Source organism: Pseudomonas batumici (assembly GCF_000820515.1).
Classification (GTDB): domain Bacteria; phylum Pseudomonadota; class Gammaproteobacteria; order Pseudomonadales; family Pseudomonadaceae; genus Aquipseudomonas; species Aquipseudomonas batumici.
This window is the reverse complement of record NZ_JXDG01000040.1, coordinates 1-57,671: the sequence shown is the minus strand read 5'-3', so window position 1 is coordinate 57,671 and position 57,671 is coordinate 1. Positions and strand designations below refer to the sequence as shown.

General features: G+C 59.3%; 41 protein-coding genes and 4 pseudogenes. 12 read left to right on the top strand and 33 right to left on the bottom strand.

Annotation, left to right across the window (positions count from 1 at the left end):
- Positions 1-101: 101 nt before the first annotated feature.
- The 8 genes and pseudogenes from UCMB321_RS15360 to UCMB321_RS15325 all read right to left on the bottom strand — a co-directional run.
- Entirely contained in the window at positions 102-2,483 is a 2,382-nt protein-coding gene (locus UCMB321_RS15360) for a hypothetical protein (RefSeq protein ID WP_040068259.1), read from the bottom strand.
- Between the two features lie 10 nt (positions 2,484-2,493).
- Positions 2,494-3,633, bottom strand: coding sequence for a hypothetical protein (locus UCMB321_RS15355; protein ID WP_040068257.1), 1,140 nt, complete (start codon positions 3,631-3,633; stop codon positions 2,494-2,496).
- Positions 3,612-5,057, bottom strand: coding sequence for an alkaline phosphatase family protein (locus UCMB321_RS15350; RefSeq protein WP_040068255.1), 1,446 nt, complete (start codon positions 5,055-5,057; stop codon positions 3,612-3,614). Before UCMB321_RS15350 ends, UCMB321_RS15355 begins: the two co-directional genes overlap by 22 nt.
- Entirely contained in the window at positions 5,047-6,279 is a 1,233-nt protein-coding gene (gene eboE / locus UCMB321_RS15345; RefSeq protein WP_040068253.1) for a metabolite traffic protein EboE, read from the bottom strand. The genes UCMB321_RS15350 and eboE overlap by 11 nt, the downstream gene beginning before the upstream one ends.
- Entirely contained in the window at positions 6,276-7,160 is an 885-nt protein-coding gene (locus UCMB321_RS15340; RefSeq protein WP_040068251.1) for a TatD family hydrolase, read from the bottom strand. The genes eboE and UCMB321_RS15340 overlap by 4 nt, the downstream gene beginning before the upstream one ends.
- Before the next feature lie 39 nt (positions 7,161-7,199).
- Positions 7,200-7,982: an EboA domain-containing protein gene (locus tag UCMB321_RS15335; protein WP_040068249.1), complete on the bottom strand. Its 783-nt coding sequence runs from the start codon at positions 7,980-7,982 to the stop codon at positions 7,200-7,202.
- Positions 7,979-8,869, bottom strand: coding sequence for a UbiA family prenyltransferase (locus UCMB321_RS15330; protein WP_040068246.1), 891 nt, complete (start codon positions 8,867-8,869; stop codon positions 7,979-7,981). The genes UCMB321_RS15335 and UCMB321_RS15330 overlap by 4 nt, the downstream gene beginning before the upstream one ends.
- Positions 8,866-10,059, bottom strand: a pseudogene (locus UCMB321_RS15325) (3-dehydroquinate synthase); the annotation flags it as partial. The pseudogene UCMB321_RS15325 and the gene UCMB321_RS15330, both read right to left, overlap by 4 nt.
- A gap of 308 nt (positions 10,060-10,367) precedes the next feature.
- Here UCMB321_RS15325 and UCMB321_RS15320 point away from each other — a divergent pair.
- Both UCMB321_RS15320 and UCMB321_RS15315 read left to right on the top strand, forming a co-directional pair.
- Positions 10,368-12,617: a bifunctional diguanylate cyclase/phosphodiesterase gene (locus UCMB321_RS15320; RefSeq protein WP_245220806.1), complete on the top strand. Its 2,250-nt coding sequence runs from the start codon at positions 10,368-10,370 to the stop codon at positions 12,615-12,617.
- Between the two features lie 47 nt (positions 12,618-12,664).
- Positions 12,665-13,399, top strand: coding sequence for a substrate-binding periplasmic protein (locus tag UCMB321_RS15315; RefSeq protein ID WP_040068244.1), 735 nt, complete (start codon positions 12,665-12,667; stop codon positions 13,397-13,399).
- Positions 13,400-13,502: 103 nt separating this feature from the next.
- On the opposite strand, the gene UCMB321_RS15310 is transcribed toward UCMB321_RS15315, so the two are convergent.
- From UCMB321_RS15310 to UCMB321_RS15290, 6 genes and pseudogenes are all read right to left on the bottom strand, one after another.
- A complete protein-coding gene (locus tag UCMB321_RS15310; RefSeq protein ID WP_052451244.1) occupies positions 13,503-14,342 on the bottom strand; it encodes a PhzF family phenazine biosynthesis protein in 840 nt (279 codons plus the stop codon).
- Positions 14,343-14,376: 34 nt separating this feature from the next.
- Positions 14,377-14,838, bottom strand: a pseudogene (locus tag UCMB321_RS15305) (cupin domain-containing protein); the annotation flags it as partial.
- Positions 14,839-14,882: 44 nt separating this feature from the next.
- Positions 14,883-15,014, bottom strand: a pseudogene (locus tag UCMB321_RS30730) (GNAT family N-acetyltransferase); the annotation flags it as partial.
- Between the two features lie 84 nt (positions 15,015-15,098).
- On the bottom strand, positions 15,099-16,259 hold the full coding sequence (locus UCMB321_RS15300; protein WP_040068242.1) for an FAD-dependent monooxygenase: 1,161 nt from the start codon (positions 16,257-16,259) through the stop codon (positions 15,099-15,101).
- Positions 16,260-16,350: 91 nt separating this feature from the next.
- Positions 16,351-23,670, bottom strand: coding sequence for an amino acid adenylation domain-containing protein (locus UCMB321_RS15295; protein ID WP_040068241.1), 7,320 nt, complete (start codon positions 23,668-23,670; stop codon positions 16,351-16,353).
- 96 nt (positions 23,671-23,766) lie between these two features.
- Entirely contained in the window at positions 23,767-25,011 is a 1,245-nt protein-coding gene (locus UCMB321_RS15290; RefSeq protein WP_040068239.1) for a glycosyltransferase, read from the bottom strand.
- Between the two features lie 15 nt (positions 25,012-25,026).
- Between UCMB321_RS15290 and UCMB321_RS30725 the strand changes: the two genes are divergently transcribed.
- On the top strand, positions 25,027-25,188 hold the full coding sequence (locus UCMB321_RS30725) for a hypothetical protein (RefSeq protein ID WP_157015962.1): 162 nt from the start codon (positions 25,027-25,029) through the stop codon (positions 25,186-25,188).
- Positions 25,189-25,427: 239 nt separating this feature from the next.
- On the opposite strand, the gene UCMB321_RS15285 is transcribed toward UCMB321_RS30725, so the two are convergent.
- Both UCMB321_RS15285 and UCMB321_RS15280 read right to left on the bottom strand, forming a co-directional pair.
- Complete coding sequence (locus UCMB321_RS15285; RefSeq protein ID WP_040068236.1) at positions 25,428-26,006, bottom strand: membrane protein; 579 nt, start codon at positions 26,004-26,006, stop codon at positions 25,428-25,430.
- A 5-nt stretch (positions 26,007-26,011) separates the two neighbouring features.
- On the bottom strand, positions 26,012-26,410 hold the full coding sequence (locus UCMB321_RS15280; protein ID WP_040068463.1) for a DUF3224 domain-containing protein: 399 nt from the start codon (positions 26,408-26,410) through the stop codon (positions 26,012-26,014).
- Between the two features lie 169 nt (positions 26,411-26,579).
- On the opposite strand from UCMB321_RS15280, the gene UCMB321_RS15275 reads away from it, so the two are divergent.
- Positions 26,580-27,410: a helix-turn-helix domain-containing protein gene (locus UCMB321_RS15275; protein ID WP_040068234.1), complete on the top strand. Its 831-nt coding sequence runs from the start codon at positions 26,580-26,582 to the stop codon at positions 27,408-27,410.
- 10 nt (positions 27,411-27,420) lie between these two features.
- Here the strand turns inward: UCMB321_RS15275 and UCMB321_RS15270 are convergent, their stop codons facing one another.
- Positions 27,421-28,362, bottom strand: coding sequence for a LysR family transcriptional regulator (locus UCMB321_RS15270; protein ID WP_040068232.1), 942 nt, complete (start codon positions 28,360-28,362; stop codon positions 27,421-27,423).
- 205 nt (positions 28,363-28,567) lie between these two features.
- Between UCMB321_RS15270 and UCMB321_RS15265 the strand changes: the two genes are divergently transcribed.
- Positions 28,568-29,533, top strand: a complete 966-nt coding sequence (locus UCMB321_RS15265) for a quinone oxidoreductase family protein (RefSeq protein ID WP_040068230.1) — start codon at positions 28,568-28,570, stop codon at positions 29,531-29,533.
- 76 nt (positions 29,534-29,609) lie between these two features.
- On the opposite strand, the gene UCMB321_RS15260 is transcribed toward UCMB321_RS15265, so the two are convergent.
- From UCMB321_RS15260 to UCMB321_RS15245, 4 genes are all read right to left on the bottom strand, one after another.
- Positions 29,610-31,997 (bottom strand): exo-beta-N-acetylmuramidase NamZ domain-containing protein, encoded by a 2,388-nt coding sequence (locus UCMB321_RS15260; RefSeq protein ID WP_084615046.1) that lies wholly within the window; start codon positions 31,995-31,997, stop codon positions 29,610-29,612.
- Positions 31,949-33,220: a putative glycoside hydrolase gene (locus UCMB321_RS15255; protein WP_040068228.1), complete on the bottom strand. Its 1,272-nt coding sequence runs from the start codon at positions 33,218-33,220 to the stop codon at positions 31,949-31,951. The genes UCMB321_RS15260 and UCMB321_RS15255 overlap by 49 nt, the downstream gene beginning before the upstream one ends.
- Positions 33,217-34,023, bottom strand: coding sequence for a polysaccharide deacetylase family protein (locus UCMB321_RS15250; protein ID WP_040068227.1), 807 nt, complete (start codon positions 34,021-34,023; stop codon positions 33,217-33,219). The genes UCMB321_RS15255 and UCMB321_RS15250 overlap by 4 nt, the downstream gene beginning before the upstream one ends.
- Before the next feature lie 271 nt (positions 34,024-34,294).
- Positions 34,295-35,671, bottom strand: coding sequence for an MFS family transporter (locus tag UCMB321_RS15245; protein ID WP_040068459.1), 1,377 nt, complete (start codon positions 35,669-35,671; stop codon positions 34,295-34,297).
- 516 nt (positions 35,672-36,187) lie between these two features.
- On the opposite strand from UCMB321_RS15245, the gene UCMB321_RS15240 reads away from it, so the two are divergent.
- Positions 36,188-37,111, top strand: coding sequence for a LysR family transcriptional regulator (locus UCMB321_RS15240; protein ID WP_040068226.1), 924 nt, complete (start codon positions 36,188-36,190; stop codon positions 37,109-37,111).
- Between the two features lie 87 nt (positions 37,112-37,198).
- Positions 37,199-37,918 (top strand): alpha/beta fold hydrolase, encoded by a 720-nt coding sequence (locus UCMB321_RS15235; protein ID WP_040068224.1) that lies wholly within the window; start codon positions 37,199-37,201, stop codon positions 37,916-37,918.
- 165 nt (positions 37,919-38,083) lie between these two features.
- On the opposite strand, the gene UCMB321_RS29510 is transcribed toward UCMB321_RS15235, so the two are convergent.
- Both UCMB321_RS29510 and UCMB321_RS15225 read right to left on the bottom strand, forming a co-directional pair.
- Positions 38,084-39,289: a pectate lyase family protein gene (locus tag UCMB321_RS29510; RefSeq protein ID WP_084615044.1), complete on the bottom strand. Its 1,206-nt coding sequence runs from the start codon at positions 39,287-39,289 to the stop codon at positions 38,084-38,086.
- Between the two features lie 202 nt (positions 39,290-39,491).
- Positions 39,492-40,508 carry an AraC family transcriptional regulator gene (locus UCMB321_RS15225; protein ID WP_040068222.1) on the bottom strand — a complete coding sequence of 339 codons (1,017 nt, stop codon included), beginning with the start codon at positions 40,506-40,508 and terminating at the stop codon, positions 39,492-39,494.
- Between the two features lie 229 nt (positions 40,509-40,737).
- On the opposite strand from UCMB321_RS15225, the gene UCMB321_RS15220 reads away from it, so the two are divergent.
- Entirely contained in the window at positions 40,738-41,493 is a 756-nt protein-coding gene (locus UCMB321_RS15220; protein ID WP_040068220.1) for a class II aldolase/adducin family protein, read from the top strand.
- 113 nt (positions 41,494-41,606) lie between these two features.
- Positions 41,607-41,903: an SCP2 sterol-binding domain-containing protein gene (locus UCMB321_RS15215; protein ID WP_040068454.1), complete on the top strand. Its 297-nt coding sequence runs from the start codon at positions 41,607-41,609 to the stop codon at positions 41,901-41,903.
- A 191-nt stretch (positions 41,904-42,094) separates the two neighbouring features.
- Here the strand turns inward: UCMB321_RS15215 and UCMB321_RS15210 are convergent, their stop codons facing one another.
- From UCMB321_RS15210 to UCMB321_RS15190, 5 genes are read right to left on the bottom strand one after another with little or no spacing between them, the layout of a single operon-like run.
- Positions 42,095-42,913 (bottom strand): SDR family NAD(P)-dependent oxidoreductase, encoded by an 819-nt coding sequence (locus UCMB321_RS15210; protein WP_040068218.1) that lies wholly within the window; start codon positions 42,911-42,913, stop codon positions 42,095-42,097.
- Between the two features lie 37 nt (positions 42,914-42,950).
- Positions 42,951-43,844, bottom strand: coding sequence for an SMP-30/gluconolactonase/LRE family protein (locus UCMB321_RS15205; protein WP_245220805.1), 894 nt, complete (start codon positions 43,842-43,844; stop codon positions 42,951-42,953).
- Positions 43,845-43,877: 33 nt separating this feature from the next.
- Positions 43,878-45,065: an MFS transporter gene (locus UCMB321_RS15200; protein ID WP_052451241.1), complete on the bottom strand. Its 1,188-nt coding sequence runs from the start codon at positions 45,063-45,065 to the stop codon at positions 43,878-43,880.
- 34 nt (positions 45,066-45,099) lie between these two features.
- Positions 45,100-46,536 (bottom strand): coniferyl aldehyde dehydrogenase, encoded by a 1,437-nt coding sequence (locus tag UCMB321_RS15195; protein WP_040068214.1) that lies wholly within the window; start codon positions 46,534-46,536, stop codon positions 45,100-45,102.
- A gap of 56 nt (positions 46,537-46,592) precedes the next feature.
- Positions 46,593-47,825: an amino acid deaminase/aldolase gene (locus tag UCMB321_RS15190; RefSeq protein WP_040068211.1), complete on the bottom strand. Its 1,233-nt coding sequence runs from the start codon at positions 47,823-47,825 to the stop codon at positions 46,593-46,595.
- Positions 47,826-48,081: 256 nt separating this feature from the next.
- On the opposite strand from UCMB321_RS15190, the gene UCMB321_RS15185 reads away from it, so the two are divergent.
- The 3 genes from UCMB321_RS15185 to UCMB321_RS15175 all read left to right on the top strand — a co-directional run bounded on the left by UCMB321_RS15185 (position 48,082) and on the right by UCMB321_RS15175 (position 52,391).
- Positions 48,082-48,879, top strand: coding sequence for an SDR family NAD(P)-dependent oxidoreductase (locus UCMB321_RS15185; protein WP_040068209.1), 798 nt, complete (start codon positions 48,082-48,084; stop codon positions 48,877-48,879).
- 179 nt (positions 48,880-49,058) lie between these two features.
- Positions 49,059-50,987 carry a DUF1302 domain-containing protein gene (locus tag UCMB321_RS15180; protein WP_052451239.1) on the top strand — a complete coding sequence of 643 codons (1,929 nt, stop codon included), beginning with the start codon at positions 49,059-49,061 and terminating at the stop codon, positions 50,985-50,987.
- A gap of 39 nt (positions 50,988-51,026) precedes the next feature.
- The gene (locus tag UCMB321_RS15175) at positions 51,027-52,391 is read left to right on the top strand and encodes a DUF1329 domain-containing protein (protein ID WP_040068206.1); all 1,365 of its coding nucleotides are present in this window, start codon (positions 51,027-51,029) and stop codon (positions 52,389-52,391) included.
- Positions 52,392-52,547: 156 nt separating this feature from the next.
- Here the strand turns inward: UCMB321_RS15175 and UCMB321_RS15170 are convergent, their stop codons facing one another.
- The 5 genes and pseudogenes from UCMB321_RS15170 to UCMB321_RS15150 all read right to left on the bottom strand — a co-directional run.
- On the bottom strand, positions 52,548-54,236 hold the full coding sequence (locus UCMB321_RS15170) for a methyl-accepting chemotaxis protein (RefSeq protein WP_084615042.1): 1,689 nt from the start codon (positions 54,234-54,236) through the stop codon (positions 52,548-52,550).
- Between the two features lie 296 nt (positions 54,237-54,532).
- On the bottom strand, positions 54,533-55,438 hold the full coding sequence (locus UCMB321_RS15165) for a transporter substrate-binding domain-containing protein (RefSeq protein ID WP_040068204.1): 906 nt from the start codon (positions 55,436-55,438) through the stop codon (positions 54,533-54,535).
- 382 nt (positions 55,439-55,820) lie between these two features.
- Complete coding sequence (locus tag UCMB321_RS15160; protein ID WP_040068202.1) at positions 55,821-56,636, bottom strand: HpcH/HpaI aldolase/citrate lyase family protein; 816 nt, start codon at positions 56,634-56,636, stop codon at positions 55,821-55,823.
- On the bottom strand, positions 56,633-57,475 hold the full coding sequence (locus tag UCMB321_RS15155; protein ID WP_040068200.1) for an HTD2 family dehydratase: 843 nt from the start codon (positions 57,473-57,475) through the stop codon (positions 56,633-56,635). The genes UCMB321_RS15160 and UCMB321_RS15155 overlap by 4 nt, the downstream gene beginning before the upstream one ends.
- 25 nt (positions 57,476-57,500) lie before the next feature.
- Positions 57,501-57,671 (bottom strand): annotated as a pseudogene (locus UCMB321_RS15150) (FAD-binding protein); the annotation flags it as partial.

Genomic DNA, 57,671 nt, shown 5'->3' with positions numbered 1-57,671 from the left:
CCCGGGCAGCAGGTTCGGCAGCCGCTGAATCGATAATTTGATGCTCCTGTGCAGCACCGGGTGACGAGTTGCCACCCGGCGTCCTGTTGGAGGTGTGTTGTTCAGTTGTCGTAGTCACTCATACTGAGCGGCAGGGGTGGGTAGTTGCGCTTCACCAGGGACTGCGCCCAGAGCTCGAGTACGGCGCGACGGCTTTGCGACATGTCCCGGGTAATCGGCATCGCCAGGGTGCTTTCTTCCTGATACTCCTTGCTGATCAGCACAATCAACTGATCGATGGCGCCCTCGATCCGCTCCAGGGAATTGAGCGGCATGTATTTGCTCATGATTGGGTACAGGTAATAGAAGGGTTGCAGGATGCGGGGGTAGATGAAGCTATCCCAGATCAGGACCCGGGCCTCGATTTTCGTGTAGATCTGGTTCCATTCGTTGACGAAGTCCTCTTGTAGTGTCGGCTCCAGTGGCAGCACCCGCAACGGCGCGAGGAAGTCGGTGTAGGCGTCCGTGTAGCTGAAACTGAAAGGGATCTCGGGCGGTTGATCACCTTCCTGCACGAAGAAGCGCAAGGTCGGGAATCCCGGAGCCTGGCCTTTGACGGTCAGTCGGGCAATGCCGTTGGCGTCGGTGCGAATCTGCGTTACACAATAGTTCACGCTGCCGTGTTGCAGATCCTCCAGTGTGCCTTCCATGAGGATCGGAGCGTTGAAGCTCAGGCACGGGCTCAAGGCGACCGAGGCGGGCGTCGACAGATATTGTTGATAGGTGACGGGGATCGGCACATCGGATGGCGCCTGGGCGTGTACTGCCATGAGCCGGCGACCACTGCCTATGCTGGCCTGGCTGGGGGCTTTGGGAGTATCGACGAATTGCGGCAGGTTGGCGTTGTTGTTCGTGCGGTTCAACGGATAGTCGTAGAACAACGTGAAGTCGGTTTTGTTGCTGAACGCCAGGTAGTAGTTGCTGGTGCTCAGCATGAAGGCGTTGTCATATTCTGCCACCCATAGCACGGTATCGGCCGGGGCTGGCTGACCATCGTATTGCACCATGATCTGCAGTGTCCGGCTGTCGCCGACATCGATGAAACTGGCGCTTTCCACCACTTCGGCGGTCCACATCTGCTGGGTGGCGGCTGGTGTCGCGGTTTCCCCTTGCAGTTCCAGCGATCCGCTTTGCAGCTTTGCCCTGGCACCGGGGCGCAGCGGCAAGTCGAGGATGCCAGAGCGTTTGTCGAAGGCCGCCTGCCGATAGTCGTCGAAGCCAAAACTGGCCAGGGGGCTGAATTGGCCTGCGTCGTTTATCCCGAGCACGTAATTGCCGGCCTGGAATTTTTCCGCCACTGGAATGGCAGCCTCTTTGTCGAGCGGATAGAACGGGAAGGTGGTCGACAGATCCAGCGACAAGGTATCGCTGTGAGGCTGGAGCTGAGTCGAGATCACCCCCAGTTGTATGACTGCTCCCGGGGGCAGGGGCGTGTCGCCAGGTGTGGTTTTGTAAGGATTGATGGCGCCGGCAGGGACCAGGCGCCGGCCCGCCGGTGCGGTGGGGAACTCATCCTCGAACCACAGGCCCAGGGTGCCGGCGGTACGGCTGTAGGCCGGGTTGAAGAAAATATCGGCAGCATTATCCAGGCCTTTTTGATACAGATCCTGCACCTTGGCCTGCATCTCGGGGGCGGTGGAGTGGGTGTTGATGGGGGGGTAGTTGTTGAAAATACCGTTTCTGTCGTAGCAGGTCAGGAAGGTGGAAAACCGGAACATCAGCCCCTTGGCCTTTTGTAGCGCCATCTGCTCCTGGAGGTCTTTGAGCAGTTGCGAGTTGCCGATCACCCATTGCAGGTTCTCTTTGGGAAAGCAGGTCTGCCAGGTGGTGGTGACATAGATCAGGCCCCCCAATGCCCCCCAATTGAAGTTCAGGAAACGATCGAGCATCCGGTATTGGCGATTGAGGGTCAGGCCGCACTCAGCGTCCCCCAGCACCAGCTTGTCGAAGTACAGCGCCGTGAAGGTGTTCTGCCAGGGGCTGACGTCCACGAAGCGGGCGGGGGGGAGATTGTTACTGCCCAGCGGGTTGCCAAGCAGTTGGTAGCGCTTGTCGATCAGCGCATCCTGCTCAACGTAGCCGCCGCCGGGAAGTTCGCCACCAATGATCACCGAGCGAATCTGCTCGTAGTCGACCGTGCCGCAGGCGTTGTCACCGAACAGGTCCCATTCGGCAGGAATCATCGGGTAACTTTTCGGGCCGGCATTGCCCGGTACTTGCAGGGCATAGCCCGGTACGTCGCTCATCGGCAAAGGCGCGATGGCCCAGGGCATCAACGTGCTGGCGGCGTTCTCCGGGTTGATCCCGTATGTTGCGAGAAACCGCCAGTTCATCTGCATCTTGACCGCGTCGTAGAGCGGCAGCACATCATTGTTGTTGGCCGTCGGCGGGTTCCAGAACATATGGCCGTTGAGGTAGATACGGGGGAAGTTCAATACGCTCATGTCATGCTCCTTAGCGTTGCCACTGGGCGCGTTTGAGCGACCAGACAAAGTCCAGTTTGTTGTAACCGACAAAAGCCGAGTCCGGAGGGGGGGCGGTGGGGTAGACGATGCCACCCTGTTCTTTCATGGCGAAATTGAAATAGCCCTTTTTCGCCGAGTAAGCCGCTGTGTCATGGCAGGCAAAGCACGACGACTGGCTCTGAAAGGCTGACTCCAGTTGGGAGTTGGCCAGCAGAGTGGGGTTGGTCCTGGACTGGACGCCGATCAGTTCGTAGCGCGACAGTCCGGGATACTGGGCCTGGAACTGGCTATTGACCGGCTTGGCGGCGCTGGTCGGCCCGGTGGTGTTGGTCATCGGCGTGGCGGGGATAGCGTTGGTCACGGTGTACTTGCTGTTGTTGCGGTTTTCGAAGGTGGTCCAGACCCAGTCGGGATTGAGCTTGTTGATGACGTGCAAGCCGCTCAGTGCCGCATAGCCGACTTGGTATTTGCCGTCTTGCAGGTAATAGGCCTGGGCGATGTAGTAACCGTCTTTTTCCAGTGCCTGTTTGTAGTCGGTGTTGGCGCCAACCCACAGCCAGGCGGCTTTCAACTCCCAGGCCTGGGAGGGGAACTCCAGGTTGCTGGTCAGGGCGGCCTGGCCGTTCATGTTGTAGACCTTGTGTTGCACGATGTAATCGAAGGTGCCTTCGCCCATCAGCAGTTGAAAGCGCACGGGTTTTCCGCGCTCGGTCGGGGGTACGGCACCGCCCATTTCCAGCATCATGCCATCGACCTGTTGCGTGGCATTGAGGTTATGGAAGGTGCGGGAGGGGTCCAAACCCAGCGTCTTGGCTTGCGCCAGCACCTCGGTCGGGGGCGGTACGGGCGTGCCATAGGGGGTGGGCTTGGCACCATTGACCAGGTAGACCTGGTCGGTGGGTTTCATGGATTCCCACTCACGGTTGGGGCTTCCGGTGGCGGCGGGCTGGTTCAAACAGACGAACCAGTTCCAGGCTAAGGTCTCGGGACTCTGCTTGAACGCTGCCCGGGTCTTGTTGATGTCTCCTCCGAATTGAAAGAATTTGGTGCAGTCGAAGTTGTTGGTGTTCTCGGCCTGGGCCAAACCGGCCAAGGCACTCAGAACTGTTATGGAAATGGCTCGCCGCATGGAAGCTCCTTGGCATTGGCCGGGTCGGTGTGTGAATGCCCCAGGAAGTGCTCCAGGAGCAGTTGCTTCACTTCCGTGGCCGCAAGACGCTGAGGCAACGGCAGATCGCAATCGGTGATGAGTAGCGGGCCGGTCTGTTCGCTAGCGGGCAGGCGGCCATGGCTGCCGCGGACCAGGCGGGTGTCCAGCGGAATCAGGTCCATGTAGTAGCGAAAGCCGAGCTTTTTCTGCAGCAGGCGGCGCGCCACTTTCAATTTGGGGAAACGGATGGCCGGGTCGATGAACAGCTCCAGCGGGTCGTAGCCGGGCTTGCGATGGATGTCCACGGTGCGGGCAAAGTCAGGTGCCTTGCGATCGTCGAACCAGTAGTAGTAATCGAACCAGCAACCCGCCGCGGCCACGGTCACCAGCTCGCCGCTGCGCGGATGATCCAGCTGCCAGGCGCGTTGTTCGGCTTTATCCAGCACCTGCTCGATACCGGGCTGGCGCTGCAACAGCGCCTTGACCCGAGGGATGTCTTGCGCCTGCTTCACGTAGACATGCGCGATCTGATGATCGACAACGGCAAAGGCTGCACTGGCGCCGGGATCGAGCAATTCCCAGGTCAGCGACTGGCGCACCTGCAACAAACCTTCCGCGCGCAATAAACGGTTGATGGAGACCGATTGCTCGACGGCTTCGATCCCGTATTCGGACAGCAGCATCACCGCCGCGCCTTGCGCTCGGGCAAAGGCCAGCAGACGCCCCACTTCACTGTCGATGGCCCGCACCTCGTCGGCAATCGACGGATGATCCGGGCCCAGGCGCTGCAGGCTGTAGTCGAGATGGGGCAGGTAGACCAACTGCAGGTCGGGGCGATCGAGCTGGAATTCGGCCATGGCGCAGTCGACGATCCAGCGGCTCGACGCGATACCGGCCGCCGGGCCCCAGAAGCTTGGAAAGGGGAACTCGCCAATCTGCCGCTCGATACGCTCGTGTAACGCTGCCGGTGCCGAATACAGGCCGAACATCTTGCGACCATCGGCCGGATAGTGAGGGCGTGGGGTGATGGCGGCGTCCACGTCCGCATACATGTTGTACCACCAGAACAACTGGCTGCAGCGAAACCCGGGGAGCTGCCGCTTGAGTGCCTGCCAGACTTTTTCACCCTGGATCAGTGCGTTGGGCTGCAGCCAGAAACGCACTTCGGCCTGATCGCGAAAGTACCAGCCATTGCCCACGATACCGTGCTCCGACGGCGCCAGACCGGTGAGGATCGAGGCCTGCACCGTGGACGTGACGGCCGGAAACACCGGTTGCAGGCTGGCCATCTTGGCGGTTTTCAACAGGGCATTGATGTGGGGCGTCGCCGCCCCCAGCAGCGCCGGTGTCAGCCCCACCACGTTGATCAGCAACAGCGGTTGACGCGGGTGATCAGAGGGCATCGGCGTACACCTCCCGTGTCTGGGGATGCAGCAAATGCCGCTGCCGCAGTTGGTCTTCGACCCAGTGCAGTTCCGCGGCGATTCCCTGGAGTTGGGCGTGCTCGGTCGTGGGCCGCAATTGGGCGGGCAGGACGCCCCAACTGTAGGTTTCCACTTCCAGCACGGGACGAAAATCCCCATGGTCCGCCAGAAAGTCGAAGGTCTGCGCCAGGGCGATCTGACTGCCGCTGAGTTCGGGCAACAGCAGGTGTTCGCTGAACAGCGGAATGTGGAAATGAATCCTCAGTTCCGGGTATTGCCCCGGGTTCTTTGCACAATCGTCGAGGGCGGCGGGAAGGTCCGCCCAGGCCAATAAGCGGTCCTGCGCATCTCGGGCTTTCACTTGATGCAGGTAGGTGGTTTCGGCAAAGTCGCTCAATGTCTTGAGGACGTGTTCGCGCCGGTTGCTGTCTTGAAGGGGCAGGCGACAGATCAAGGCGTTGGACAGCTGGATCTTGCCGACGGGCACCCGTGCCTGACGCAGTCGGTCCAGCGACTGATAGCAGTCTTCGAACATCACGGCCTGGTGGCAGACATCAAAACACAGCGCCAGATGTTCATGGTGCGGGTCAGTGGTTTGCCAGTGACGGAAAAAGGCGATGGCCTGGTCGGTGTGTTCCAGCACGCAGTCCGGCTCCATCTCCAGGCAGAACACGATTTTCTTGCCTGTCTTCAGATGCAGCTTGGCCAGTGAAGCCGTGAGTTGGCGCAACTGAGACTCGGCACGCTGCTGCAACCTCGGGTTCCAGCTGGCGGCATAGCCCAGCGGCACGGTGGAAATCACCCCCTGGCGACAGTCTGGCGGCAAGGCCTGCGCGAGGATCCGCGCCAGATTCAGGCTGTACGCCAGCCGTTTCGGATTGGCCCAACTGGGCAGATAGACTTCGGCTTTCACCGCGCCCTGATGAAATTGGCCGTAGGGAAAACCATTCAGCGAGGTCAGGCGTAGCCCGCTGCGTTGCAGCAGATTCAGGAAGTTCGAACGGGCCGACATCTGCTGCAATTGCGCGGCGGCGAGGGCACTGATCCACAGTCCGCTGTCCTGCTCGTTGAGTCCGCGCAACTGGCGCACCCCCTGGAAATGCGCCTCGATCGAGGCGCACAGTCCGGCCAGCTCGGGGGTGGGGTGGACGTTGCTGCAATAACCGATTTGTGTGGGCATCCATGCCCTGGCCTGGCTCATTTGACCACCGGCTCCTGACCGCGCAGGGCCGAGTTTTCCTGCCATTGTCGGCGTTGATCGATGGGCAGCGGGGTGCTGACCTGGGTCTTGTCCAATTGTCCGCTCTGGGCGAAGAAGTCCACCGGATTGTGAAACAGCACCTGCTCGACCTGTGCTTCGCTGAAACCGGCGGCGAGCATCGCCTGGCCGGTTTTCGGTACCTTGAGCGGGTCGCTGATGCCCCAGTCGGCGGCGCTGTTGACCACCATCTTCTCGGTGCCGTACTCCTGCAACAGGGCGACCATGCGCTGCTCCGACATCTTGGTGTTGGGGTAGATGGAGTGGCCGCGCCAGCAGTCGCTGTCCAGCACCAGGGGCAGGGTCAGTTCGTTGAGGTGGTCGATGATCACCAGGTGCTCGGCGATACCGACCTCGCGAATCACGGCCAGGGTGCGCTTGGTGCCACCGATCTTGTCGCGGTGCGGGGTGTGCACCAGCACCGGCAGGTTGAATTGCCTGGCCAGCTCCAGCTGCGCGGCGAGGAAGCGGTCTTCTTCCGGGGTGATGTCGTCGTAACCGATCTCGCCGACCGCGACGACGCCGTCCTTGACCAGATAGCGAGGCAGGATCTCCAGCACCTCATTGGCCACCGACAGGTCATTGGCCTCCTTGGGATTGAGGCCGATGGTGCAGAAGTGATGGATGCCGAACATGCTGGCGCGAAAGCGTTCCCAGCCCAGCAGCGTGTCGAAGTAATCGATGAAGCTGCCGACGCTGGTTCTGGCCTGGCCTTGCCAGAAAGCCGGTTCGATGACCCCGGTGATACCGGCGGCCGCCATGTTCTGGTAGTCATCGGTGGTTCGGCTGACCATATGAATGTGCGGGTCGAAGTACTTGAGCATGGTGAGTCCTCGTCTAGGGGAGAGGGGCGCCGTTGAGCATCAGCTCGGTGAGGGGCTGCTGGGGCTGGGCAGGTGCTCACGCCACTCCGGCGGTAAGCGTTGCTGCTGACCCAGGTCGACCAGGCGCAGGCGTTGCGCCGGGTCGAGCAAGCCGAAGGCAATCACTCGGGGCAGCCCTGCGGACACCGTCCGTTGCGCAGCCAGCTGTTCTTCCAGCAGGTCCAGCGCCAACTGATTGAGGGTGACGCTGTGGCGTTGGGTCAGACCGACCAGGCGCCCTATGTCGAGTCCCATGCCCAAGGCTTTCAGCACCAGCTGGTGGAAGGCCCGTTCGCTGTAGTGGCGCGCCGGGTAGAGGGTGTCCAGGGCGAGGGCGGCAAACACCTGGCTGTTGCTGGTCCGTCCGGCCTGCAGCGCCAGCTCGACGCAGAGCCCGTGGCTATCGAGCCAGTCCAGGGCTTTCAAGAGGGCGATCTTTTCCTGATCGTCGCCCCACAGAAACAGCTGGCGCAGCAAAGGCAGTTGCCCGGCGGCGGGTTGTTGCTCCAGGGCCTGGGCCAGCAGCAACGCCCGCGCCAGCTGGACGTTGCTCCAGCCGGCACTGTCGGGCAGTGCCTGCTCGTTGAGGCTGCGCTTGCACTGGCTGCTCAAGAGCGCCGAGGTGTTGGCGTCCGGGTGTTGGGCGAGCCTCTCCTGCGCCTGGCGCCACCACTGCCGCTCGCAGTCATCGAGCTGTCGGGTGAAGGCCTGGCGTTGTTCGACGAGGCACTCGTGCCGCATGGCGAGGGCGGTCGATGGCTGTGCAGTGACGTCCATGTTCATGTCGGTTTGACCCAGCGCTGGAAGTGTGGAAGCAGGAAAAACACCAGGACGCATAACAGGCTGCCCAACGGTTGGTTGGCCATGGCCAGCACCAGGGCATCGAACAGCGGCAGGGCTGCCAGGCCGGCGCCGATAAAGGCGCGGACCTGCCGTTGCCGTGGGTTGGCCAGGTGGCGCCAGTAGTGCCAGCCCAGCCAGCCCAGCCAGAGCAGCAGCACGGGCCAGAACCAGTCGTTGTCGGCATAGAGCGCCAGGGCCAGTGGGCTCAGCATGAGGATCAGCGGCAGGCGGCTGAGCAACTGGTTGCGATGCTCCTGCCGGGCCAGGTAGGTCAGTCCGCTGATGTAGACGCCCAGCAAGATCGCACACAGCCAGATCGGCTCCGGTGGCACCGCCAGGCTGGCCGCGGCGGTGAGGTAGAGGGTCGAGCGGCAAGCCCCCATCAGCCAGACGCTGTGGGCGTATTTCTTGTGCAGCAGGTTGTAGCCGAGGATGCAGCTCACCAGCAGGGTGGCGCTGACCAGCAGCCAGTGCGGCTGGTCGATCAACCGGCTCAAGCCCAGCACCGAGGCGGCGGCCACTATCAGCATCAGCGCGGTGGCCAGGCCCACCTGCTGGCGGCTGACCAGCCCCAGGGTGATGGGGCGGGGGTTGTGGTGCTGCTGGTCCCAGTCGGCGTCCAACAGGTCGTTCAACAGCATGCCGGCCAGGTAGAGCGCCGACAGTGCCACCAGCAGCAGGATCCACATCAGGGCCGACGGTGGCGCCAGGGCCCCGGCACTGCTGGAGAGCAGGGCGGCGGCCAGGGTATTGGTCCACACCGTGGGCAGGTTGGACACCCGGCCCAGGGTCATCCAGGTCTTCAGGTTCGGCGCTGTGTGGCTCATGGCGCGCAGCTCTCATGTAAACCCAGCACCAGGCCGGAGCGGGTCGACAGCCGCAGCAGCGCTTCCTCCATCAGCGTGGCCTCTATTTCATGCAGGTCCACCGATTCGCCGATCCGCTTGAGCATGGGAATGGAAAGTTGCCCGCCCAGGTGCTGGCGGAACTCCTCCAGTCCGAGCAGGACCTGTGAGCGCCCCTGTGCATCTTTCAACAGCAGTTCCGGCGGGCACAGGCAAAAGCCGAGTTTGAGCAGCAGGCGCAGCACGCGATCGGTGTCGGCATCGCTCAACAGGCCCTTGGCATTGGCATAGAGTCCATCCAGGGCCATGCCCACCGCCACGGCCTCGCCGTGGCGCAGCCTGTGGCCACTGAGGTTTTCCAGTTTGTGCGCGGCCCAATGCCCGTAATCCAGTGGCCGCCCGTTACCGCGCTCGAACGGGTCGCCGGCTCCGGTGATGTGCTCCAGGTGCAGTTCGGCACAGCGGCGAATGGCATAGCGGCTGGCCGGGTGATCGAAGTGGGCGAGGGCGTCGGCCTGTTGCTCTATCCATCGGAAAAACGCCGCGTCCTTGATCAGCGCCACCTTGACCGCTTCGGCCAGCCCGGCAATCTGGTCGCGACGGCTCAGGCTGGTCAGCAGTTGGAAGTCATTGATCACCGCGGTGGCGGGGTAGAAGGCCCCCAGCAGGTTCTTCTGGCCGAAGGCATTGATGCCGTTCTTCACGCCGATGCCCGCGTCGTTCTGCGCCAGCACCGTGCTCGGGATACGGATCAGGCGAATGCCACGGTGGAAGGTGGCGCTGGCATAGCCCACCGCATCCAGCACCGCGCCACCGCCCAGGGCCAGTACATAGCTATGCCGGTCCAACCCATGCTGCAGCATGTCGGCGTACAGTTGCTGCAACACCTGTGGCGCCTTGCTCGTTTCGCCGGCCGGGACGGCAATCGGCGCGGCCAGCAAATGCAGGTCTGCGGCATGGGTGGCAAAGTAGCTATCGATCTGTTTCAGCAACTGTGGGGCGCTTTGCAACAGTTGCTCATCAGCGAACACCAGCACGCTGACAGGAACCTGATGCTGCGCTGTCAACTGGCGGTGCAGGCAGGGATTTTCCGGATCGAACAGATGATCGGTGAACACCACCGGGTAGTCGTAGCTCACTTCGAAGCGCCCGCGCAGCACTTGCTCGGAGTCTTGCTTTTGCGAGAACGCACGATACCCATGGCTGCGATTCATCAAGCATCCCTCTTGATTGTGATGACTTAATTCGTGTCAGCAACTAAAAACAGCGCGTGGCTTTTTTAAGGAAAGAGATGCCCTCCGTCTGAAGTGGCGGGTTTCATGTACGGTGAGTTGTGCTTTGAGAGGCAATGGTGAGCCTAGACCGGCATACTGCTTTTGCAAGCTTGCTGGCTGGCAGTTTGGGGGTGAACTTTTTCAGCGCAAATACACGAAGCCGTTACACTGATGACGGTGATTGCAGGCATGAAGTGGTAAAGAAAATGGACTCTGGAGTCGGATTGATCAGTGGTGAAGAAGCCGAGCGCTTGAAGGATATCGAGCACCGGCTGCTCTCGATGTCGGTCAATGCCACCCGCTCGGCCACCTGTATCGTCGATGCCGAGGGGCACCTCATTTATGTCAATGACGGGTTTGTTCGATTGCTGGGCTATGCCCGTGAAGAGGTGATCGGTCAGTCACCGCTTATATTCTTTGCCTCGGATACGCGAGCCAAAACCTATGCGCAGCAGGTGCTGGAAAAGCTCTTCGGCGGTCAATCCAATGAAATCAGCGCGCTGATCAGCAAGCGTAATGGCCAACGGCTGTGGCTGCATGTTTCCTCGACGCCGGTGTTCGATCATCAGGGCAAGGTCGAAAACATCGTGATCGTCTTGACCGACATTACCCGGACAAAGCTGCATGAGGTGCTGCAGGACAAGATCATTGGCGCGTTGTTGAAAGAGGCGTCGCTGGAGAGCGTGCTGACCTTGCTGTGTCAGGAGATCGAACACATCGCCCCCGAGGTGGCGGTCTCGATCCTCAGTGTGGACCCGGCGGGCATTCTACACCCCTTGGCCAGCCCGGGCCTGCCGACGGACTACTCCAGGGCGATCGAGGGCCTGTCAATCGGCCCGGCCAAGGGTTCCTGCGGCACGGCGGCCTACAGGGGCGAGCCGGTCCTGGTCACGGATATTCACCACGATCCGCTCTGGGCCGAGTTCCGGGCCCTGGCGAAACTGTCGGGTTTTCAGGCGTGCTGGTCGGTTCCGGTACGCAACGGTGCGGGACGGGTCGCGGCGACTTTTGCGCTCTACTTCCGGGAGTGTCGCGGCCCCGATCCTCTGCATATGCATCTGGTGACGGCGGGAATCCACCTGTGCATGCTGGCGCTGGAGCGGGAAGAGGCTCGGCAGTCCATTCGCCGAATGGCCTTTTATGATGCATTGACCGGTCTGCCCAATCGCAATTTCCTGCTGGCCCAGGCCGAGCGGATCCTGCTCGAAGTCGCTGAAGAACAGGCCGAGCTGGCGGTACTGTTTGTCGACCTGGACCGTTTCAAGCAGGTCAACGATGCCCTGGGGCACGCTTCGGGGGACGAACTGCTGCAAGTCATGGCGCAACGGCTGCGCAGCGTGCTGCGGGAGTCGGACATTGTCGGGCGTTTGTCCGGGGATGAGTTCGTGCTGGTGTTGCCACGGATGAACGCCACCCAGGTCACGACCTTTCTTGAACGACTGATGATGATCCTGAGTGTCCCGGCCACCATTGCCGGGACGGCCGTGGTGGTGTCGGCCAGTATTGGCATCAGTCTGTTCCCGGAGGACGGGCGGGATATGGAAAGCCTGCTGCATTGTGCCGACATCGCCATGTACCAGGCCAAGCGCGTCGAACGCGGCAGCTTCAGTTTCTTTCTCGAAGAGATGAACAAGATCGCCCAGGAGCGCTTGATGCTGGAGACGGCCTTGCGCAAGGCCCTGGCCGGTGACGGGCTGCATCTGGTCTATCAGCCGCAGGTCGATCTGCGCAGCGGACGTCTGGTCGGTGCCGAAGCGCTGGCGCGCTGGGTGCATCCGACGCTGGATCATATTGCGCCCAGCCGATTCATCCCTCTGGCCGAGGAATGCGGGCTGATCAATGCGCTGAGCCAATGGGTGTTACGGGAAGCTTGCGAGCAATTGGCGCTGTGGCGTCGAGAAGGATTGGTGGTCCCCTCCTTATCGATCAACCTGTCGCCGATCAACTTCCACAACCGGAATCTGGCCGAGTTGATCGACCGGCAATTGCAGCTTTGCGATTTGCAGCCCCGCGACCTGTGCGTGGAGGTGACCGAAGGCGTCTTGTTGTCCAGTAGCGCAGGCACCGAACAAACCATCCGCGATTTGCATGCCTTGGGGGTGCGTCTGGCGATTGATGACTTTGGCACCGGTTACTCCAGCTTGGGGTATTTGCGGCGTCTGCCGATCAGCGAGTTGAAACTGGACAAGAGCTTTGTCGATGACCTGGAGCGCGACGCCTCCTGCCGCGCCCTGAGTGAGTCAGTCATCGGTATCGGCAAGGGACTTTGTTTGCCGGTGGTGGCGGAAGGGATCGAGCACGCTGCCCAGCGCGATATTCTCATGGCTCAGGGCTATGAGGTCGGGCAAGGCTATTTCTTCTCGATCCCTCTGCCGAGCAAGGCGTTCGCGCAATGGGTCATGGCGCACGAGGCCGGGTTCCGTGCGGAGGTGGCGGGTGAGGTGCGAGACAGCTAGGGGACGGCTGGCATAAACTGAACGGACCATTACGTTGAGGTGGCTTCATGAGGTTGCTGTTCGGCTGCGTGCTGTCTTTCCTTGCTTTCTCGGCTGTCGCAGCCGATCTGCGCATGCTGACCGATAACCATCCGCCCCTGAATTTCCAGCAGGGTAATGAGCTGGTGGGGTTCGGCGTTGACGTGGTGCGCACCCTCGCACAAAGCGCGGGCGATCAAGTGCGTATTGAGCAAGCCCCCTTGCTTCGGGCCTTGCAAGTCGCCGGCACTGACTCGGATACGGCGGTCTTTACCGTGTTGCGTACTGCCGAGCGCGAGTCTCACTACTTGTGGGTCGGTCCTTTGATGGAGGTTGAAACGGCACTCTATGCAGGCTCCGCAACGGCGCAGCCAGTGCTCAACCTGCAACAAGCCGGCGCTGTCGACCGGATCGCAGTGCCGCGTAAATGGCTGGCTTACGATTACCTGAAAAAACAGGGGATGAAAAATCTGTATGGCGTGGACACCCCAGAGCAGATGATGAAGTTGCTACGTCTGGAGCGAGCGGATCTGATCGTCGCGGATACGCTCACCGTCGCCACACTGGCTCGCGAGGTTGGACTTGAGCCCAACGCACTGCACTACCAATTGCCACTGATGACGCAGGGCGCCTATATCGCCTTCTCCCCGCAGACGGACGCTCGCCTGGTTGCACGCTGGCAGAGCGCGCTCGATGAGATGAGCCGTGATGGACGCCTGCAACAGCTGAAGCAGCGCTGGCGGATTGATCACGTCACAAAGTAACTGCACGGGACTTGGACGATCACTACATGTCGTCCCGCCTCGGTCCCCGGCCTCAGCGGTTACTCCCTCTGGAAAGTGGCGGAATTATCTCAGTGCTCAGCCGTTAGGCTGACGGTTGCATTTCGATAACCTGGCCGCCCACACAGACCCTTCCATCAAGAACCGACGCACTGATTCGACAGGGATTCCCCAAGGCCTGTCCTTGGTAAAGGATGATGTCTCTTGCAAGGAGTACCCTGAGCGCACCTGCGGCTACCCCCGTCGCAGCATCCTCGAGGCGCTCGTCCAGATGGTTGAAGTTACGCCCCTCATACACTTGCCCTTCGCGGTGTACGTAGGCATAGCAACCGCTGATAGCAGACGTTTTCCCCCACTCTACAATCCCATGGAGGTCGGGGTGTAGCGCATGCAACGCGTCAAAGCTGACCATTTCGACCAGTAATTTCGGGCTCCCTATGGAGGCGACGGCTGGCGGCACCTTGATTGCTGATGTCGGGCAGCCGAGCAAGTTTGCAATGGCATCCCAAGAGGGCGCGGGCATCTTTACCGGTTGAGGCGTGACGCTGACATACATCTCATTTGCGGACTGGGTATAGTGCAACGCCTGTTTATTCATGGACGTCAGCATCAGCCTCGAATGCTCTGCGACACGGCTGGTTTGCAGGTAGTGGGCGGCTGCCAACGACGCATGTAAACACAGGGGGCTCCTGGCATGCGGATAATAGAAATCAAGAATACACGGCCCGAGGCCGTCGTTCTCAACGTTGATAAATACGCAAGCATTGGCATTTTGCAGGGTTGCAAAACGTTGACGATCCTCGACCGACCACTCGGAGGAACCCCCTCCAAAAATGACGACAGCTTCGTTTCCGCTGTCCGGGCCCGTGCCAAAACATTTAAATCGCTTCAAGTGCCGGTCCGGCGCATAGATAATTGGTTTCACTCCGGCATCTCACTCAATACGAAATAGGTGCGGCTTATTTTACAGCGTAAAACTTGCGCACATACCGGGTGCTTTTCCATGCGCACGGCGCGCCTCGCGGGACGAACACGGTGTCACCGGTGTTGATTGTCAGGCTTGTACCATCAGGCGCCCGCAGGATGACATTACCTTCGATCAGGTGCATCAATTCGTAGAGTTTATGCGGTCGGTCATGACGCTCGTACGGTGTCGAGTCCCAGACGCCCACACGCAGGTCGGTGGTGTTGTCTTCGAAGGCATTGTGTGAACGGCACTGCGGGATGGGCCCGATCAGTATGTGGGGGGCCGGTGCGGCCGAAGGGGAGAGCATTGCTTGCGGGTCCAGTGCTGTCAGCCCTGGTGTCGGTTCAGCCGTGGGGCCGATGACGGCACAGAATGCCCAGCGAGTATCGGGTTGCGCCAGGAGCCGGAGCGCTGTACCGCGTCCGATTACGGCGCTCGCACCGATACCCAGTTTGGGCTATTGAGGGGGTGGCAGTGGTGTTTTCTTGCGCGCGGTGGTCAACCCATGGCTTGGGTGACGAGGGCGAACTGTCGGAGGCCGTTGAGCGCTTGTGGCGGTGTGCCCAATGCCATTTGTGCCACGGTGTCGACCTGCTTGAGACCGACCTTCTCCAGCCACTCGCTCAAGCCACGAGCGGGAGTGCAAGACGATCGCCGTGCGGGCTGACAGCATCAACCACCCGGATGAATAACCCCGGATGTGGATACGCCTGTTTATGCATTGGGTTTGAACGACAATATATCGATGTTCTTTTTGCGCAAACTGCTCTGTGGGGTCAGGCGGAAATACCATTCTCGCAGCCAGCAGGCGAATCTCGACTCGGCTTGTTCGATGCCGCTCATAAAACGCGCGGCATTGACGATTCCATTGACCCGCGGATGTCGACGCGCCTGGTAGTGCGCCAGCGCGCTGCGCAGGTCTGGCGTTTGCCCCAGGTGATCGACCAGCACCACGGCATCTTCAATCGCCTGCGCGGCGCCCTGGCCCAGGCTGGGCAGCATGGGATGAGCCGCATCGCCCAACAGTACCACCTGCCCATCACAGAATTGCTCCACGGGCGCGCGATCCCGGGCATGCATTTTCAATATGGCGTTCTCGGGCGTGGCCTCGATGGCCGCGAGGACTTCTGCTGACCAGCCGGCGTAGGTGTCGAGCACCTCCTGCTTGCTGATGCGCAACGCGGCCTCCGCAGCGTTGCCGTGGTTGCAGGTGCCCCACCAGTACGCCTGGCCATCCCCGACATCGCAAAGGCCAAAGCGCTTGCCGCGCCCCCAATAATGCGCCACATAGCCTTCGGTCAGCAGCGGGTGGCTGAGTGGCGTTACCGCCAGCCAGGCAATATAGCCGGATGGGCGCGTTGGCGTTTCGCCCAACATCTGCTGGCGGATCACCGAGTTCAAACCGTCGGCGCCAATCAGCAGATCGGCCTGGTGCGTGCTGCCGTCCTCGAACGACACCTGCACCCCCTCCGGGCAATGGGCGTAACCCACGCAGCGCAACCCGGTGGTCAGGGTGTCCGGAGTGAGCTGTTGGGCCAAGGCACGTAGCAGCAATGGACGTTGGATATTCAGGCTGGGGTAACCCAATTGTTCGCCGATCTCGTGGATGGGCATGCTGGTGATGGGCTCGCCATTGTGCTTCTTGAAGAAAAACTGTCGGATCACCTGGCCCGCTTGTTCCACCGGAACGTGGGCATCGATTGAATGCAACGCGGCCATGGCGTTGGCCATGACCGACAAGCCGGTGCCGCTGGCACGTAGAGTCGGGGCCGCTTCGACAACCTTGACCTGCCAGCCGGCCCGCTGCAGTGCGATGGCGGCAGTCAGTCCGCCGATACCGGCACCTGCCACGATGGCTTTTCTGAGTTCTTTCATGCTGCGTCACCTCTCTCGGGCCCGGAACGACCGGGCGTGGGAGCAAGCGGGGCCGTTAAACCCGCTTCGTCACTGCGACCGTCGGTGACGGCTAGGCGGATATTGCTATGGACTCAGCGCTTCTAGCCCGCGCCGCGTCAATTCGTGACTTGATGATTTCACCGACCCGTCCGATATGCGGCTCGCGCATCATGGTCAGATGGTCCCCCTCGACGGCAATTCGCTCCACCTGCGGCGCTATCGAGCGCCATCCACGGTACGGATCGCGAAATGCGGTACCTACCCGCTCATGGGGAGCCTGCAGCACATCGGGCAACTCGACATCCGCGGCGAATAGTGTGAGCGGCAGATCCTGGGGCGCGAATCGGTAGTCCAGCAACGATTGCCAGTTGGCATGAAAGACCCGGTAGAGTTGATCCAGCGCAACCAAGCTGATGCTCGTGTTGAAAATGCCCTGGCTGATGCCGTGCTGTCTAATCGCCGCGAAGGCTTGTGAGTCGCTCATCGAAGAGAAGTCCAGGGCGTGGTAGTCGTAGTCTTTCTGGCCATCGCCGCTGAGCAGTTCCCACATGAACCAATTCATGAGCACGGTGCGTTCTATTTGCACCTCGCCCTGGTCGACGCGCACGATGGTGTCCAGCAGGAACACGTTGTTCAGGCGCCGCCCACGCCGCTTCAACTCGCTCGCCAGCTCATACGCCACCACGCCGCCATAGGACCAGCCGCCAATGTTCAGCGAGCCTTGGGGCGCGACCTGTTCGATGGCATCGGCGTAATGCACCGCCTGGGCCTGCACCGATTGCAACGGTGCGCGGCTATCCCAGGTGCCCGGCGCTTGCAGTGCATACAGGTGAACCTGGTTCTTGAGTACTCGCGCCAGCGCGGCATAGCACAACACGTGTCCACCGATGGGGTGCACCAGGAACAGCGTTGGCATCTGGGTGGCATTTTTGAAGTTCACCAGTGCGCCGGTTCCAGGGGCGGTGGTTTCGCTGCGCCGCAAGATGTCGGCGAATTCGGCAATGGTCGGGGCCTGGATGAAGTCGGACAATGACGGCTCGAAGGCCTGGTGCCTGGCCAGCATGGCAATTAGCCGGACCGCCTTGAGCGAGTTGCCGCCGAGCTCGAAGAAATTGTCGTGGACGCTGATTTCCTCCAGGTCCAGGGTTTCCTGCCAATAGCCCTGCAGCAAGTCTTCCAAGACATTTCGCGGCCCGGTATACGGTCGCTGCAAGGTGTTTTGAACCTCTATCTCTTGCAAGCGCCGGCGATCGATCTTGCCGGTGGGACCCAGTGGTATTTGCGCGATGCCGACCAACGTGTTCGGCAGCATGTAATCGGGCAGCGTCAGGCGCATCTCGGCCTTGAGGCGGTCCAGGTCCAGCTGGCGGCCCGCCATGGGCTGAACGAACCCCACCAGATAGCAACTGCCATCCGCCGCACGCTTGTCGATCACCGCCACTTGCTGGATATCGGCGCCGAACCGAGCGGAGTCGAGCATGGCCACTTCGATCTCGCCCAGCTCGACCCGATAACCGCGAATCTTTACCTGGGCGTCGCTGCGGCCTTGATAGACGAGGTCGCCCGAGGGCAGGTAGAACCCGAGGTCTCCGGTCTTGTATAACCGTCGGGTCTCACCCTCCAGCTGGCGATGGACGAATCGTTCCGCGGTCAGATCGGGTTGATTCCAGTAACCGTTCGCCAGGCACCGGCCTTCGATGAACAGGTCGCCCACGACCCCGATCGGGCATGGGTTGCCCGTCGCGTCCAGGACATGCAGGCGTACCCCGTCGATCGGTGTACCGATCGGTGGCATGCTCGGCCAGGTCGCGGTGGCGCCTTCAAGTCTCAGGCGGGTGACCACGTGGGCTTCGGTCGGACCGTAGTGGTTCTCGAGCTGGCAGTCATCGAGGCCATCCATCAGGTTGCGGATTTCGGCAGTGATTTTCAGCTGTTCGCCGGCCACATTGATCTGGCGCAGCGAGACGGGCCGGATACCCAGCTGCAGGGCGACTTCGGCCAACCCCTGGAAGGCGACGTAGGGCAGAAACAGCCGATTGATGTCCTGGGCGCGGATAAATTTCAGTAACCGAATGAAGTCATGGCGCAGCCCGTCGTCGATCATGACCAGCTGCGCCCCGCACGTCAGGGTCGAGAGAATCTCCTGGAACGATACGTCGAACGATATGGGCGAATATTGCAGCGTTTTCAGCGCTGCTGCCGTATTGGCGCCTTCCGCCTGCTGACGGTTCTGCCAAAGGATCATATTGGTCAATGCGAGGTGCGGCATTGCCACGCCTTTGGGGCGTCCGGTCGAGCCCGAGGTATAGAGCAGGTAAGCGTTATCTTCGTCGACGATTCCTGTGGCAATCGAGGCGACCAGGTCATTGCGCGGCAGGTTGTCGTTGAACTCGGCGACCACACTGTCCCAGTGACGCTGGTCTGCCGTGCTTGCCAGTGCCATCAGCAGGTTCGCGGACGCATCGGCGAACAGCACCAGGCGCGGCTGCGAATCCTCGAGAATCAGCCGGATACGCTCCTGTGGGTAGCTCAGGTCGATCGGTACATAGGCGGCGCCGGCCTGTATCACACCAAGCAGGGCAACGATCAGGTCGGGCGAGCGTGGCATCATGAGGGCGACCCGATCTCCCTGACCGATACCGTGTTGGTGCAGCCAACTCACCAGTTGTGCGCTGGCGTTCGCCAGCTGGCGGTACGACAGGCGGTTGTGCTCGAAACTCACGGCGGTCCGTTCGCCATGACGTGCGAAGCTGTCCAGTAGCAAGGTCGAAAGATTGCGCCGAGGGACTGTCGTGACCGGCGTCGGCAGGGTTCGCTCGAGGCTCGGCAGCCAGGCCGGTATGCGTGGCGTGGCGTGGGGGGCGGCGATCATCGATTCAAGCGTGCGCAACAGGTAGTCGGCATAGGCCTCGACCTGGCTGGTGGCGACGCGCGCGGTTCGATAGTCCATTTTCAACATCAGAGAACCGTTGGCGGGGTGACGGCCCGTCGTGGTCAGCAAGTCATAGTTACTGGCCTCCGTGGTTTCCCAGTTAGTGAGGATTTCCTTGCCCGGCGCCAGCATGTCGTCGAGCACATGAAAATCGACGTAGTTGAACACCACGTTCAAGGTGATGGAGGTTTCGCGGTGAATCAGTGCGAACGGATAGCGCCGATGGGCAAACACTTGCTGCTCCTGGCTCATCACCCCGCGGATCACCTCGAGCCAATCCTGGCCCAGGGTGCTGAAGCGCACGGGCAGGGTATTGAGGAACAAACCCAGAACCGAGGCGGCGTCCTCGAATTCCGGCCGACCATGGCTGATGACACCGCACAGCACTTCTTGCTGATTGGACAGAATGGCTTGCGCGAAACCGTGAGCCGCCAGCAATACAGCGCGCAACGGCAGGTCCTGGGCGCGGCAGAACGCTTCGAGCCGGGCCACATCCACTGCGGGTATTGCTCGATAGGCCGAGCGGTGCGGCGTTGAGTCCGGGGCAACCCCATGGACCCAACTGGTCATGGCGGCGACAGGGGCGTCGTGCAGGTATTCGCTCCAGAACCGGCCATGGGCCTCGTTTGCCATCGCCTGCCGTTCCAGGCCGATGAAGTCGGCAGGTGTGGTGGTCAAGGCCGGCAGTGCGTCCGCATCTTCCTCCGAGGTGTACAGCGTGATCAGGTCACGCAGCAACGTGGCGACGCTCCAACCGTCGAGCAGCGCATGCTGGAAACTGAACACCAGGTCGATGTCATCCGCCGCGACGAATATGCCGAACTGGTACAGCGGCGCCTGCTGCCAGTCTTGGCGATGACGCTTGCGTTCATCCACATAGGCGGCTACGGCGTTCGAACGCTCATGGGGGCTCAGCGATACGACGTCGATGACCTGCACCGGCGACGCGACCGTCGTGTGCACCCGGGCCATGGGCACTTCGGCATGGCCGACATCGAACGACATGCGCAAGGCCGGGTGGCGCTGGATCAGGGCGCGACAAGCCCGGTCCCAGGCAGCGGCATCCCAACGCAGGCGCAGGCGATAGCGGAAAATGTCGTGATAGATCGCCGACTCCGGGTGCATCATCGCGTGGTAGATCATCCCGACTTGCAGCTGCGAAGCCGCGAATACGTCATCGAACAGGCCTTTGCTGGCCAGGCGGATCGCTTCCGGCACCTGGGCAAAAGGCGCGGTGCGCGCCAAGGGCGCCAGACTCGTCGACGGACCGCCTTGCGCCTGGACGCTCTGGGCCAGTCGAGCGATGCTCGGATGCTGATAGATCTGTGCCAGCGTCAGCGCAATCCCTTGCTCGCGGGCCTTGACCTGCAAGTGAATAACTTTCAGGGAGTCGCCACCGAGCATGAAATAGTTGTCGTGGATACCCAGTGCGGCGCACTTGAGGTTGTCCCGCCAGAGGTCGGCCAACGACTGTTCCAAGGCGCTGCGTGGCGCTGTTCCGTCGCTACCGCCCAGGGCTTCTTCGGGTTCGGGCAGGGCCTTGCGGTCCAGCTTGCCGTTTACGTTCAATGGAAACCGCTCGAGCTGGATCAGGTACCGCGGCACCATGTAGTCGGGCAACTGCTGGCGCAAGGTCTCATGCAAGTGCGGCGCTGAAAGCACGCACCCCGGCTCGCCCACCAGATAGGCGCAGAGGTAGGTATCCTCCGCCGACGCCTGACGAGCGATCACCAGCGCATCCTTGATACCTTCGCAAGCGCCAAGTCGCGCTTCGATCTCGCCAAGCTCGATGCGCAGGCCGCGAATTTTCACCTGGAAATCGTTACGCCCCAGGTACTCGATGCTGCCATCGGCCAACCAGCGGCCCAGATCGCCGGTCTTGTACAGGCGCGCCTGGGGGGCGGCCTGGAAGGGATCGCGGATAAATCGCTCGGCCGTCAGCTCCGGGCGATTCAGGTAGCCCCGCGCGACACCGATCCCGCCGATGTGGAGCTCCCCGGCGATCCCTGGCGGTAGCAGTTGCAGGTTCGCATCGAGGATATGCAGTTGGGTATTGGCGATCGGCTTGCCGATAGGCACGATGCCTTCGTGCAAGCCCGGGCGGCAATGCCAGGACGTGACGTCGATAGCCGCCTCGGTGGGGCCGTAGAGGTTGTGCAGCCGCACCGCCGGCCAGTGTTCGAAAAACCGTTCCTGCAAGGCATGAGGCAAGGCTTCGCCACTGCACAGGACCTGCTTCAGATCAGGCAGGCGTTGCGGCTCTGCCTGGTCGAGAAACAGCTGCAACATCGACGGGACGAAATGCACCAGGGTAATGCCGGTGCTCGCCATGATGTCCATCAGATAGCGGGGATCCCGATGCCCGCCAGGGGCGGCGACCACCAGCTGCGCGCCACTGAGCAGTGGCAGGAAAAACTCCCAGACGGACACATCGAAACTGAACGGGGTCTTCTGCAGGAGGCGGCTGTGCTCATCGATCCCATAAGCGTCGCGGGCCCAAAGCAATCGGTTGACGACCCCGTCATGCTGGTTCATGACCCCTTTAGGCAGGCCGGTGGAGCCGGAGGTGTAAATCACATAGGCGAGGTGCCGGGGCGTCAAGCCGAGCGCCGTGGCGTGCGGATTGTGTTCCGCTTGCCGGGACAAGCGCTCACGGTCGGTATCCAGGCACAGCACGGACGTCGTCACGGCGGGCAGGCTCGTCAGTAGTGCACGGGTGGTGATCAGCGCGCTTGGCAGGCTGTCGTCCAGCATGTGGCGCAAGCGTTCGATCGGATAACCAGGATCCATGGGAACGTAGGCGCCACCCGCCTTGAGAATGCCCAGCAGACCCACCACCATTTCCAGGCTGCGCTCCAGACAGATGGCGACTCGGGCGTCCGGGCGAATGCCCGCTTCGAGCAGGGTGTGGGCCAACTGATTGGCTTGGCGGTTCAGTTCGCCATAGGTCAGCGTCTGATCTTCAAAGCGTACGGCTATCGCTTCCGGGCGCGCGGCGGCCTGGGTTTCGATCAACTTATGCAGCAGCGGCTCTGCAGGGTAGTCGACGCCGGTGCGATTCCACTCATCCAGCATTTGCCGGCGTTCAGTGGCCGGCAGAAGATCGAGGGCCTTGACCGGCACATCGAAATCAGCGACGACGCTCTGCAGGATGCTCATGAAGCGCTGTTGCAGCGCCTCGATCTGCACCGCATCGAAATAGGCCTCGTTGTAGATGAAATGCATCCACACATCGTCGTCCGCCGCGGCCTCGCGTACATGCATCGCCAGTGGCTGTTGTTCGTATCCATTGCTGAGCTTGACTGGTTGCGCAGGGGCCGGACCGTACCAGGTGTCCTGGTCGAGTTCGTGGGACACCACCAGGTCGAACAACTGCCGCCGTCCCAGGTTTTGCAGCCCGAGTTCACGGTTGAGTTCGCTCAACGGAAACCGTTGATGGCGGTAGTCCTGCTTGAGTGTCTGGGCAATCTTTCTGACCAGCTCGCTAAAGGCCAGGTCGGTACCCAGGCTGAGGCGAGCCGGGCTCATGCCGACGAACAAACCCAGCGTGGCTTTGTGCACGGCATTGGCGCGGTTGAGGACTGGCAGGCCGATCACCACCTCATCACGTTGGGCGATGCGCGTAAAATAGCTGTACAGCGCACCTAGCATCACGTGGAACACCGTCGCCTGGCCAGAGGTCTTCGCCAGTTCGCCGAGGCGATTGTAGAGCGCGCGTGGCAGGCGCCAGGCATGGTTCTGGCTGGGTGCCAGGCGTTGGCCGAATCGGCTTTCATAGTGGGGTGCCAGCAGCGGCTCGGGCAGGCTGCGATATTTATCCAGCCAGTACTGGCGCTGGCGCTGAAAGGACGGCGAGTCCCTGTCGGTACCTTGCTGTTCGACATGCGCCTGGTAAGTCGGCGCGCATACCGTACTGTCCTGTTGATCCTGGAGTGCGGTATAGGCCTGGCTGATCGCCCGACCCATCATGGCGAAGGCCCAGCCGTCGACGATCAGATGATGACAATTGGCGAAGAAGTAGTAGAGCCCCTCCCGGACCTTCAGCAGGGCCATGCGCAACAGCAAACCGCCGTCAAGGGAAAACGGGGTCTGCAGGTCTTCTTGCATCAAGGCCAGTGCGGCGGCCTCTGGAGCGTCATGTCCTGACACATCGAACCGGGCCAGCGGCACGCTGACCGATGCCAGGAAGCGTTGTCGCGGCAGGGGATGCCCGGGCGATCCGGGTTCCAGCTGGATACGCAGGGCGTCATGGCCGTCGACGACCTGATCTATGGCTTGTTGTAGCCTTGCGGCATCGACCGTACCGTTGATCCGGGCATAGCCGCCGATGTTATACAAAGGGATCTCGCCGTGCAGAGTCTGGTCCAGCCAGATATCCAGTTGGGGAGCGGTAAGTGGGTAGAGCAGAGGCTCTCCACTGGAAGCGGGCATGGCCTGGGCCATAGTCTGGTTGTGCATGTTCGTCGTCCTTGTTCGAAACTCGACAGGAAAAGGAAACGGCTGACCGTTCACTCCCTGTCACTGATCATCCCTGATGAGGCTTTGCCGTACGTCTCAGCGCGAGGTGAGCGCCTCGACTTGCAACGCTGCCGCTTGACATGCCGCTTCACCGCTTGGCATCTGTGTGCGATAGCGCTCGCAGCGGGCGCGCACTGCATGACTGTTCAACACCTTATCCAGCGCCGTGGCCAGCGACTCGGCGGAGGCAGGGGGGAGTATCCGCACGCCGCACCCCAAGCGCTCCATTCGCGCGGCGTTGTCGAACTGATCATGGGCAAACGGCGTGGCGACTTGCGGTACTCCGGCTGCTATCGCCAACGCAGTGGTCCCGACGCCACCGTGATGCACCAGTGCCGAACTCTGCGGCAGGATGCGACTCATCGGCACGTAGCGCCGCACCAGAATCCTGCTTCCGGCGGCCAGGGTCGGGTCTACCGGTTGGTTGGTCAGAAACACTCCGCGGCGTTTGATCAACTTGAGTGCACCAACCGCAGCGGCAAAATACTGGCCGCTGTCGACCATGGTCGAACCCGGGGTAAACACGACCGGTGAGGACTCATTCAAGAAGTCCGCGAGTTCGGTATCCGTCTGCAGGAAACCGGACTCATCGAACAACGGGAACCCGGTCAGTACTGTCTGGGCAGGCCAGTCGCGTTGCACGGGGGCGAACCACTCTGGAAACAATCCCAATACTCGATCTGGAGAGGAGATCCACTGGCTGATAATGCGTTTGGCCGATGGCAAGCCCAGTTCATTGCGAAAGCGATTGAGTTCCGGCGCCATGGCCCGATCAAGAAAGGTGCGCTCTATAAAACCCATTAACATGCGTTTTACGGGATAAGGCAAAAAGGCCGGCAAATTCGTTCCCGGTGGAGAGGTGGCGGGGGCGGCCGGCGACCAGAAGCCGAACGGCGACACTTGCGCGGTGATCAGCGGGACGCCGTGTTTTTCCTGGAGCAGGCGGGCGGAAAACGCCCACAAGGAACCCAGCATGACGGTCTGGTCGTCACACGCTTGCTCCAGCAGCCGATACTGTTCGCGCAACGTACTGGCGACGGTTTTCCATAGGGTGGGAAGCGACGTCCGTGGATGCCATAACGCCGGGTCAGCCATGACCGCGTCATATTCCTCACGGGTACCCAGTGGCAAGAACTTGAAGCCACAGCGCTCGATCAACGGTGCGAACGCTGCGCTGGCGCAAAACGTAATTCGATGCCCGCGTGCTGCGAGCGTGCGGCCGATCCCGACAAAGGGGTGAACGTCACCGGCTGAGCCGATGGCGGTAATGATCACATGCATAAGAATCCTTCTTGAATGATCGTGCCATTGCAGGGCATCGATGTGTCCATTGGTGCGGCTGGCAGTTTTTCAGCGGTAGGTGGTCGTTTCCCTGTTGAAGAGGAAGAGAGCAAGGAGGGCAGGAGAGAATGGTTTTGCTCTGAGCACGTGATGTGTCAGGTAGTTGAATATAAGTGATGTTTTATTGGTTTCTGTTATATCAATACTTCACCGTCACATCTTATTGCTCAGTGCATCGCTCAATCGATTTGACGGGGATGGATTATTTAAATCTACAGGTTTACAGCTGTCTGTAGGGAAAAACAGGGACATTTCAGGTTTGCCTTGCTTTTTTATCGCGCAAGGGAAAAACGCGGATCAGCGGTTTGATGAGGCTGGTGGTGGAGAGGGGGAGTCAAGTCCAGATGGCTGGTTTTTCAGTGCACGCCGCGCGCCGCATCCCAGATGTCCTGCGCGCCTAGACCGGCATGCCAGGTTTCGAATTGGGACCGCCATTGTTCGAAGGGGGGACCCAGCGGATGACGAGGGTCACCGCTCAGTGAGTACGCCATGCCTTCGACCAGCCATTTTGGCTGGGTGGCGACTGCCAGGTTTCCGAGCGTTTCCGCCTGTCGATAGTGGATCAGTTCGTGAGCCAGATAAAACGCTTTCCAGCCGCGAGGGGCAACGATCAAACCCACATTCCCAACGGCGGCTGCCGCGCGTTGTCCAAGTCCGAAGGATTCAGCGCAGGCATCAGTCGTGCAAAACACGACACGAGGCACGCTTCGAAATGGCCCGACGGCAGTGGCTGCCGTTGCATATCCTTCGTTGTACAGTTGTTGGGCGTTGCTTAATTGCGCAACGCTGTCCGTGCAGATATTCGGCAGTGGGCAAGTTATTTCCGGAATGAGCAAGGGGGCAACGACTCGGAGCGGCTTTACGAACGCCAGCACGGCAGCGGGTAACGTCAATACGGTGATGGCCGATATCAGGATTATGCGTTTCAGCTTCATACTATTCAGCGCGCGGGCATGAGTTGATAGTTGAACAGATAGTAGTGCCGCCCATCACGAATATCTATTTCCATCGTACCGCCGAGTCCCTCCAACTCGCCGGTACCCGAGTCAGGTACGACCTGAACGGTCAGTGTTCGCTGGCCTCTGTCCATACTCCCCCAATGCATCAACACAAAGCTGCCTGGCCTTCCCGCCAGATGGCCCTCGACCCGCTCCATCGCCACATAGCCGGCCGATCCCGGGGTTGTCGAGAGGGAGGCAAGCATCTCTCCCAGGCTATGAGCCTCCAGGTCCCCCTGAAACGTTTTGTGTATGGCCTTTCTACTCAGTTGAGCGGCCTCGGTACCTGGCGCAACGGAGTGGCTGGGTAGTTGGACGTCGAACGTTCCCTTGGCTTGCATGCTGTCATCCCCATGAACAGTCCAGGTCATGCTGAACCGGACCCTGTTGTTGTCGACGCCAATCCCTCGACTGTTTACAGTCAGCCTCTGCCGGAATCAGCGGCCTGTTTGACCGGTCCACACAGTCGGACCTGTCCCTGATTTGCATTGGAGCAGATGGCGATCGAAGATGATTGGAAAAACACGACTGGCAGCGACTGCTATCTCGGAGCCCGCCCGAGGCGTCCTTAATCAACGATTGAAGAGTTCGCAGTTCACTCACCTTCGCGAGGCACCATCAGGCCAGCTGGCGGAATGGGTCGAACATTATTGGCATGTCAGCTGGAATCTCGGTGATCAGCCGGCACAGCAACAGGAAACCCTGCCTCACCCCAATGTGCATCTCGTAGTGGAAAGGGGTCAGGCCCATGTATGGGGACCCCGTCGTTCCCGCTTCAGCAAGACGCTGTCCGGCAACGACTGGGCGTTTGGCATCAAGTTTCGTCCCGCCGCATTCCAACCTTTTCTGGGCGGACCGGTCAGCCGCCTGGCCAATCGATCGATCCCGGCCTCCGAGGTCTTCGGGGCGCTGATCGACAGGTTGGCCGAGCACCTCGAATGTCCGGGGATGGCCAGCCTGTGTGAGCTATCGGAAGCGTTGCTGTGTGCCTGCCTACCGCAACCCGATGAGCGTGTACAACGGCTCAATGACCTTATCGCCCAAGTCGCGTCAAACAATAGTCTGACGACGGTGGCACAGCTCAGTGAGCTGTCCGGTTTCAGCGAGCGGCAGTTACAACGCTTGTTTGCCCACTACGTGGGTGTCAGTCCAAAGTGGGTGATTGCCCGATACCGGTTACATGAAGCGCTGGCCCTACTGCAGAGCGGCGAAGCCAGGCCGGGGACAGAGCTCGCGCTCAAGCTGGGTTATTTTGATCAGGCACACTTCATCAGAGACTTCACTCGGATGATCGGCCTGGCACCCGCGAAATATGTCCAGACACACACCGATGGCCAGTGATCGGTTCAGCCTAGGTGCGGGGGGCATGGATCGGTCTGGTCGCCCGTTGCTCTTCCGGAAGCGCCTCGAACAGCTGCACCATCCAATCGACGAAAACCCGTAGACGTGCGCTCAAGTGCCGGTTCGGCGCGTAGATGATCGATATGGGCACCGAATCGGTGGGCCAGGCAGTCAGCAACGGGACCAAGGTACCCGCGTCGATATGAGGCTGGGCGACAAGACGCAGGGTATGCAGGATGCCGAGCCCGGCGAGTCCGGCTGCCAGCGCGGCATTCCCGTCATTGACCGACACAAGATAGTGGCCCTGCACGGTGATCTGCTGCGCATCGGCGTTGAGCACGATCGGCGATTTACGCCCGGAACCGGCATAGACGTAGCGGACCAGGGTGTGTCCGACCTCCAGATCCGCCGGGAGCTCGGGCGTCCCGTGTTTTCTCAGATACTGCGGGGTTGCGCACAGGACAAACGGCAGATCACCGAGAGGGCGTACGACCAGCGAGGGATCCGTGAGGTTGCCGGCGCGCACGGCGCAGTCGACCCGGTCGTTGATTAAGTCGATCGGCCGATCACTGGCGCCAATGTCCAACTGCAGCTCAGGGTAGCGTTCGTGGAATGCCGGCAGCGCAGGAATCACCAACTGGGTGGCGATCATCGAGCCCATGTCGACCCGTAGTCGACCGCGGGGGCGCCGTCGAGCACTGGTCAGGTCTGCTTCCGCTTCCTGCCACTGCTCCAGGATACGCGACATGCGTTCCTGATACGCCGCCCCCTCGCTGGTCAATGCGACGCGCCTGGTTGTCCGATTCAACAGCTTGACTTGCAGGTGCGCCTCGAGCGCCTGGACCAATTTCGTCACCGTGTTGCGAGGCAGCTCCAACGAATCCGCCGCCTTGGTGAAGCTGCCGGTTTCCACCACACGTATGAAGGCGCGAACGGCGCTCAGTTGGTCCATGGCATCTCTCGAATCAATTCATGGGGACGCTCATTATCACCTAAACAGGAACACTGGTGCGCCAAAGCTGACATTTATCAGTCTGGTTGAAGACAATAAGATCAGTGCCATACCCGCTTGGCGCGCTCTGGAACGCAAGAGCGGGATGAAAGATCGATGCCCGGCTTGGCCGGCATTCCAACCTTCATTGAACGCGAGATAAGTCATGGCACAGCATATTCGTATTTCTAAAACCGGAGCCCCCTCGGTCCTGCAGCATGAGAACGTCGAGGTTGGCGAACCCGGTGCGGGCCAAGTCCGGCTCAAGCAGGAAGCCGTTGGCGTCAACTTTGTCGACACGATGTTTCGAGACGGTACCTTTCCGGTACCGCTTCCCTTCACCCCCGGCGTTGAGGGCGCGGGTGTCATCGAGGCCGTTGGCGCGGGTGTCACCCATGTGAAGGTCGGGGACCGGGTCGGCTATTGGTTTGCGCTGGGTGCCTACGCCGACGAACGCCTCGTCGAGGCCGAGGCGCTGGTGAAGCTGCCGGCGGGGGTGTCGAGCGAGCAGTCTGCTGCGATCTTCACCAAAGGCTTGAGCGCGTGGGCATTGGTCAAGCAAGTCCATGTCGTGAAACCGGGCGAGACCGTGCTGGTTCACGCCGCGGCGGGCGGCGTAGGGTCACTCGTTGCATTGTGGGCGCAAGCGCTCGGTGCGAAGGTCATCGCAACGGTTGGGAGCCCCCACAAGATGAAGGCTGTCCGCGAGCGTGGCATCGAACAGGTGCTCGACGTCAACGATGCGGATCTGGTCGCCAAGGTGAGGGCGTTGAATGGCGGTCACGGCGTCGATGTCGTCTACGAGCTTGTCGGCGCGACGACTTTCACCGCATCGGTGGCGTCGGTTCGCGACGGGGGTGACCTCGTGCACCTGGGCAACGCGTCGGGACCCGCGAAGGTCGACAAGGCGGCTCTGGAGGCGCGCGCCATTCGTTATGTCCAGCCCGTCACTGGCCAGGTGGTGAACAGTCGCGCGATTCTGGATGCCGCGAGCCGGGAGCTCTTTGCGGCTCTGCAGGACGGCATCTTCGGTCAACTCCCCATCACGCGATACCCGCTTCGCGAGGTTGGCCGCGCCCATGAGGACATCGCGGCACGGCGGGTGACGGGGTCGGTGATCCTGATGCCTTGAGCGCTTCCAAAGGCCGGGCCTTGGTTTCAGCCCGGACCTCGGCGGTGACGGATAAACGCCTCCGGCATCGTCGAGATCAGTAGTACAAGCTCTCCTGCCGCAGTCGCGCGAAGTGCTCCAGCGCTGTGGCATCGAGCGCTTGCGCCGCATCAGCCGTCGCACCGTCGTGAATCGCTTGCCACACGGCCTGCGAGCCGACTGACGCGCGGGTCGCCGCCAGATCGAAGGTCTCGGGGTAGAGCGCGTGCAGGGTGGCGAGCAGCGTCAAGCCCAGGCTGGCGACGGGGTGGGGTAGGGATGCCGTGTCGCGCGTGATGCTCACGCCATGACAGAGTCTGCCGCGCCAGGTTGACTCGGTGGGAACGAAGTCGACCGCCTCGAAATGCGCGCCCGTATCAAGCGCATTCAGCGCGTTGGCCAGTCGAGTCGCGTCGATCCACGGCGCGCCGATCCACTCGAACGGATGCGCGGTACCGCGGCCCACACTCAGGTTCGCGCCTTCGAGCAAACCGACATCCGGGTACAGGTCCAGCTGGGGCAGTGTGCGCAGGTTCGGCGACGGCGGCACCCAACCGAGACCGGTGTCGGCAAACGTCATCGCACGGCGGTACCCCTGCATCGGCACGACGCGCAGATCCGCACCGATGTGCTTGTTGCGATTGAAAAGATTCGCCAGTTCGCCGAGCGTCATGCCGGGTACCAGCGGTGCCGGGAAGTAGCCGGTGAATGATTCGCGGCGGCTGTCCAGCACCGGTCCACCGAAGCGCTGCGCGCCGAGCGGGTCGGGCCGGTCCAGCACAAACAGCGGGATGCCACGCGCCGCCGCGGCTTCGAGCGCGTAACCCAGTGTCGTTTCATAGGTGAAGAAGCGTACGCCGGCATCCTGGATATCGAAGACCAGTGCATCCAGTCCACGGAGCGAATCGCTCGGGAAGCGCCGCGTCGCGCCGTAGAGACTGTGTATGGTGAGGCCTGTCGCCGGGTCGAGCACGTCGCCGACCCGCTCGTCCACGTCGGTGTTCAGCCCATGCTCCGGCGAGAACAAGGCGGCCAGCGTGACGCCTGGCGCGTGGGCGAGTACGTCGACGGTGCGCCTGCCCTCGGCGTCGAAGCCGCTGTGATGGGTGAGCAGGCCCACGCGCAGGCCGGCAAGCGGAGCAAACTGCTGTGCTTCAAGCACGTCGATGCCGGCCTGTACCGGGCCTGTCGAGGTCGGCAGGCGCTCGGCGGCCCGCAGGGCCGGCAACGTCGACGGCAGCAACCGGCCGATCTGCGCGGCGCTCATCGGCGGGGTCCGGCTTGCCAGCAGCGCGAGCAACTGCGCACGCAATGGGCGGGCATCACCGCCGCCGCGCGGATACACGCGGTTGCTCAGGATGACGATGAACTGATGGGTCACCAGATCGACCCACAGCCCCGTACCGGTATATCCGGTGTGGCCGATGACGCCGATCGGCGGCAGGCGGTCATGGTTCGACACCAACGGTGCGGCCAGTTCCCAGCCGAGACCGCGCCACGGTACGGCCGAGAGCGGCGGGGCGGCAGCGGTGAGCGCGGCGATGCTCTGCGGTTGCAGAATCCGCGTGGCGCCCGCGTGTCCATCGTTCAGCAGCATCTGGGCGAAGCGGGCAAGGTCGTCCGCCGTGGAAAACAGCCCGGCGTTGCCGGAAACGCCATCCATCCATTGGGCGGTCGGATCGTGCACCTGACCGCGGCGTACGCGGCTGCTGTCGGCGAGCGTCGGCGCGGTGCGTGCCGTTCGCCCGGCGTCCGGCAGAAAGAGCGTGTCGCGCATGCCCAGCGGCGCGAAGATGTGAGCCTGGCAATAGGCGTCGAGCGGACGCTGGCTGATGCGCTCGACCAGTTCGCCGAGCACCACGAAATTCAGGTCACTGTAGATGACCCGTTCACCCGGCGCGCTGCGCGGGCGCTCTGCGGCGATCGCCTTCAGCACGCCTTCGCGGCCCGGTTGCGCGGGGCGTGCGGACAGGTCCGGGCGTAGCCCCGAGGTGTGGGCGAGCAGGTCATGCACGGTCACCGCTTCTTTGCCGTTCGCCGCGAAGGCGGGCCAGTACCGCGTAACAGGGGCGTTCAGGTCGATGCGGCCGGCTTCGGCCAGTTGCATGATCGCCGTGGTGGTGGCGATGACCTTGGTCAGCGAGGCGAGATCGAACTCGGTGTTCAGCGTCATCGCTTCGCGGTCCGGGAGGGTCGCGCGCAGTCCGAAGGCTTCGCGGTAGAACACGTGGGTGGCGTCCCCGATCAGCACCACGGCCCCCGGGATGCGTCCGGCGGCGATCTGTCCCTCGACGATCTGCGTGGCTTGCAGGCGCGCTGCCGTATCGAGATCGGCGGCACCGGCCAGCTGCGCCGTCGCCAGGGCGCCCAGCAGCGCCCAGTGCTTCAGCACGCCGATCAGTGCTGCGGTAAATCGGCGGCGTCGTAGTGATTGTGCGGGTTCCATAACATCCATCCATCGCTGTCGGCGGCGTCGGCGGCCTGTATCTGCGCATTGATTGCCGTGGCGTCAAACACGCGATGATCGAACGCATAATCGCGAAAGGCCTGTAGCCACGGACGAAAGCGCACGCCCGGCAGACGGGTGCGCTTCACGGCCTCCGCCAGGGAGCGTCTGATGATCTGGCCGGGATCGGTGACCGGGTCGCTCAAGCCCGGCAGGCCCCAGGCGAAACCGGACGGGTAGAGCATCGGCGAAATATAGTCGAGCGGTGCGCCGAGCGTTTCGAGTTGCTGGCCGATCGCGGTATCGTCGAGATTCCAGCTGACGTAGCCGAAGATATCCGCGGAGACGAACACGTTGTAGGGCGCCAGGCGCGTGCGTGCGTTCTGCAGGAAGCCGACGATCGCCGCCGTCCGGTTGCGCCGGGTGCTCGGCTGGGCAAAGCGCAACCCGCCCTTGTCGGGAAAGCGCACATAGTCGAACTGGATCTCGTCGAAGCCCATCCGTGCCGCCTCTTCGGCGACATCGATATTGTGCTGCCAGACGTCGGGGGAAAACGGGTCCATCCATTGTAACTGCTCGCCATCGCGCCACGGTTCGCCCTCCGTGGTGTGCACGCTCCATTCCGGATGCGCGTTGGCGAGCGGGTCGTCCTTGAACACCACAATGCGTGCGATCAGGTACAGGTGCTGCTCATGCAGCCTGGCCAACAGCGCAGGAAAGTTCCGTAGCTGTGGTGCACGTGTGCTCACCCGGGCCGCCGCGCCGATCTTCTCGCGGGCCACACTGCGATAGGCTGTCAGGCCGCGGTCACCCTTGACGTCGATCACCAAGGCATTGATCACGCTGCTGTCGGCAAGGCTGATGGCCTTGTTGCGCAGCGTCGCGTTGGTTATGCCGAACACCGACAGATAGACGGCTTTCGGTCGAAACGGGGTCAACACCAGCGTCAACGGCGTTTCGTCGGAGACCGTCGCTTCCGTGCGCAGATAGCCTGGCGCGCGGGCTCCGACGCTCGTGACCGCCTCTGTGGTCTCGAATCGCCCGTCTTCGTCGGTACGGATCACCCCGGCAGTTGTCGTGACGATTGCGCCGACGACCGGGTTCTGCGTGCTTGAGTCGAGCACGACACCGCTGACGGCCAGGGCGCCTCGACCTGTCAGCAGGGCGGCGATGGCGAGCAGCGCCGGGATTGTGTATCGCTTCAGTGGGCGCCGGAAGGTCATTGTGGGTTTCCTGGCATGGGTGGGGTGTTCGGTTCGCCGAGCAGGTGCGCGAACGCGTTGGCACCATAGGCATCGATCATCAGGAAACGCGGCAGTGCGAGTAACCGTGAGTGGCGGTCAGCCTTGCGCGCGTCCAGCGTAAAGGCGGCCACGTAGTGCTCGTCGGCAGCGAGCGCGATCAACTCGTCGTCGTAAATGCCGAACGGCCACGCGAGCATGTCGACCGGAGCACCGGTTTGCGCCTCGAGACGGCGGCGCGAATGGTCGAGTTGCGCGCGCACGAACTGCTGGAAGTCCGCGGGTGTACGCTGTCTGCGCTCGACCTTGAAGTTGGGATGCCAGTAGGTGTGCGACTGGATGTCGATGAGCCCGGTCTGTTTCAGGGTGCGCAATTGCTCCCAGGTCAGCGCATAGGAGGCGTTCGAGATCGCCGACGGGTAGATGAACAGCGTGATCGGAAACCGCTCGCGCAGCACGATGGGCAGCAGTTTCTCGAATACCGAACGATGCCCGTCGTCCACCGTGATCACCACCGGCTTTGGCGGCAGCGTCACATTGGGATCGCGCAGCCAGTCGACCACCTCACGCAGCGGGACGATCTGGTAACCCCGCTCGTGCAGGACGCGCAACTGGCTCTCGAAGGTGTGCATGCGCACGGTCATCGAGTCGTCCGCCGTATCGGAAAAACGGTGGTAAACGAGGATCGCGACGTGCGGTTCGGCGCTCTGTGCGGCGCCGTCCGCGCCCCAGGCAAGCCCGCAGAGACATGCCAGCACGACACACAGCGTGAATTTTGCGCACATGTCGCGGCTCCCGCACGAGTCGTTTCCACTCGCGTCATCCCTCTCGCGCAAGCGAGGCGCATCCAGTGTGCGTTGAGCGCGGCATCGTCCAGATGATGCAAATCAAAGCGGTGTGGCGTGGCCTTGCCCGGAGTGTCGATTTGATCTACTTCAAGGTTAGCTCATGGTGCGATGACGCTGAGCTAACATTTCATCAATCGGCTACGTCACCATCAAGTCCCGACGGCGCTGGAAAGCTGCCATGGATCATCATGGGCCCTTTCAAGTCGCGTCAGATTCTCGCGGCGTATGGCTTTACACAACTCTTGAGCCCCGTGCGTTCTTCAATTTCACCTGAACCGCTGATGTATCCATAGCGTGACAGGTTCGGCATCAACATCGAGGCGATGAAGGTGATGCTCAGGACCGCCGCGACGTAGACGAAGAAATATGCCTCGATACCCTGTGATCGAAGCGACAAGGCGACGTATTCGGCGGTGCCGCCGAACGCTGCATTGCCGACGGCATAGGGAAAGCCCACACCCAATGCCCGTACCGCTGGTGGGAAGAGTTCGGCTTTGACGATTCCGGCAACCGGGGTGTAAAACGACGCAATGACTAGGCCGCCAAGTACCAACAGGAAGGCCGTAAATGGGCTGGTGATTGACTGCAGCGAATAAAGCAGTGGGATCACCAGTACCATGGCCAGCCCGGAAAACATCAGCATGTGCGTCTTGATCCCGACACGGTCGGCGAGCAAACCAAACAGGGGTTGGCAGAACATGAAGCCGACCAGGGCCGCTGTCATGATGAAGCTGACTGTTTCCGGGCTGAAGCCCGCGGAGATCACCAGGAACTTCTGCATGTAGGTGGTGAAGGTGTAGAAATACAGCGAGCCACCGATGGTGAACGCCACCACCAAAGCGACGGCCCGTTTGTGTTTGAACAGGCCGCGCAGGGAGCCGGCACCTTTGCGGGTCATGTCTTTTTTGGTGGCGGTTTCATGCATCGAGCGCCGCAGATACACCACGACGATTGAACTCAGGGCACCGATGAAGAACGGAATCCTCCAGCCCCATGTGTGCAACGCCTCGGCGCTGAGGGCTTGTTGGAGAATGACCACGGTCATTAAGGCCAGCAGCTGACCCGCGATGATGGTGAGGTACTGAAAGGATCCATAGAAGCAGCGACGCCCGGGTGTCGCGATTTCGCTGATGTAGGTGGCGCCGGTGCCGTACTCCGCACCGACGGACAGGCCCTGAATCAGTCTGGCGACTACAAGTAGAATCGGCGCTGCAACCCCTACGGTGTCGTAGGTCGGCATGATGGCGATCAGCAGTGATCCGGCGCACATCATGAACACCGAGATGATCATCGAGACCTTGCGGCCGCGAGTGTCAGCGAGCCAGCCGAAAATCCAGCCGCCGAGTGGACGCATGAAAAAACCAACAGCGAAAACACCGGCGGTTGCCAGTAGTTGGCTGGTGGTGTCCCCTTTGGGGAAAAACGAGGCGGCAAAGTAGATGGCGGTATAGGCGTAAATGAAAAAGTCGTACCACTCCACCAGATTGCCTGAGCATGCCCCGACGATGGCCTTTATGCGGCTCGGGGTGTTCAGGGGGGCGGTCTCGGCAGCGTGGTCTTCCGAGCCTGTGATTGATGTCGACATGATGTTCACCCTTTCTTCAAGGCGAGGCGAAACGAGGCGTACGCTGATGCGCACCCGACGTGACGACTCTATGGGTTGATGGGTTTAACGAAGAGGCGTGAATCCGCTCTTTGCCTGGTTTTCTGAAGAGAAGGGAGAGGGAGGATGGACAAGAGAGGTGAACGGTTCGTGGTCCGGAAAAATCGAACAGGCCAGGTAAGAACAAACGGTGGGGATCATGGCGCTAGCCCTCGAATCTTATTCTTGTAGTGAGTCGAGCGCTCTTTGGCGTCGACGTTGATTGAACGCTACCGCAGAGTGAGAAGGGTAATAAGCCGTCAAACAGGTCTAGCTGATATGCCCAGATTCTATAGCTAGGCGCGCAGCCCCGGCGGGCTGAGGGATACAGCGTGTCCGAAGGACGCCAGGCCTCACTGCACGTGGTTTTCAGGGTAATCCAAGGCTCGTAAATACGTTTACACTGCTATCACTGTTCCGGCGCATATCGCGCCGAGCCTGACGCTGACTGGCCCGGTAATGGATGTTGTTCAACTCAAAACCTTGATTCATGTGGCCGAGCTGGGCAGTCTTAGCAAGGCCTCGGACCGTCTTCATATCGCGCAACCGGCACTCAGCCGACAAATCAGAATGTTGGAGAAAGAGCTCGGCGCCTATCTGTTCGAGCGACACGGGCGCGGCATGGAAATTACCGATGTCGGCCGCGAAGTGCTGGCCCACGCGACTCGAATCATGGAGGAAATGGAGTCGATTCGAAGTTCGGTCGTCGGCGGCCGATCATCTTTTCGTGGAACGGTCGTCATCGGTACGACGCCCACAGTTGCCGAAATCGTTACCGTACCGCTGGTGCGCAAGATCCGCGACGTGCATCCCAATCTGGCTGTCAGATTCTCCTCGGCCTTCAGTGGTTACTTGCTCGATTGGGTTCAGCGCGGTGAGTTGGAGCTGGCTATTTCCTATGACCCGCAACCGCTGCATACGCTTCGAATTGTGCCGGTGATGATGGAGAACCTGCTGCTGGTCGGCCCCGCCAGTGCCAACTTGCGCATCGATACGCCGGTAGCTTTCGTGTCTTTGGCCGAGCAGCAACTGATATTGCCAAGCGCCCGCCACGGCCTTCGCGTGATCATGGACAACTGCGCTCGCGAAGTCGGGATCAAGCTCAAGACCCGTGTTGAAGCTGATTCGTTCGGCGCGATGATCGATCTGGTTCGCAATGGCTTTGGTTTGACGGCCTTGCCACTGGCGTCGATTTACCCACACCTTGAAGCTGGTGCGCTGTGCGCGGCACCTTTGGTGGATCCTGTGCCCATGCGCAAACTGGTTCAGGTTTTTCCGGCGGACAGGCGAGTCAGTCCGGCCGCCAAATTCGTCGGGGATGCCTTTATCGAAATTGCCGCCGATCTGGTCAATCGCAAAGTTTGGGCTGGATACATGCTTTGAACCATCGGCTGATGTGTTCACTCCATGAGCCTGCCCCCCTGCAATAACCGACCATTCTTGACCGACACCTTTCGAAGGAGACCGCCGTTGGCCTTCAACAACACGCCGCTCGTACTCATTCCCGGATTGCTTTGCGATGAGCGGCTATGGGCGCACCAAAAGGCTGCCCTGGAACACTCAAGACACATCTTCATTCCAGATGTCTCCCTCGACGCCAGTATTGCGCAGATGGCGGAACGAACACTGGATGAAGCTCCCCCGGTTTTTGCACTCGCAGCCTTGTCCATGGGCGGTTATGTGGCCATGGAAATCATGCGACAGGCGCCTGAACGGGTGATGAAACTGGCCCTGATAGACACGATGGTGCGACCGGACGATGAAGCCCGAGCCAAGGCGCGACGTGGCCTGTTGAGCCTTGCACAACTTGGCAGGTTCAAGGGCGTCACGCCGCAACTGCTGCCCAAACTCATGCATCCGCGTTGTATCGGTACCGCCATTGCGGACACTGTTCAGGCGATGGCACAAGCGATAGGAAAGGACGGTTTCGTCCGGCAACAGCAGGCGATCATCGAGCGCCCGGATTACCGCCCTGTGCTTGAGACGATTGCAGTACCTACCTTGATAGTGGTGGGGGAAGACGACGAAATTACTCCCCCGGTAGAGTCCGAAGAGATCCATAGGGGCATACCGCACTCGCGTCTGGTTATGCTGCCTGAGTGTGGACATCTGCCGCCTTTGGAGTATCCGCAACTGACGACGCAACTGCTGAGTCGATGGCTTGATGACGAGTCGATCGCTGGGCCGTAGCTGCGCAGCTGCTCACGGCTTCCCCCTGTTTCCCACCACTGATGACAATGTCTTAAACCACCCAGCACGGCGACCTGACGCATTCTGCATGTGCAGGTCGGGCTTGGTTGATGCCGGCGTAACGCACTGGAGGTGCCCATGAAAGCGGGCACGCTTTAACGTAGGTTATGTATGCCCCGGACCTGCTCCGGCCTTGACCATCGCAGGAACGTCCTGGGCGGGGATGGGGGATTCGATCTGCGGTCTAGGAATTTTGGCGAAAACGTCAAGCACATTGCTGTCGGTGTTAAAGCCGTTCACCTTGGGAGGTGGATTGGCGATATTGCTCAAGCATGACCGTCCGAGAGCCGCGTGACATTTGGCCTGGGAGGAAGCATCCAGGCTGCCTTGCATGCCAAAAATATGGCCGGGATGATCGGTCCGGGTAATGGGTAGGGCGACATTTTCGAAGTTATTGCCCTCGACCAGCACTCGGGCCGGATCGACCGCATCCAGAGCATGCCAAGAACCATCTTCGAAATAGTTGTTCACCATATGGACAGTCACATCGTCGCCGCCAATTTTGGGCGCGCGGCCCGAGAAATGGTGGAACCAGTTATAGGACATGGTGATGCTTTGCGCCTTCGCAGCCATCAGCAGGTTCCAGTAATGTTTGCCGCTGCAGTTGTGGGAATACAGATTGTCGCCATCGAAATCGTTCCAGGAAATGCTGACATGTAGGGTGGGCTGGAACCCGCCGACTATCATCTGACGTCCGATGTTCTTGAAATGGTTATGGTCAATCCAGACCTGATCCACATCATCCAGAGTTAACGCATCACCGGCGAAGATGACGCCCTGATTGATATCGCTGAAGGTCAGATTGCGGATGATGACATTCCTGACGCCCTTCAGGGCCAGCCCCTTGCCTTTCAGCGTCGCCGAAGCACCAATGCCGATCACTGTCTTGTTGGAGCCAACCTTCAGCGGATTGTTAGGGGCCTTGTCGAAGTCCACCTGAATGATTGGTTTGCCGTCGCAATGTTTGTCGTCGGAATTCAGTAAAGCCAGTGTTTCCGGTTTATATGGCGAGGAGGCTGGGCAGGCATCGCCATAAACACATCCCGGTTTGGAGTCTCGTCCCTCGGTCCCTGTGTAATCGAAGGTACCGTCCACCTCAACAATACGGGGCGTGGTGTCAGAGCAGAAACCGCCGGGACCGTAAGACTGGCACAGAGCATGCTGCAATTCATTACGGTTATGGACCCGCACCACAGCCCCACCGGCTCCACCGATGGTCCCCGCTCCAAACCCCTGCGGGGTATTCTCTGCGTAAGCGGGTAAGTAAGTGAAAAGTATAAGAGAGGGCAGAATATATCTGGTCAGAAGCATGAATTTTGTTCCCTGCATTGAAAAGATATGCTTGCGCCAATTTTGATTGATTAACTGATCAAAATCATGACATTAATCTTTCCAATTGAAGTCAGCATGCAGCATGGCAAAAGTGCGTGAATTCATAGGGCCTTATACCGATCTACTTTCAAATACATAGTTGCCAGAATTAGTCCGTGCATTCCCTACTGGTCAGGGATGATTAATGCGTTTGCCGCGGCCCATGCCCTGTCCATCGTTTGAAGGCCCTGCGAAAGTTATGGGCGTCGCTGAAACCCACTTCATAGGCCACTTCTTCGATGCTCAGGCGTGAGTTGCTCAACAGGGCAAGCGCACGGTCCTTGCGGATCTGGTCGAGTACATTCTGATAAGACTGGCCCTGGTCCGCCAGGCGCCGACGCAAGGTTCTATCGCTCATGCACAGTTGCGTTGCGACTGCCGCCAGTGCCGGCGTCTGGCGAAGGTCACGACGTATGATGCGCTCGATGGATTCGATGAATTCATTCTCTGTCGATTGTTGGGCGACCGTCATCTGTAGAAACTCCAGTGCCTGTCGATGGCTGAGCGGATCGTAGGTGGCAATCGGTTTGTCGACCCAGTGGGCTTCACACGTAAACAGGTTGTCCTTTTGCTCATAACGCACTGGGCATTTGAACACCTGCTCGTACTGCGCCGCGTAGGAGGGTTTTGGGTAAGTCAGTTCGATGGATGTCGGGTTGAACGCATCACCCACCAAGGTTCGCACCAGATTCAGGAAGATACCGAAGGTTTCCTCAACCAGAAACACCTGGATATCGGGTTCGTGGAACAGGCTGGTAGCCCGAACCGACACATGTGTCTGGCTATTGACCCGGTCAAGTTGTAGCAGCGTTCCTGCATGGCTTTGCATTTTTACACCCAGGCTGATGGCATCGCCCAGCGTAGGGCTGGTGAGCATCGCGTACCCCACCAAGCCAATGGAACCGATGGTTTCATTGATGCCGATATCAAGCCCCAGCCCTCGCTCCCGAGTCTTGGTCATTTCCAGAGCGCGCCTGATCATTGAACTGGCCTGGCGAAAGGAGACACGGCACTCAGGATCCGAAAGGTCTGCTATTTCAAAGCCAAGCCCCATGCATAAGCGGACGGGATCAATACCAAAGTCTTTGCTCATGCCAGCAAGGCAACGCAGCAGATAAACATGCAGATTGGCTGTTGTGTAACGTGCTGAACCATCCATCTGGTTATCCTTTTTTCTGATTCTGGAGCGATTCGCGGATTTGTACGCGCTTGTTTGCGTTTTGCCGAGCCGCCTTGCTCAATGCCACTGTGTCAGTGATTAACGCTGACCTGAAATGACTCTCAGCTGTCCGTTTGAGCGACAGGGAAGCACTTTGCCTCACCTTATGCTTACCGTGCAGGACTTATGTGAGCAACACAATAAGAACCCAAACGGTAAGGAGATTCAAATGGAGATGCCTTCGCTCAAGGCGCAAGTGAGTGAGCAGGAGTGGCAGCTGCGATGTGATTTGGCAGCGTGTTATCGGCTGGTTGCTTTGTATGGTTGGACGGATCTGGTGTTCACTCACATCAGTGCCCGTGTCCCGGGTCCGGAACATCATTTTCTGATCAACCCCTACGGGCTACTTTTCGAAGAAATCACTGCCTCTTCCCTGGTGCTGGTGGACCAGGAGGGGCATCAGGTCCGTGAGTCGGGATTCAATGTGAACCGAGCGGGCTTCGTGATTCACAGTGCTGTCCATGCGCTACGCACGGATGTCCAGTGCGTGCTGCATACCCACACCCGGGCGGGGGTTGGCGTCAGTGCCCAGCGAGCCGGGCTGCTGCCGGTGTCGCAGCAGGCTTCGTTCGTCCTGGGGAGCCTCGGCTATCACGATTATGAAGGTGTCGCCCTGCGTGATGACGAGAAACCGCGTCTTCAGCACGACCTGGGACAGGGAAGTTTCTTGATGCTACGCAACCACGGATTGCTCACGGTCGGGCGAACCATCGCGGATGCATTTCTGGCGATGTACATCTTTGAAAGCGCTTGTCAGATCCAGATTGCTGCGCAGGCGGGTGGTGACTTGCTTCCCATTGATCCGCCTATCCTCGAAGGCATCGCTGATGCGACGCGCGTACAAACTGACGGTTTGGGTGGCGGATTTGTCTGGCCGGCACTGTTGCGCAAGTTAGATCGCCTGGACACCGATTACAAAACCTGATTCGTTCATTCACGCGATGGGCACTTTCAATCGTCGGGCTGCGGTCTGGAAATATAGGTTCGTTAACCCCGAGTGTTCTCAGTATGGAACATCTAGCAGTGGAGTTTCTTAAAATGGAATACCTTTTCGACATTACCGAAAAATTCAAAGTTTCCGTCACCAATGGTCCAATCCCTGTCACCAGCCTGAAAGTTAGCCTCAAGGACGTGGGGTTTATTTCAGTATCGGGTACGACTGTGACTAACGACGATATCGATGCCGATACCACCATCGTCATTTCACGTAAGGATTTCGAAAGTCTGGTGGCCGGTAAGTTGAATGCACCGGTGGCGTTTATGCAGGGTAAAATCAAGATCAAGGGTGATCCAGGAGCTGCCTTGCAGTGGTTACCCGTTTTCCAGCGAAGCTAATAGTTTGTCAGCAGCTCGTAGCGAGGGCGAGTGAGGGTACCTGACGTTGGACTCGTTTGAGCAGGTTACCAACGCTTGAGACTTAAAGGTGCAAAGGATCCAGGATTGAGTGACAGGCAGTCACTCGATCCTGCTGGGCATTTGGTTAGTGCGAGCAGATGTCCTTGCCCAAGGGACCTCACTTCTCGGGCTTATAGTGTCGTTTCTGCTCGTCTTGTCTGTTGTGCCTGCTTGCCGATTTCTTCCATGGTGTCGAACAGATTGCGCATTTTCTTCGGGTCAGTTCCCAGCATACGTATTGCGCGTGCCTGTTCGGGGGGCATAAACACCTCTACCGTTTTCTTCTTGATGGCCTTGAACAGTGTTTCGGCGACGAACTCAGGCGTGACCGACTCGCTGGCAAAGGCAAACGAGGCGGCGTCATCTTGAGCTTCCTGTTCCAGCATCGGGGTTTCCGTGGAGGTTGGGTGAAGGATGGTGAAGTTCACCGGCCCGTGACGCTCCTCCAGGGCGAGTGCGTGATGAAAGGCACGCAGCGCCTGTTTCGAGGCCCCGTAGCTGGCAATCCCCGGGAAAGGCATGAACGAAGTCATGCTGCACACCGTGACTATATGGCCATGGCCTTGCTCATTAAATCGCTTGAGTACCGCCAGGGTGCCGGTGAGAGGTCCCATGAAGTTGGTATTCAGCGTTCGCTGGTGTTGTTCCAGAGGCACGTCCCGAGCGTAACCGGTGCAAACGATAGCTGCGTTGTTGATCAGAATGTCGAGTTGACCGAAGTGATGGTAGGTCGCGTCGATCGCCTGATCCCATTGGGTCGCCGAGCAGATGTCCAGCCCAATGGCGCAAGCTTTTTCGCCCAGGGAGGCTGCCAGTTCGCGTGCGCCCTTTACGTTGATATCCGCCAGCATCACGCTGTAGCCCAGCGAAATGGCATGTTTTGCGCTTGCCGCGCCAATACCGCTGGCGGCACCGGTCAGCAAGATAACCTGCGGCTTTTTATTCTTCATAATGTTGTTCCTGTGGTCACCACCAGGGTGGGCTGGATCAGTGGGAGGGTGATGGGGCGGGCTGTCCAAATGTGAAGATCGGGGCACCTTGAATATCGATGTCGCAAGAAAGCAACGTTCCGGCTTGCTCTTGGTCGTCGACCTCAACCGTAAGCGAAGTGACGAAAAGAGTACGACCGTCGGAACCGCCGAAGCAGGGCATGGTGGTGCCGATCACCGGCATCTGGAGGCTGCGCAGCAGTTCGCCCTGGGGCGAAATCTGATTGATCCTTCCTCGGTAGATACCGGCGCTCCAGTAGTTGCCCTCAAGATCAACGGTGCCACCGTCAGGCCAGCCGGTTTGTTCGAAATCGAGTGTGATGAGCACCCGCGGGTTTGAAATTTCACCACTGACAGGGTCGAAGTCGTAGGCGTTGATCGCCGCGCTGATGCCGTCGGTGTGATACAGCGTACGGTGGTCTGGGCTCCATGCCAGTCCGTTCGAGACGAACAGGTTGTCCAAGACACGGGTGCATTGACCGTTGGGGGTCACGCGATAAAGTGCACCGGTCGTGTTGATGCTGTTTTGATCCATACTGCCGACCCAGAAGCACCCGTCCGGGCCAACCTTGCCATCGTTAAGGCGATTGTCTGGGCGGTCGGGTTCCGGGTTGACCAGGAACTGCAGTTCACGGGTCCGTGGATCGAATAAATGCACGCCCGACTTAAGGCCCGCGATAATCCGATTATCATGGGTCAGGCCGATGCAGCCGATAGGAGACGGCATATCGAAGCGCGTCAGTTCACGGGTAACTGGATGGAAACTGAAGAGGGCAGGTGCATCGATATCGACGAACCACAACACCTCACGCTGAGCGTCCCATAGGGGGCTTTCTGCGAGTTCGAAAGGTGCATCGGTACAGACGGTCATCAAGGGTTCAATGATGTTCACGGATCGGTCTTCCTGATGGAGTGAGAGAACAGATCAGCCGGGCAGTTGTTGCGTCGACGTCCCCGCGACATGGAGGCCGCTGCCGCGCAATGCCAACCAGACAAAGGGCAGTGCCGCCGCGATGCCTAGCCCTAGGCCGTAGGAGAGTTGGATGCCGCCAAATTGAGCGAACAGCGATCCGGCCACTGCCGTGCCCAGGCCTGCGCCGATAAACGTGACGACAACGCTACGGGCTACCAATGAGCCGTCGGGATCAACCTCGGAAAGCAGGCCCGTCATAAACGGAATGATGACGAAGAAAGAGCAGTTGAGAGCCAACTGACTCAGGAAATACGACCAGCCATCGGTGGCGCGAAAGAACCAGATGATCGAGCCGATCAAGCCCAGTTGTGCGAGCCAAATGATTGCCAATCGATGAGGGTGACTGACGCGCAGTGAGGGGATGACCGCACCCGCGAATCCAAGCAGGGAAGACACCGACAACAAGATGCCAATCATTGAGGGCGAGAGTCCTGCGTGGCTCCCGACGATGCCGGAAACCGCCCATTGGGAGGCCTGGATACCATAAACCAGTACCGTGATGATCCAGATGGTCAGTACCAGGCGAATCGGCATTCGGCTGCTGGGGCGAGATTGAGCCGTCTGGCCGGTAAACCGGCCAATCCCATGGATCACCGGTGCCGCGAGTACTGCGACGGCGAACAACAACAGAAACAGCCAGCGCCCCAACCAGCCCTGAGGCAGGTAGGAAATGATCACCAGAATGCTGCCGTTGATAATCCCCGCCAGCAGATTGATCTTGCCCCAGAGCCGATCGGCAGCGACGCGTTGGGAAATGCCGGCGGCGACAATGACGAACAGAGCGCCTTCGCAAATGCCGGTAAAGCCGCGAGCAATACTGATGGCTGTGATCGTTGTGGCGAGGGCGCTGAACAGTTGGCCGGCGATGACGCCCAGGATGGCGACAAGGGTAGAGCTGCGCGATGCACGGGCAATCCAGCGTGGCATGAAGGCACAGCTGAGCGCCACTCCGAGTATCTCAACCCCGGCTATTTGCGTAGCGATGCTCTCGTCGAGCTGAAATCGCAGCATGACGGCGGCGACCAGAAAGGGGGTCAGAACAAGTCCGCTCGTGGCCAATGAGTAAGCCAGAGCCAGTCGTATGACTGCGCCGGAACTTAGTTCTGGACGCATGGGTGTTGCTGCAAGCGTTGACTTCATCGATTCACCTTGCTTGTTGTTATGGAAGGAAGCATTACTTTCCGAGCATCAGACGAGTGATGAACCGCGTCATTTTTCCGTAGGGAGCGGCGATTCGATGGGACATATTGAAGCGGCTCAGCTTGAATACTCCACGGGCATGGGACATCCGCACGAAACCATCGTAACCATGATAGGCACCGGTGCCACTCTCCCCGACACCGCCGAATGGCAAGTCCTCCTGGGTGGCATGCAGCATCGTGCCGTTGATCGTCACGCCGCCGGAGCGGGTCCGGTCTAGGATCTGCTTAATGACCTGCGTGTCATGGGAGAAGCAATAGAGCGCCAGTGGCTTGGGACGGTCGTTGATGAGTTCAATAGCTTGCTCGAAGGTGTCATAGCCAATGATTGGCAGGATGGGACCGAAGATTTCTTCCCGCATGACAGTGGCCTCCAAAGAAACGTCGGTCAGGATCGTAGGCACAATCTTGCGCTCCTGCGCCGCGCCCTCTTGGCTCAGTTGCCAGGTCTTGGCACCGGCCCACTTGGCTTGCTCGATCATGTCATCCAGGCGCTCGTAGTGCCGCGGGGAAATGATCGAGGTGTAATCCTTGTTGCCCGTGATGGACGGGTACAACGCTTTTGCCTCGTCGAGCAAAGCCGTGGCGAATACCTCGACCAGGTCGCGGGGGGCCAGTACGTAGTCTGGAGCAACGCAGGTTTGACCGGCGTTGAAGAACTTGCCGATGGCAATAATCCGTGCGGCTTTCTTCAATGAATAGTCACGGCAGAGTACGACCGGTGATTTACCCCCGAGCTCCAGGGTTACTGGGGTAAGGTTCGGAGCGGCCGCGGCCATGACTTGCCGGCCGATCCGGGTCGAACCGGTGAACAGCAAGTGGTCGAAAGGTAAGGTGCTGAAGTGCGCGGCTATTTCCGGGCCGCCGGTGATGACGGTGATCTGGTCCTTGGGAAAGGCCGAACCGATAAGGTCTTTAAGCAGTTGAGCGGTGCGAGGGGTGAGCTCGGATGGCTTGATAATGACGCGATTGCCCGCTGCCAGTGCTTCGATCAGGGGCACCAAGGTCAGCGTCAGCGGGTAGTTCCAGGGGGCCATGACGCCCACGACGCCCAGAGGCTCATAGATTACTCGTGCACTGGCCGGTTTAAAGGCCATGCCGACCTTGCGTTTGTGGGGGCGCATCCACGTTTTCAGGTGCGCGCGCACATATTTGATACTGTTCAGGATGGGCATCAATTCGCCCAGTTCGGTTTCCGCAAATGAACGGTTACCAAAGTCCATGGAGATCGTCTCGAGCAACTTCTGACGGTTGCTCTTGACCATCTGCATCAATGTATCCAGCGCGTGCATGCGTTGTACATAGGACGGTGCTCTGTTACGGCGCACGGCGTGCCGCTGAGCGTCGAAGAGGGACTGCAGCTCGTTGACCGAGTCGAATAACGGTGTCACTGAATGCACGGAGTGGTTCATTGTTGTTTTCCGTCGGTGGATCGCAAGGAGGGGCACAAGAGATATCTAGGGTCCGGTCAGAAGAAGCTTTTTCTTTCGCCTCGGTAAGTGCGGACGCTGTCGATCACCCGGCCGTCCTGAATGAGCAGCAGCTCGTTGAAACGCTCACAGAGCTCGCCGGCTTTGGCATGGCGGAACAGGATCGGATCGCCAATCGCCGGTGTCGTCACCCCTGAGTGGCGTATGGGGGTCTGCACTTCTCCGGCGGACTCGTTATCGATCAAGCTGCAACCGGCCGGTAGCCATGGCTGTGGCAAGCGGTTCTTGCCGATGGGGCCCGAGGCGATGTAACCGCCTCCCGAACAGGTCACGACACCGCCTTTCGGTATACGTGTTACGGGTAGGGCAAAGCCTGCGGCGGGCAGTAACTTGAATCCTCGATAGTGATCGAACAAGGTGGGAGCATAGAGACCGGAGCCTGCCGCCAGCTCTGTCACCGAAGGGTCCTGACGGGTACTTTCGAAGCTGCCCGTGCCACCACCGTTGACGAAGCGCAACCGATGTCCGTCTTTTTTCAAGGCCTCGACCACGGCCTGGCGACGGGCATTGACCTCAATGATCGACTTGCGTTTGAGGTAGCGAATCACACTACTTTTGATGGCCTCTCCCGGTACATCGTCCATCAAGCCTGCGACCTGACCTTCGTAGCCCATGAGTCCTTGCAGCACGACGCTTTTACGTCCGGCGATTTCCCGACCCAGCTTGATGGCGGTTGATACGTCATCAACGGGAGAGCGATGCACACCAAAGTAGATACCCGGAAAAGCCGAAGACATATCCAGGTCGATGGCCAGCGGAATCACGACGCCTTCGGCCACCGCGATTCGATTGATCTGAATCACCTGTTCGACGCAGTCGACCATCAGCGTAATGGATCGCCCGTTTCGAATCTGTGTTGCTGCCATTCTGATCTCGGTGGGCTCTACGCTGGGATAGGCCACCACTATGTCGTTAAACCCTTCGCTTGCCAGCCATGCCGCTTCTCCCACCGAGTAACACAGCAGGCCTCTCATGAACGGCCCGGCAGACATGATTCTGTGGATCATCTCCACCGAACGCACTGACTTGGTGACCAACCGTATTGGCAGGTTGCCTGCGCGCAAGCGCAGGTGTTCCAAGTTGATGGCGAAGTGATCGAGATCGATAAACGCTGCGGGTAGTCGATGATTAGCCAGAGCGGCACGGTAATAGGGGTAGTCGTGCATCGACATTTCAACGGATGTTCTTGTTTTTGTGGCTACACGGCTCATTGGGCGTTCTCTGCATGATCATCGAAGAGGGGGGCGCGGGCATACCTCGCTGTCGTGGAAGGAGGATAGGAGGGGGGGGCGATCGCTACCAAGGGTAAACGAGGCCGTTCTTGGGGTCCGAACAGGCCATCGCGTCCCGCATCTGGATGGCCGGAACTGACCCGAAACTGGCCTTTGGGCCTATGCGGATCCGAGCGGCTCTGGTTTTACACTCGAATCCAGCAACAAGCCCCCCAATAAGAAGAAAGGTGAAGTGATGCGCTATGCATTGATTACGGGAGCATCTGGAGGGATCGGGGCCGAATTGGCCAAGTTGTTCGCCCGTGATGGTATCGGTCTGGTGTTGTGCTCCAGTCCACGCAGCCGTGACAATTTGCAGGCGCTGGTTGCCGAGTTGAAGGGGCTATACCCCATCGAGGCGTATGGACTCTGCGAAGATCTGTCCTTGCCCGGAGCGGCAGGGCGTCTGATCGAGCAAGTGAATGCGCTTAAGCTACCGGTCGAGTTCCTGGTCAACAACGCGGGGGCCGGTATCGTCGGCCTCGCTTATCAAGACTACGACGCGACACAGCTCACCGCGATGCTTCAACTCAACATCGTCACGCTATCGCAACTCACCCTGCATTACGTGAAGCCGATGATCGAGCGGGGGCACGGTCGGATTCTCAATCTCAGTTCTTCGGCCGGGTATGTGGTGCCCCACGGTCTAGAGGCGGCTTATGCGGCCTCCAAGGCTTATGTCATCAGCGTGTCCGAATCGCTGTCCCATGATTTACGGCGCACGGGCGTGACCTGTACCCACCTTGCTCCAGGGCCGACTCGAACCAACTTTTTCGTGGCCGCCGGGCTGGTTGATGAGCGCCGCATGGCCAAACTCGGCTACAGCCAGCCGGATGATATTGCACGGATCGGCTACCGGGCCATGCATGCGGGGCGCTCCGCGGTCATGCCTGGGATCAGCAATAACATCGTGACTTGGCTGGCACGTATTTCACCCTCCAGAACGCTGACCGGAAATATTTCGGCGTATGTGGTTTCCCGTGAGTTGGATTAACTCACGTATTCGCCCGGTGTTTTGCAACGGATGTCGTGCGGGCTTGATGTAAACAGTTTTGTCTGAATGTTGATGAGTTCATCCGCAGGCTCACCTCATGGGTGGCCCTGAGAGTACGCGCACTGCCCCTTAGAGGTGAGGCGTAAAAATAATAATAACTGCCGCGGAGCAATGTGAGCATGAGCAAAGACGATGCGAAGTCTGGGAAGGTGTGCTTGCGCACCGGAATTAATCGGGTGCTGGCAGGCTTATTACCCTCGGTGTTAATTGTTCCCTCGGTGGGTGCCGTGGAGTTCAGCTTTCTGGACAGTCAGGTCAAGGGGTCGCTTGATTCGACGGTCTCTTATGGAACTGCGTGGCGAGTGCAGAGCCAGGATAAGAACAACGATGCCTTCAATGGTAATGACGGTGATCGAAATTTTGGTCCGGGCCTTATTTCGCAAGTGTATAAGCTGACGTCAGAGCTGGGCGCTACGTATCAGAACTACGGTGTCTTTCTCCGCGGAACTGCTTTTTACGACAGTCAGATCATGAATGATCACACGGATTACTACAAACATTCGGACATCGTTGAACCCAGTCAGAACTCTCCCAAAGACGACCGCTTCACTTATGAAGCACGGCGTGATGCCGGGCGAGGTGCGCAAGTACTCGATGCTTATGTCTACGGTAAATGGGACCCGCTGGATCACCCCCTGTCGGTTCGTGTGGGCAAGCAAGTATTTAACTGGGGGGAAAGCATATTCTATAGAGGGGGTGTTAATACCACCAACCCCTTGGATGTCACCAAATTTCGCTTACCCGGCTCTCAACTCAAGGAGGTTCTGGTTCCGGTAGGCGCTCTCAGTTTCAACTTGGGGCTGACCGATAACTTGTCCATGGAGGCTTTCTATCAGGTGGACTGGAAGGAAAGCGCCCTGGATCCGGTGGGCACCTACTATTCCACGACGGACCTGTTTGGCAAAGGTGGTAAACAGGCCTATGTACAACTCCCCGCATTGGCGCCGGCCTTCGCCGCCTACCAGAGCCTTGCAGCGGGGGTTCCCGCTACGCGTCTGGGCGCCGGGCCTTATGGTCTTAACAGTTTCATGGACCCGAGTACCGGTATCTTCAAGGTGGCCAATGTCGGCAACGACGAAAAGGCCCGGGACAGCGGGCAGTTTGGGATCAACTTTCACTACATTGCGCAAGCGCTCAACTACACCGATTTTGGTTTTTATTTCGTTAATTACCACACCAAGGAACCACTGGAGTCCGTCAGTCTCGGCAATTATCAAGGGGTTAACCTGTCCACTTTGTCAGGCGTGGCAGGCAGCAGCGCGGGGGCCATCGCTACTCTGGATATGGTGGGTAACGCCGTGGTGCAGCGAGCGTATATCGAAGATGTTCGTATGTACGGCTTCAGCTTCAATACCACCTTGGGCAATGCTTCGTTGTTTGGTGAACTGGCCTATCGACCCAATTTGCCCATCAGTATCAGTGCCACCAATGATCTGTTAGGCGACATCCTGGGGCAGGGAGTCTCCGGGACCACCAATATTTATGATGCGTCGGTGCCAGGGGCTCAAGCGTGTGTCCAGGTTTCAGGTAAACAGCTTTGCCGCAACGGGACGCTTAATAACTATGCGCGGGTAGAGTCCTTCAACGCCTCCGTGGGGACGATCTACAATTTTGGTCCGGCGCTGGGCTTTGACTCGCTGGTCGGTATTGCCGAGCTGGCGACTGAGAGTCTGCGTGGTAGCCTGACCTATACCGCTTTTACCCCCACTCCAGAAGTTCGAAAATTTGCCGGGACACCTGATTTACCTGATTCACCGATCAGTCGTGAATCTTACGGTTATACCGTGGTTGTAACGGGTACTTGGAATGATGTTTATGCCGGTGTCAATGTCTCGCCCTCTTTTAACTATTCGGACGATTTCAAAGGTAACTCCGATCTTGATGGGAATTTCATGGAGGGCCGTAAAGCGTACACCTTCGGTATCAAGGCGGCTTATCGAGGCGGCCTGGAGACCGAACTTCAGTACACCACATTTTCCGGTGCTGGGAGGAGCAATACCCTGCGTGATCGGGACAATGTCAGTTTTGACGTCAAGTACTCCTTCTAATCAGTCGTATTTTCAATACACCGCTTGCGGAGATTCACTATGTTTAAAGTAGCATCGCTTTTGAGCATGGCCATGATGCTCGGATCTTTTGCGGTCACGGCCGAAGCGGCTGTTTCTGCTCAGGAAGCACAGAAACTCGTTACCGTTTTAATGCCGCAGGGTGGGGAGAGGGCCGGTAACGCCGATGGCAGCATTCCAGCCTGGACCGGGGGCTTGGTAAAGCCGCCGATCCCTTACAAATCGGGTGATCACTACGTTGATCCCTTTCCAGAGGACAAGCCGTTGTTCACCATCACGGCGGCCAATCTGGAGCATTACAAGGACAAGCTGACACCCGGTCAGATTGCGATGTTCAAGACCTATCCAGACAGCTATCAAATGCCGGTTTATCAGACCCGGCGTACGGCCGCTGCACCGCAATGGGTCTATGACAACACCCTGAAGAATGCAACCACCGCGAAACTGCAGGAAGGCGGCGACGGTTTTTCTGATGCCTTCGGAGGGATTCCATTCCCGATACCTCAGAGTGGCGTCGAAGCGGTCTGGAACCATCTGGCGCGTTACCGTGGAACTCATCTGGTGCAGCCACTCAACGAGGCGTCGGTGGACACCAATGGCAGCTTCACGATGTACAGGTACCAACAGGAGGTGCTGTTCAATTACTACGATCAGAAATCGAGCTTTGCTGAGCTGCAAAACGTGATGTTCCACTATTTCAGCGTCGCCATCAGTCCCCCGCGAAGTGCCGGAGAGGTGGACCTTGTCTATGAAACCATGGACCAGGTAAAGGAGCCGCGTCTGGCGTGGGCGTATGAACCGGGAACACGTCGAGTGCGGCGTGCGCCGACGCTGGCCTACGATACGCCTGGAGACAACGACGGTCTGATGACTCTGGATAGCAAGGATATGTTCAACGGATCGCCCGATCGTTTTGACTGGAAGCTGATTGGGAAAAAAGAAATCTATATTCCTTACAACAATTACAAAATGACCCGCGCTGACGTGGCGTATAAGGATCTATTGAAGCCTGGACACCTCAACCCCGCTTACACGCGTAACGAACTGCATCGCGTATGGGTAGTGGAGGGGACATTGAAGGCGAGTGCGCGTCATTTGTACTCTAAACGCACCTTGTACTTTGACGAGGACAGCTGGCAGATCGTCCTGGCTGATCAGTACGACGGCCATGGTGAGTTGTGGCGAGTGTCCATTTCCTATCTGATCAACTACTACAACCTGCCGACTGTCTGGTCGGCGGTGGACGTGTTTCATGACCTGCAGTCTCGTCGCTACGTGGCGCAGAAACTCGACAGCGAGGAACCGCGCGGCATTGACTTCGATCAACCGAACCCGCCGAGCGACTACTTCAACCCCGCGGAGTTGAGGCGTCGTGGTACGCGTTGATATCCGGCCCCATTTCGCCCCTCTCGAAGCTGAAGGTCTTCGAGAGGGGCGCGGTTGCAAAGCTTCATGGCGGTGAGTCGACGGGACCCATCGGGTCCATATGGTTGGTAATCAGTTCTAGATACCCATCACCCTGCAAACCTTGCGCGACATCAGTCAGTTGCTGAGTGTTTGAATGGGGACCACCGAAGCCGGCATCGCGTTACCGCTGGCGGTGCGGCCTGAGGTCACTTTGAAGCGACGTACCAATCCACTCAGATCGCCTGCGAGCCGCGATAGCTCCTGACTGGCAGAGTGCGTTTCTTCGGCGCCTGCTGACGTCTGGATCGACAAGTCACGGATGCGGATCAGGTTCCTATCAACTTCCCGGGCCACTTGTGCCTGCTCTTCGGCCGCGCTGGCGATCACCATATTGCGTTCGTTAATCCCCGATACCGCATGTGCAATAGTGCTGAGAGCATCATTGGCTGCTTTGGCCTGCACCTGCGTCTGGCGGGCTTGGTCTGCACTGATTAGTAGGGCATCCACCGTCTGGTGGGTACCTTGTTGAATGGTGCCGATCATTGTTTCTATTTCGCGAGTCGACTCACCAGTGCGATGAGCCAGCGAGCGGACTTCATCAGCAACAACGGCAAATCCGCGACCAGCTTCACCTGCACGCGCAGCTTCAATCGCCGCGTTGAGTGCCAGCAGATTGGTCTGCTCAGCTACGGCCCGTATGACGTCGAGCACTTTGCTGATGTTCCGTGTCTGTTCGGCCAGGTTCCGAGCTTGATCAGACGCATCAACCACGTTATCGGTGAGGGCACTGATAGCCGTTAGGGTATCGGCTAACTGCACTTGTCCCTGGCGTGCGGTTTCTGAGGCCGCTCTGGATTCGTTGGAGGTCGCAATCGCATTGGAGGCTACCTCTTCAACGGCCTGACTCATCTCGGTGACGGCTGTTGCCGCCATTTCTATCTCGTCGTTCTGCTGATGTAAGCCTTGGGAGCTTTCACTCATGACAGCGCTCATTTCCTCAGTCGAGGAGGCAAGTTGTTCAGCAGAATTACCAATGTGGTTGAGTGTTTCGCGCAGAGTGGTTTGCATGGAGGCCATTGACTTGATAAGTAGTGCTGCTTCATCTACGCCCGTGGTGTCCAGATGCTGCGTTAAATTTCCCGACGCGATGGTTTCAGCAGCCCGCACGGCTGCATCAAGGGGGATTGTCAGGCTGCGAGTCAGGCGCCAGGAAAGCAGGATGGTCAGTAAGAGCGCCAGTGACATCTCGACGAGGGTGATCGTTTTGGATTCGCTGTAAAGCACCTCCCCCACTTGGGTATGGTGGCTAGCAAGGTCCAGGTTATACGTCTGGAGTCTTTTGGCGAATTCATTCATCCGGTCGCCGCTATTTGCCATGGTAGACATGATCTGAATGCGGGCTTGGTCTAGGTTGCCTTGCTTGACGAGTGCCGCAAGCGTGTCCACTTGAGTCAGATAGTCACGATAGGCTGTCTGCAGTTGGTCAAAGGTGGTGCGTTTTTCTTCGGTAAGGCCCAGCGCCTTGTATCTAGCGAATTCTGCGTCAACGCCCTGGCTAATCTTCTTGATCGACTCTTGAGTGGTCTCCACGGCGGAGGGGACAGCCGCTAACCGGAGTGTCTCTACTCGAACTCTTGCCAGCTGTAGGGCCAGATTGTCAACGGAGACAATACCCGGTATGGCATCTCTTTCAATCAGCTCGCTTTCAGTGCGTATATTGGACAGTTGGTGTAGGCCGAACAGACCCAGTGCGGCGACTACAACGGCTATCACCCCAAAACATAGCGTGCTGCGAGGGGCTATCTTAAGAGAACGGAGGTCCATGTCGAGTCCTGTGTCAATGTTGTTGGGATGTCGGTGCAGCTAAATTATCGGCGGTGTGGGTTGGATCTGAAGAGGGTGCTGAATATATAGTCGAATTATTGGTGGCTCTCATCTTCGGAGGAACGAGATGGGCGAAAATTGCATTTGGGATATATATCGCTAAAGGTGATGTATTGGAGTGACTATTTTTCGCTTGATTATTTTTGTATTGATGGTTCTGGGTTGTGTTTGGCCGCAGTCTTACGCGAGCGTACGTGGCGCTCGCAAGAGGGGACGGTGGTTGCGGCTTAGAGTGTTTAGTCAGAGATGGGCTTGTCGGTGGGGTCGGTAATCATTTCCTTAAAAGTTGGGTTCATTGGGAACTTAAGGTTCAACCCCTTTGGTGGGATTGGTTGATTGAACCACTTGTCGTAGAGCAATTTAATTTCGCCCGATGAAAAGATTGATTTGATAGCGTCATTAACAATTTTTTTGAACGCAGGGTCACCTTTGCGCATCATGCAGCCGTAGATCTCGTTGGATTGCGGGGTACCGGTCATGGTCCAATCGTCTGACCTTTTGGCCTTCGCCATCTCCCCCGCAAGCTGAGCGTCGTCTTGCATGAAGGCTACTGCGCGTCCACTCTCAAGCATCTGATAGGACTCACCAATATCTTTGGCTGAAATGACATTCATGCCTATTTGCTGCTTGGCATTCATGATCTTCAGTAACCGTTCGGATGTGCTACCTGCCGTGGTCACCACATTTTCGTTCTTCAGGTCTGCGAAGTCTTTATAGGGCGAGTCTTTCTTGGTTAAAAGGCGTGTACTGATTGCGAAAATGCCAATCGAGAAGTCAACCAGTTGTCCACGTTCGGTGTTGTTCGTAGTAGAGCCGCACTCTAAATCCACGCTGCCGTTTTGTATCAGTGGAATGCGGGTTTGGGAAGTGATCAGGTTGTATCGAACGTTAAGGTTGGGCAGATTTAGCTCTTTTCTGAGCGCCTCTACGATTCTTAACTGAATGTCCTGAGAGTAACCGATTGGGGTGCCCGAGGCATCAGCGACGTAGGAAAAAGGAATAGATGAGTCGCGGTGGCCCAGGGTGATGTTACCGGACTCCTTGATTTTTCGAAGCGTGCCGGTGAGCTCGGTGGCCATTAGCGTTGGGCATATAAGAGCGGCGGTAATCGCGCCACTCACTAGTCTTGAGATCATGCGCATCAAGAACTCCTCAGATTGTTAAGTCAGGTCTTTTTCGGACCCTGGCCTTTGACAGCTCGGCGGTAGATAATACCGAGCTTTATGAATGTTGATTTGACGCTGGCAGGCTTTCAATGAGAAGTACTGAGGTGCTTGGATTTAGTGCTGCTGCACTAGCAGGTATTCCCCCGTTTACTGTCAACACACCTGCGAGTTGGGAAAGATCGCTATCTTGGGTAGCCGATAGGACCTGCCGTCCACATTGTTGTGGTTGCAATGGGGTTCTATAGGACGACTATTGCAGATGGCCTTCATCCGGTCTATTCCGAAAAGCAGATGAATGCCATACGCTAGACCTATAAATTAGTAGTCAGTTTTCGTTAGCCATGGTGCCACCGTGGGGTCAGCTCGCAAGCGCCAGAATGGCTTGCGCGCGACCCATGACCGGCGCGTCGATCATTTGCCCATCCAGCACGAAGACGCCTTCACCTGAGCTGGCTGCTTCCATGATGCGGTGCGCCCAAGCCAGCTCCTCAGGAGCTGGTTTTAGTGCCTGATGGATGATGCTCACTTGGGTCGGGTGGATACACAGTGAACCCCCAAAGCCCATGTCCCGGGCATATTGGATGGCACTGTGCAGGCCTGCGGTGTCCTGGATGGACGGAAATACACCGTCCAGTGCCGGGGCGAGTCCAGCGACTCGAGTGCTGAGCAATACGGCATAGCGGGCATGACCGAGGATTTCTTCGGCGGCACGGCTGCCGGTGGTCAGATTCAGGTCCAGGCCCAGATCGAGGCTGCCGAATGACAGGCGCTCAACGCCCTGGGTTTCGGCTATCTCACTGAGTGCGGCCAGCCCCTTGGCACTCTCGATGATGGGCCAGATCAGCTTTCCGGTTTTACCTGCGGTAAGCACTTGCGTCGCGCTTTCGGCTTTGGGCAGCAAGATTCCGATCACGCCCGCATGGCGCCGGCACAGATCCAGATCCGCGGCGTGCGCCCAGTGGCCCGGGGCATTTACACGCACCAGAATCCGTGCCTTGGGGCTGTCGCTCAGAAACCGCTCCAGGTTGTCCCTGGCCTGTTCCTTGAGGGTTTCCTGCACGGCATCTTCCAGGTCGACAATGACCCGGTCCGCGCCGGTGGCAATGGCTTTGAGGATACGCTCCGGGCGTGTGGCCGGTACAAACAGGGCGGAGCGAACAATCGACGAACTCATAGTGTCTCTCCGTCGCTGAACTCGATCTCTCCGATCTGTGCGGTACCGTCCTGATTACCCGCCCAGACCTGCGCCTTGCCTGTGTCGATCAAGCGTCCACCCACCTCGAACGGTTGGGGTGAAATCAGGGGGCGGACACCTCGGAAGGTGAAGCACTTCAAGCGTGCTGTCGGGTGCGCGTGGGTAAAGGCACGCAAGTTCAGAGTGGCGATCAAGGGGCCGTGCACCACCAGGCCTGGATAACCTTCGGTCTCCGTGACGTAAGGCCAGTCATAGTGAATGCGATGTCCATTGAAGGTGACCGCGGAGTAGCGGAACAGCAGGGTCGAGGAGGGTTTGACCTGTTCCTGCCATTGCCCCTCGGGAAGTACTTCGGTGCCTCTGAGCTTTGGCGGCGTCGGTTCCCGGTAGACGATGTCCTGCTCATCTTGCAGAGCGCGCTGGCCGTTCTGGAAGTACTCATGGCGCACGGTGACAAACAGCAAGGAACCGGTACGCCCGTGTTTTTCTTCGATATGGATGATGGTCGAGACGCAAGACACTTCCGCCTCCACCTGTAACGGCTGGTAAAACTCCAGTCGGCTACCGGCCCACATGCGATTACGCTTGTGGGCGGGCGGCAAGAAGCCACCGAGTGCTGGATGGCCGTCAGGGCTCAATTCGTCTGCGGCAACCGGCTCCTGGAAGAACGCCCAGTGCCACAAGGGCGGTAGTGGTTCCCCCGGCTGAGGGGGCACCTCGCCTAAAGTCGCAGCTATTCGTTTCACAAGGTTGAAGCTGATCCGATCCTGGCTTTCCTGACGACGGCCAATCCAGGCTGAAAAATCGACACTGCTCATACATATTGCTCCTGTCGGTCGTTGATCAGGCCAGGGCGGCCAATTCAGGTATCGCTTCAAAGAGGTCAGCGACCAGGCCGTAATCGGCCACCTGGAAGATTGGCGCCTCTTCGTCCTTGTTGATCGCAACGATCACCTTGGAGTCCTTCATACCCGCCAGGTGCTGGATCGCGCCGGAGATACCGACGGCGATGTA

Bases quoted from the DNA above. Each gene is read 5' to 3' on its own strand.
- UCMB321_RS15360 (WP_040068259.1), bottom strand. From the start codon at position 2,483: ATGAGCGTATTGAACTTCCCCCGTATCTACCTCAACGGCCATATGTTC.
- UCMB321_RS15355 (WP_040068257.1), bottom strand. From the start codon at position 3,633: ATGCGGCGAGCCATTTCCATAACAGTTCTGAGTGCCTTGGCCGGTTTG.
- UCMB321_RS15350 (WP_040068255.1), bottom strand. From the start codon at position 5,057: ATGCCCTCTGATCACCCGCGTCAACCGCTGTTGCTGATCAACGTGGTG.
- eboE (WP_040068253.1), bottom strand. From the start codon at position 6,279: ATGAGCCAGGCCAGGGCATGGATGCCCACACAAATCGGTTATTGCAGC.
- UCMB321_RS15340 (WP_040068251.1), bottom strand. From the start codon at position 7,160: ATGCTCAAGTACTTCGACCCGCACATTCATATGGTCAGCCGAACCACC.
- UCMB321_RS15335 (WP_040068249.1), bottom strand. From the start codon at position 7,982: ATGAACATGGACGTCACTGCACAGCCATCGACCGCCCTCGCCATGCGG.
- UCMB321_RS15330 (WP_040068246.1), bottom strand. From the start codon at position 8,869: ATGAGCCACACAGCGCCGAACCTGAAGACCTGGATGACCCTGGGCCGG.
- UCMB321_RS15320 (WP_245220806.1), top strand. From the start codon at position 10,368: ATGGACTCTGGAGTCGGATTGATCAGTGGTGAAGAAGCCGAGCGCTTG.
- UCMB321_RS15315 (WP_040068244.1), top strand. From the start codon at position 12,665: ATGAGGTTGCTGTTCGGCTGCGTGCTGTCTTTCCTTGCTTTCTCGGCT.
- UCMB321_RS15300 (WP_040068242.1), bottom strand. From the start codon at position 16,259: ATGAAAGAACTCAGAAAAGCCATCGTGGCAGGTGCCGGTATCGGCGGA.
- UCMB321_RS15295 (WP_040068241.1), bottom strand. From the start codon at position 23,670: ATGCACAACCAGACTATGGCCCAGGCCATGCCCGCTTCCAGTGGAGAG.
- UCMB321_RS15290 (WP_040068239.1), bottom strand. From the start codon at position 25,011: ATGCATGTGATCATTACCGCCATCGGCTCAGCCGGTGACGTTCACCCC.
- UCMB321_RS30725 (WP_157015962.1), top strand. From the start codon at position 25,027: ATGATCGTGCCATTGCAGGGCATCGATGTGTCCATTGGTGCGGCTGGC.
- UCMB321_RS15285 (WP_040068236.1), bottom strand. From the start codon at position 26,006: ATGAAGCTGAAACGCATAATCCTGATATCGGCCATCACCGTATTGACG.
- UCMB321_RS15280 (WP_040068463.1), bottom strand. From the start codon at position 26,410: ATGCAAGCCAAGGGAACGTTCGACGTCCAACTACCCAGCCACTCCGTT.
- UCMB321_RS15275 (WP_040068234.1), top strand. From the start codon at position 26,580: ATGATTGGAAAAACACGACTGGCAGCGACTGCTATCTCGGAGCCCGCC.
- UCMB321_RS15270 (WP_040068232.1), bottom strand. From the start codon at position 28,362: ATGGACCAACTGAGCGCCGTTCGCGCCTTCATACGTGTGGTGGAAACC.
- UCMB321_RS15265 (WP_040068230.1), top strand. From the start codon at position 28,568: ATGGCACAGCATATTCGTATTTCTAAAACCGGAGCCCCCTCGGTCCTG.
- UCMB321_RS15260 (WP_084615046.1), bottom strand. From the start codon at position 31,997: ATGGAACCCGCACAATCACTACGACGCCGCCGATTTACCGCAGCACTG.
- UCMB321_RS15255 (WP_040068228.1), bottom strand. From the start codon at position 33,220: ATGACCTTCCGGCGCCCACTGAAGCGATACACAATCCCGGCGCTGCTC.
- UCMB321_RS15250 (WP_040068227.1), bottom strand. From the start codon at position 34,023: ATGTGCGCAAAATTCACGCTGTGTGTCGTGCTGGCATGTCTCTGCGGG.
- UCMB321_RS15245 (WP_040068459.1), bottom strand. From the start codon at position 35,671: ATGTCGACATCAATCACAGGCTCGGAAGACCACGCTGCCGAGACCGCC.
- UCMB321_RS15240 (WP_040068226.1), top strand. From the start codon at position 36,188: ATGGATGTTGTTCAACTCAAAACCTTGATTCATGTGGCCGAGCTGGGC.
- UCMB321_RS29510 (WP_084615044.1), bottom strand. From the start codon at position 39,289: ATGCTTCTGACCAGATATATTCTGCCCTCTCTTATACTTTTCACTTAC.
- UCMB321_RS15225 (WP_040068222.1), bottom strand. From the start codon at position 40,508: ATGGATGGTTCAGCACGTTACACAACAGCCAATCTGCATGTTTATCTG.
- UCMB321_RS15220 (WP_040068220.1), top strand. From the start codon at position 40,738: ATGGAGATGCCTTCGCTCAAGGCGCAAGTGAGTGAGCAGGAGTGGCAG.
- UCMB321_RS15215 (WP_040068454.1), top strand. From the start codon at position 41,607: ATGGAATACCTTTTCGACATTACCGAAAAATTCAAAGTTTCCGTCACC.
- UCMB321_RS15210 (WP_040068218.1), bottom strand. From the start codon at position 42,913: ATGAAGAATAAAAAGCCGCAGGTTATCTTGCTGACCGGTGCCGCCAGC.
- UCMB321_RS15200 (WP_052451241.1), bottom strand. From the start codon at position 45,065: ATGAAGTCAACGCTTGCAGCAACACCCATGCGTCCAGAACTAAGTTCC.
- UCMB321_RS15195 (WP_040068214.1), bottom strand. From the start codon at position 46,536: ATGAACCACTCCGTGCATTCAGTGACACCGTTATTCGACTCGGTCAAC.
- UCMB321_RS15190 (WP_040068211.1), bottom strand. From the start codon at position 47,825: ATGAGCCGTGTAGCCACAAAAACAAGAACATCCGTTGAAATGTCGATG.
- UCMB321_RS15185 (WP_040068209.1), top strand. From the start codon at position 48,082: ATGCGCTATGCATTGATTACGGGAGCATCTGGAGGGATCGGGGCCGAA.
- UCMB321_RS15180 (WP_052451239.1), top strand. From the start codon at position 49,059: ATGAGCAAAGACGATGCGAAGTCTGGGAAGGTGTGCTTGCGCACCGGA.
- UCMB321_RS15175 (WP_040068206.1), top strand. From the start codon at position 51,027: ATGTTTAAAGTAGCATCGCTTTTGAGCATGGCCATGATGCTCGGATCT.
- UCMB321_RS15170 (WP_084615042.1), bottom strand. From the start codon at position 54,236: ATGGACCTCCGTTCTCTTAAGATAGCCCCTCGCAGCACGCTATGTTTT.
- UCMB321_RS15165 (WP_040068204.1), bottom strand. From the start codon at position 55,438: ATGCGCATGATCTCAAGACTAGTGAGTGGCGCGATTACCGCCGCTCTT.
- UCMB321_RS15160 (WP_040068202.1), bottom strand. From the start codon at position 56,636: ATGAGTTCGTCGATTGTTCGCTCCGCCCTGTTTGTACCGGCCACACGC.
- UCMB321_RS15155 (WP_040068200.1), bottom strand. From the start codon at position 57,475: ATGAGCAGTGTCGATTTTTCAGCCTGGATTGGCCGTCGTCAGGAAAGC.